Origin of the sequence: Mesobacterium pallidum (assembly GCF_019966535.1) — a bacterium.
Classification (GTDB): Bacteria; Pseudomonadota; Alphaproteobacteria; order Rhodobacterales; family Rhodobacteraceae; genus Mesobacterium; species Mesobacterium pallidum.
This window is the reverse complement of record NZ_JAIMID010000003.1, coordinates 110730-165997: the sequence shown is the minus strand read 5'-3', so window position 1 is coordinate 165997 and position 55268 is coordinate 110730. Positions and strand designations below refer to the sequence as shown.

Genomic DNA, 55268 nt, shown 5'->3' with positions numbered 1-55268 from the left:
CCCGCCCGGAAGCAAGCGGAAGATCCCGCCCGAGCCCTTGAATCCCGAGGCCTGTGTCAGCGCCGCCCCGGTCAGGGCATTGCTGCGCCCGGCGCTGACCAGCGCGCCGATGGCGGCGATGCCGTCGAACCCGAGCCCGGCCAGCGGGTGGGGGCTTTCGCCGTAGGCCGACTGGTAGCGGGCGGCAAAGGCCTGGGATGCGCCGGGATCGGCCACGGTGAACCAAGCGCCTTCCGCGCCGGGCAGGCGGAAGATCTGCGGCTGCACCTCCCAGCTGGACAGGCCGATGTACTGGATCTGGCCCGGGCGCACGCCGTTCTCGGGCAGCAGTTGCAGCAGCAGCGGCAGCGCCTCGTGCGCGGCGGGGGTGGTGATGTAGATCGAATCGGCGGCCCCGGCGCGGGCGGCGGTGGCCTGGGCGGCGGCATAGACGCCCTCGCGCGAGAGGGTGTAGGATTCCGCGCCCGCCACGGTCACGCCGGCGCGGGCAGCAGCGGATTCGATGGCCTGGCGGCCCAGGCTGCCGGCCACGTCGTTGCTTTGCAGGATCAGCGCGTTGCGGCGGCCCTGGCGGGCCGAGAAGGTGACCAGCCGGTTGGCCGCGCTCTGGAACGTATCGCCGAGGATGAACAGGTTGCCCCCGGCGATGGTGGTGTTGTTCGAAAAGGCGAGCACGTTGACGCCCTCGTCCGAGACGGCCTTGCTGGCCTCGACCGCGGCCTCGGCGAAGAGCGGGCCAAGGATGATCTTGGCGCCGTTGTCGACGGCGGTCTGCGCCATGGCGGCGGCCTGCGCGGGGTCGCCTGCGGTGTCATAGACGCGCAGCTCGATCCGGGCGCCGTCAAGATTGGCCACGGCCAGGCGCGCGGCGTTCTCGAGCGCGCGGGCGACCGGCGCGGCGCCGGCGTCCGAGCGCGGGATCAGCAGGGCCACCGGCACCGCGGCCGTCGGGTCGATCTGCGGACCGCCGCCACCGCCGAGGCTCGGAACGGGCAGACCGTCGCAGGCGGCAAGGAATAGCGCGGAGGCGAGGGCAAGGCCCCGGGCGATCCGCTTGCGGCTGCGGGTCAAAACGGCAAACATGGTGGCACCTCTTTTCGGTCTGGACAGGCGCCCCAAAAAACGCCCGTTCGGTTAAGGGGATAATAGACACCAGACAGGACGGGTCCAGTGGGGATTGCAGAGGTTTCGGTTTTGGCCCCCGGGCTTTACTTCGTGGCGACGCCGATCGGGACGGCGCGGGACATCACGCTCAGGGCGCTCGACGTGCTGGCCTCGGCCGAGGTGATCGCGGCCGAGGATACGCGGTCGATGCGGCGGCTCATGGACATCCACGGGGTCAAGCTGGGGGACCGCCCGCTGCTGTCTTACCACGACCGCAACGGGCCGCAGGTGCGCCCCAGGCTCATGGCCGAGCTGGCCGCGGGACGTTCGGTCGCCTATGCGTCGGAGGCCGGCATGCCGCTGATCGCGGACCCCGGCTACGCCCTGTCGCGCGACGCGGCCGAGGCCGGTCACATGGTCACCTGCGCCCCCGGAGCCTCGGCCGTGACGACGGCGCTGACGCTGGGCGGATTGCCCACCGACCGGTTCCTGTTCGCGGGCTTCCTGCCCAATGCCTCGGGCCAGCGAAAATCCGCCCTGTCCGAGCTGGGGACCGTGCCGGCGACCCTGGTTCTCTACGAATCGCCCAAGCGGGTGGGCGCCCTGCTGGCCGATGCGTCCGGGGTGCTGGGCGCGGCCCGCCCGGCCGCGGTCTGCCGCGAGCTGACCAAGCGGTTCGAGGAAGTGCGGCGCGGGACGCTGGGCGACCTGGCCGCGCAGTACGACGGCGAGACCGTGAAAGGCGAGGTCGTCGTGCTGATCGACCGGGCCGCCTCGGACGAGGCGGATGAATCTGCGGTGAAAGAGGCGCTTGTTAAGGCTTTGGAAAACATGCGCGTGAAAGATGCGAGTGAATCGGTGGCCACGGCGACCGGATGGCCCAGGCGCAAGGTCTACCAGATGGCGCTTGAACTCGCGGGGAAACGATGACGGCACATGATCCGAACCTGTTGGCAGAGGCGCGCGAACATCGTGGCCGCATGAACTACCTTGCCGGTCACGCGGCCGAGGCGCAGGTCGCAGCCGATTACGCGCGGCGCGGCTATCCCATGGCCGCGCAGTGCTGGCGCGGCGCCGGCGGAGAGGTCGACCTGGTGCTGCACGACGGGGACGGGCTGGTCTTTGTCGAGGTCAAGAAGGCCCGCGATTTCGCCCGGGCGCTCGAACGGATCACCATGCGGCAGATGCGCCGTGTGGCGGCCGCGGCGCAGGATTTCATGGCGCGCCAGGGCTATTCCATGCTGACGCCGATGCGCTTCGACGTGGCGGCCGTGAACGGGCATGGCGAAATCAGCCTGATCGAGAACGTGATGTTCGACTAGGCTTTGGCCAGGGTCCGCAGCAGGCCGGCAACCAGTCCGGCATCGGCGGGACTGGCCATGGAGGGCGCATGTCCGCAGGCCGGGAACTCGGTCAGGGCAGGCTTGGGGCCGGAGCGCACCATCCTGGCCGCGATCTCGGCCGTCAGCAGGTCACTTTGTGCGCCGCGCAGCAGGGCGGTCGGGGTGGTGATCGTCTCATAAAGGTCCCAGGCGGTTTGCTCCTCGGCATTGGCCTCGAGCATCTCGACCATCACCGGGTCGTAATGCAGGGTCAGCCGGCCATCGCCGCGCCGGCGCAGGGAGGTTTCCGCCATGCGCGTCCAGAAGCTGTCGGGCGCCGGGCCGAAGGGTTGGTAGACTTGGCGGAACCAGGTCTCGGCCTTGGCGAAGCTGTCGAAGTCGGGCAGGGCGGAGGCATAGGTCACGATGCGTTCGATCGCCGCGCGGGGCACCTCGGGGCCGATGTCGTTGATGACCAGCGCGGTGAGGCGATCCCCCGCCGGCCCGGCGGCCACGCGCATGCCGATCTGCCCGCCCATCGAGGTGCCGAGCCAGGCCGCCCGGTCGATCCCGTAATGGTCGAGCAGCGCCACCGCCAGCCGCGCGTAGTAGCTGGGGCGGTAGTGCGCCGCCGGGTCGGTGGCCCAGCTTGACAGGCCGCGCCCCAGCGTGTCGGGGCAGAGCACGAAGTGATCCGTCGCCAGCTCCCGCGCCAGTTCGTCGAAGTCGCGCCCGGTGCGTGCCAGCCCGTGCCAAAGCACGACGGCCGGGGCCGACGCGTCGCCCCAGCAGGTCACGTGGATCTCGTGCCCCATCACGGGGACGAAGTCGGAGCGGGGCGCGCCATTCATGCCTTGTCCCCCTTCTGGATGATCGTGCCCGCGATGCCCGAGGGGAAGAAGTAGACCAGCAGGATGAAGATCACGCCCAGCCAGAGCAGCCAGCGCTCGGGGTTCAGCAGTTCGGGCAGCAGCGGGATGTTGGCGGTTGCGCCGGCCGCGACCTCCATCAGGTCGCGCAGGTAGTATTGCGCCAGCACCATCAGCGTGGCCCCGATCACCGCGCCCCACATCGTGCCCATGCCGCCGATCACCACCATCAGCAGGATGTCGATCATGATCGAAAAGCTCAGCGCCGTCTGCGGCCCGGTGTATTTCAGCCAGACCGCGTAGGTTGCGCCCGCCAGCGCCGCGGTCCCGGCCGCGATGCAGAACACCGCCGTTCGGTAGGCGACGACGCGGTAGCCGATCCCTTCGGCCCGCGCCTCGTTCTCGCGGATCGCCTTGAGAACCGTCCCGAGAGGGGAGCCGGTGATCCGCAGCATGGCCCAGAACAGCACGGCGGAGATGACGAAGACGAAGTAATAGGCGGCGATCTTGCCGTTCATCTTGACGCCTGCGATCGACAGCACCTTGCCCTCCGCATCGACCAGAAGCTTGGTCGCGGGTTTGAAGAGGTCGGGCGTGCGGTAGGTCATCCCATCGTCGCCCCCGGTGAACTGCGAGAATTGCGTCGCCAGCACCAGCACGACCGAGGCCGCGGCGAGGGTGATCATGGCAAAGAAGATCGCCTTGACCCGCAGCGACAGCAGGCCGATCCCGACGGCCAGGACCAGTGCCACCGCCACCCCGGCGGCGGAGCCCAGCAGCACCGGCGTCCAGCCTGGCCCCATCTGTTTCAGCGCGATGGCGACGCCGTAAGCGCCCATGCCGAAGAACATCGTATGGGCGAAACTCACGATCCCGGTGTAGCCGATCAGCAGATCGTAGCTGGCCACCAGCACGATGAAGATGGCGATCCGCGCGGCCACCTCGATCTGGCGCACGTCCTGGAACAGGAACGGCGCAAAGAGCAGCAGCGCCCAGATCAGCAGGGCCGCGCCCTTGACGGTCAAAGTGCCCCGCATCTCAGTGCCCTTTCGCGGCCGGGGCCAGCCCGTTCGGGCGCCACAGCAGGATGATCATCATCAGGATCATGTTGGAGGCCAGTGCCAGTTTCGGCGCGAGGAACCCCACGTAATTGGCCGAAAGCCCCACGATCAGCGCCCCAAGCAGCGTGCCCTGGATCGAGCCGAGCCCGCCGATGATGACGACGATGAAGACGATCACCAGCATCTCGGCCCCGAGCGCGGGGGTGATCAGCGTCACGTAACCGGCCCACATGGCACCGCCCAGGGCGGCAAGGCCGGAGCCCAGCATGAAGACGCCGATGAAGAGCCGGTCGATCTTGAAGCCGAGGCTTTCGACCATCTCGCGGTTCTCGACGCCCGCCCGGATCAGCAGGCCGATCCGGGTGCGGTTCAGCAAGAGGTAGAGGCCCAGGTAGACCACGGCGCCAAGGACCAGGGCGAAGAGCCGGTAGATCTCGACCGCCGCGTCGCCGATGATGATCGAGCCTTCGAGGAAGGCGGGGCGCGGCACATTGGTCGGCGTGCCGCCCCAGGTGGCGAGGATCAGCTGCTCGGCCACGATCAGCGCGCCCATGGTGATTAGGATCTGGCGCAAATGGTCGTGGTAGACCGGCTTGATGATGATGCGCTCGAACAGCCATCCGGCAAGGAGGCCGGCGGCGATGGCGGCGGCAAGCGCCAGCACCAGCGCGGCGATGTTCAGCAGGATCGACGGCGCGCCGAGCCAGCCCGAGAGGGCGGCAAGGGTCGAGGCCGCGACGAAGGCGCCGAAGCTGACGAAAGCCGAATGGCCGAAGTTCAGCACGTCCATCAGGCCGAACACGAGGCTGAGCCCCGAGGCCATGAGAAAGATCAGCATCCCCATCGCCAGCCCCGCCACGGTCAGCGTCAGCCAGGACGAGGGCGCGCCGATCAGCACGAAGGCGATCAGCGCCAGCGCCACGGGCAGCAGGTAAATGCCGCCGAGTTTGCCGAAGAGATCGCTCATGCCGCGCCCTCCGCCGACAGGCTCAGCAGCCGGTCTTGCAGGGCCGCGTCGGCGGCGAAGGCCTCCATCGTTCCGGTGTGCACGATCTGTCCGTCCTCGATCACGCCCATGTCCCGGCCCAGCGACCGGGCAAAGGCAAAGTTCTGTTCGACCAGGAGAATGGTCGTCTCGGCGCTGATCTCGCGGAAGCCCTCGGCCATGGCGTCGATGATCGACGGGGCGAGGCCCTTGGTCGGCTCGTCGACAAGGATCAGCTTGCGCGGTTCGATTATGGCGCGGGCGACGCTCAGCATCTGTTTCTGCCCGCCCGAGAGCGCGCCGGCGGGCTTGTCCCAGAAGGTCTTGAGCGCCGGTAAAAGCCCGTAGACCCAGTCGAGCCGCTGGGGGTCGTAGGTCCCGTTCGCCGTGGCCAGGACCATGTTCTCGGCCACGGTGAGCCCGCCGAAGATGCCCATGTTCTCGGGCACGTAGGCGATGCCGCGCTTGGCGATGTCCGAGGTGTGGAGGCTTGTGATGTCCTCTCCGTCAAAGCGGATGGAGCCGGGGGAGGGCTGCCAGAGCCCCATGATCGCGCGCAGCGTCGTGGTCTTGCCGGCGCCGTTGCGGCCCAGCAGGACAAAGACGCCGCCCTGCGGGACTTTGAGGCTGACATCATGCAGAACGGCGTATTGGCCGATGCTGACACTAAGGTTCTGGATCGACAAAAGGCTCATGCGGCGGTCCCCAGGTAGACGTCGCGGACCAGTTGGCTCGACATGACCTCGTCCGGGTCGCCATCGGCCAAGAGCTCTCCGTTATGGAGGACGATGATCCGATCGGCGAGCTTGCGGACCACGTCCATCTTGTGCTCGACCAGCAGGATGGTCTTGGACGGGTCGTGTTTCAGCTCGGCAATCAGGTCCAGCACGTCGGGCGCGTGGTCAAGGCTCATGCCGGCGGTGGGCTCGTCGAACATGTAGATATCGGGCTCCATCGCCATCAAGAGCGCGACCTCTAGCTTGCGCTGGTCTCCGTGGGGCAGGGTGGCCGCGGGCAGATGCGCGACTTTTTCGAGGCGCGTGGCCTCGAGATAGCGCTCGGCCCGGGCGGTGAGGTCTGTGAAGCGCGCCGCGGGGCGGAAGAAGCGGCGCCCGTCGCCGGTCTGCGCCTGCACGGCGAGGCGGATGTTCTCGAGCACCGAAAGGCGCGGGAAAAGGTTGGTCAGCTGGAAGGCCCGCCCGACGCCGTGCCGCGCGCGGGTCGAGGGGGAGAGGCGCGTGAGGTCCACGCCGTCCTTGGTCACGGTGCCTTCGGAGGGCAAGAGCTGGCCGGAGATCATGTTGAAGAAGGTCGTCTTGCCCGCGCCGTTCGGGCCGACGATCACCGTCAGCTCACCGGGGCGGAAATCGCAGGTGACCTTGTTGACGGCGACATGGCCGCCGAACCGGATCGTGAGATCGCGGGTGGAGAGCGAAGGGTGTGTCATGGGGATGTGTTCTGTGGCCGGGGTCGGATTGGGGGCCAGCCCCCAAACCCCCGGAGTTTATCGGCAAGATGAAGGGGGATCGGCGCCTGTTGAGGCGGGGTGCCCCGGCCCGGGGACAGGATGGGCCGGGGCGGTCGAGATCAGTTCTTGCGGCCGAGGGGGATGTCCATTTCGTCCGCTTCGATGATCCGCACCTTTTCCGGGATCGCCCAGTCCACGTCCTCGTCGACGCGGATCTTGAAGTGCAGCATGGACTGCAGCGCCTGGTGATCCTCGGGGCGGAAGGTCATCGGGCCCTTGGGCGTGTCGAAGGACATGCCCTCCATCGCGGCGATCAGCGCTTCGGTCTCGAATTCCTCGGTGGTTTCCAGCGCCTTGACGATGGCCATGGCCGCGCTCATCCCGCCGGCGGTGAAGAAATCGGGCGGGGTGCCGAAACGCTTCTGGTGTTCTTCGACGAGCCATTTGTTCACGTCGTTGTCGAAGGCCTCGTAGTAGTAGTAAACCGCGCCTTCCATGCCGGGCACGCGCTTGTAGGTCGGCAGGACGGGCAGGATATGGCCGCCGGTCGAGATCTCGATGCCGAAGCGTTCGGGCTCCATCGCCTTGATCTTGCCCATGGGATCGCCGCCGCCGGCGACGTAGATCATGATGACCTTGCGGCCGTCGAGGTCCTTGAGCGCGTTGAACATGCGCTCGGCCGCGGCGGTGAAGTCGGTGGTGCCCTGGGGGACGTATTCCTCGGTCACGACCTCGGCGCCGGACCCGTCCAGCGCGGCCTTGAAGGCGGTGATGCCGTCGCGGCCAAAGGCGTAATCCTCGGCCAGGGTGGCGACATGCAGATCGGCGTCCGGCTTCAGCGCCAGGGCCTGCGCCTGCATGTCCATCGACGAGTTGCGCGAGGTCTTGAAGACGTAGCGATTGCTGTCCGGCCCGGTCAGGCTGTCGGCCACGGCGGGTTCGACGATCAGCAGGCGTTCGTATTCCTCGGCGATGGGCAGCATGCCCAGCGTCACGCCGGACGAGGTCCCGCCGACCGCGATCAGCACGTCATCGTCGCCGTAGGCCTCGGCCAGGGCGGCGCGGGCCACGTCGGGCTTGAACTGGGTGTCCTTGTAGATCAGCTCGATCGGGTGGCCCTTGACGGCCATGGTCCCGCCGGTGGCGTATTCGAGCCCCATTTCGAAGCCGGTATGCGACTGCTTGGAAAAAACCTCGAAGCTCGAGCCGGACATGCCATGGATCAGGGCGATCTTGATCGGGTCTTCCTGGGCCAGGGCGGCGCCGGCCAGCCCGGCGCTCAGGCCGAGGGCCAGCGAGGCACGCAAGAGCGCCCGCTTGGTGATTGTCATCGTGAATTCCTCCCGTACCGCCGCACGCGCGGGCAAGCTTTTGCCCCGGGCGGCTTCGTTGTATCGTGGGCCTACGCTGGCGCATCGGAAGGGGCCTGACAACTTGGGGAAAACACGTATCGACCTGGCGTTCGACGGCGGTGACCTGTCCGGGCTGGCCTTCGAGCATGCGCCGGTCGGCCTTGTGGTGACGGCGACTCGGGTGATCAGGGACTGCAATCCCGAGTTCGCGCGCATGTTCGGCTATACCCGCGCCGAACTTGCGGATCGCCTGTTCGAGGTCCTCTACCCCAGCTCGGACGAGTTCACCAAGATCCGCGATCGTGGCGTCGACGACCTGCGCCGCACCAACACCTACTGGGACGAGCGGGTCATGGCCCGCAAGGACGGATCGCTGTTCTGGTGCCGGGTGCGCGGCCATTCGCTGACCCCAGATGACCCATTGCGCCGCGCGGTCTGGAGCTTTGCCGACCTCTCGGGCCACCGCCCCTACCAGCCGCTCACCCCGCGCGAACGCGAGGTCGTGAACCTGCTGGCCGAGGGGCGCACCTCGAAGGAGATCGCGCGGATCCTGTCGATCTCGCCCCGCACGGTCGAGGTACACCGCGCCAACCTGCAAAAGAAGTTCGGCGTCACCAACACCAACGCCCTGCTCAACGCCATGTCCGGCGTTCCGCCTGAGCGCATCGTCAGCCTCTAGGGGTCCGATCCCCCTTCATCTTGCCAGTAAACTCCGGGGTGCGTGAGGGGCTGGCCCCTCACTCCCGCGCTAACCACCAAAGCCTCCGGCGGGAGTATTTCTGGAAAAGTGAAAGCAGGACCGCTTCCATCCCATTTCACCTTTCCAGAAATATCCCGGGGGGAGTCCGCCTTGGCGGACGGGGGGCAGCGCCCCCATCCACGGCCTGCCTATTCGCGCAGCTCGTCCGGGGCCACGCCCCAAAGCGCCGTCTTGCGCGTCCAGCCGCGATAGCCGCCTGAACTCAGCCGGCACCAGTCGCGGTCGCATTCGCCGAGCTTGGCGATCACGCCATGTTCCAGCCGGGCCTCGACCGGGGCCTTTTCGTCGGGCCGCACATGCAGGTCGATCACCTGGTCCTCGATCAGCACCGTCCGCACGCCCGAGAGCAGCGAGTAGTGAATCCAGCCGCCCGCCCCGTCGCGGTCGCGCACCCGGCGCCAGTGGCCATATTCCGCCGTGATCTCGAGCGGCATGTCGCGGCGGACGAAGACCCAGTCGATCCGGTGGCTCAGCGACGGGCCGCGGCGCACGTTGCCCTCGGCGGCCTTCATCGACACGAAGCGCGGCAGCGGCAGGTTGGTCACCGGGCCCTTGCCCTCGGATGCCGCCAGCGGCGCCCCTGCGACGCATAGCCCCAACAGCGCGGCGAAGACCGCGACTCCCCAATTCCGCATGGTTGAAACCCTGCCTGTGCCCATTCTGCCCGATGCTCTTCCCGTGGCGGTTCTTGAAGCCCGCCCGCTTTTTGGTAACTCTAGCCCCCACGGCCCCATCAAGGGAAGACAGGGAGGTCCCCGCATGCCATCTGAGCGCCTGAGTGTTGTTGTTACGCGACGCTTGCCCGACGCGGTGGAAACCCGCCTGTCCGAGCTTTTCGACGTGCGGCTGCGCGACGAGGACACCCCCATGAGCCGGGCCGAGCTGGTCGCCGCCGTGGCAGACTGCGACGTGCTGGTGCCGACCGTGTCCGACACGATCGACGCCGGCCTGATCGGCGCCGCCGGGCCGCGGCTCAAGCTGATCGCGAATTACGGTGCGGGGGTCGACAATGTCGACGTGGAAACCGCCCGGCAGCGCGGCATCCTGGTGTCGAACACGCCCGGCGCGGCCACCGACGACACGGCCGATGTGACCTTGGCGCTGATGCTGGCCGTGACGCGGCGCCTGCCCGAAGGTTTCCAGGAGATGCAGAACGGCAGCTGGGCCGGCTGGGCGCCCACCGCCAACCTTGGCGGGCGGCTGGGCGGGCGCCGGCTGGGCATCCTCGGCATGGGTCGGATCGGCACGGCCGTGGCGCGGCGCGCCCGCGCCTTCGGCATGCAGATCCATTACCACAACCGCCGCCGGCTGCGTCCCGAGCTCGAGGAGCCGCTCGAGGCGACCTATTGGGAAAGCCTCGACCAGATGGTGGCGCGGATGGACATCGTCTCGGTCAACTGCCCCTACACGCCCTCGACTTTCCACCTGCTGAACGCGCGGCGGCTGCGGCTGATGAAACCCTCGGCCGTGCTGGTGAACACCTCGCGCGGCGAGGTGGTCGACGAATCGGCGCTGGCCCGGATGCTGCGGGCGGGGGAGTTGGCGGGCGCCGGCCTCGACGTTTACGAAAAGCATGCCGAGCCGAATTCCCAGCTGCGCCAGCTGCCGAACGTGGTGCTGCTGCCACAGATGGGTTCGGCCACGGTCGAGGGGCGGCTCGAGATGGGCGAAAAGGTCATCATCAACATCAAGACCCATGCCGATGGCCACCGGCCGCCGGACCTGGTCGTGCCCGCGATGCTGTAATCTTGGGTGGCCGATGGCCAACAGGCGTGGCCGCGTCGGCGGTTGTATGATCACAGGTGGCCGATGGCGCGCAGGAATTCTGTCAGCGCCTCGGCCCAGTCGGTCGCTGCCTCGACCGGCGCCATGTGGCCCGCGCGCGGGATCAGCGTCAGCGTGGCGCCGGGGATCAGCGTGGCAAGCTCTCCGGACAGGTCGGGCGGGATCGCCCGGTCGTCACGGCCCGAGATCACCAGCGTCGACAGCCGCAGCCCCGAGGCGGGGGTGTAAAGATCCGTTCCCGAGATGGCTGAAACGCCACCGAGGTAGCCGTCGGGCGACATGGCCTTGAGGCGCGCCGACCAGAGCTGCGCCAGCGGACCGGGGCGGTTGAACCACGCGGTGACGGTTTCTGCGGCGATGGCCCCGATGCCGCCTTGCGCGACCGTTTCGGCATGGCGCGCCCAGCGGGCGGGGGTCGAGAGCTTCGGCGCGGTCGCCGACAGCACCAGCCCGCGCACCAGGTCCAGCCGCTTGACCGCCAGCGCCATGGCGACCATGCCGCCAAGCCCGTGGCCGACCACGACCGCATCTTTCAGCCCCAGCGTATCCAGCAGCGATTCCGCGTCGCGCACCAGCGCGCCCATGGCATAGGGCGGGGCAGGGGCGTCGGTCGCCCCGTGCCCGCGCAGGTCGGGGGCGAGGCAGCGCAGGCCCTCGGGCAGGGCGCCCGTGACCCCGTCCCAAAGCCCCCGATCCTGCCCGAGCCCGTGCAGGAACAGCACCGGCGCGCCGGCGCCCGTGTCGGACAGGCCCACCGAAAGGCCGTTCAGATCAAGTCGCGTATCCATCCGGCGCAGATGCCCTTTGAGGCGCCGCGCCGCAAGGGCTCAGCCGAAGGTCGGCGCGCGATTTTGCATGTTGGCCATGACCGATTCCACCTGGTCGGGTTTGCCGATCAGCGCCGCCTGTTCGCGGCTTTCGGCCAGCAGCACGGCCTCGGGCGCTTCGGTCTCGGCCACTTCAAAGAGGCGCTTGGCCGCGCGCACGGCCGAGGGGCTGCGCGACGCGATCACTGCCGCCAGTTCCTGGGCGCGGGCCAGCGGGTCGTCGGCCAGTTCCGTCACCAACTCCCACTCCAGCGCGGCTTCGGCCGAGAACACCTCGGCCGTGTAGGTCAGCCGCCGCAGAATGTCCGAGGGCGCGAGGCGGGGCAGTAGGACCATGCCGCCCATGTCGGGCACGAGGCCCCATTTCATCTCCATGATCGACAGTTGGGTACCGGGTGCCGCGATGCGGATGTCGGCGCCAAGCGCCAGCTGGAAGCCACCGCCAAAGCACGTCCCCTGCACGGCGGCGATCACCGGCATCGGCAGCTCGTGCCAGACCATCGCGACACGCTGGAACCGGTTCGACTGGCCGTGGGTGCGGGGCATCAGCACATCGGCCGGATCGCCTTGGGTGAGCGCGCCGAAGCTGGCCACGTCCAGCCCCGCGCAAAACGCCCGCCCTTCGCCCGACAGCACCACGCAGCGCACGTCGGTGCGGTCCATCAGCGCCTCGCCCGCCGCGATGATCGCGTCGATCATCGCGGGGTCCAGCGCGTTCATCTTGTCGCCCCGGGTCAGGCGGACATGGGCGACGTGGTTCTCTACCGTGGTGCTGACGCGGGACATCGGGCGCTCCTCCTCTTTCCGGGCCATGGTGCCGGGCCGCCCGCGCCAATGCCAGCGGAACGTGGGGGCAGATATCGGGGGGGATTGCACGGCGCGGGGCGGCACGGCATTTAGGGGCCAAGGAGGACCGCCATGACCCATCCCCGTTATACTCGCACCGTCGCCGCCCTGCCCGAGACGGTGCCCTTCGTCGGCCCCGAGACGCTTGAGCGCGGGCGCGGCGCGCCCTTCGACGCGCGGATCGGCGCGAATGAAAGCGTCTTCGGGCCCTCCCCGAAAGCGATGGCGGCGATGCGCGACGCGGTGGCGGAATGCTGGAAATACGGCGATGCACCCAGCCATGACCTGCGCCAGGCGCTGGCCGCGCATCACGGGATCGCGCCCGAGAACATCGTGGTGGGCGAAGGGATCGACGGACTGCTGGGCGACCTGGTGCGCCTGCTGATCGAGCCGGGCGATGCGGTGGTGACCTCGGACGGGGCCTACCCGACCTTCAACTACCATGTCGCGGGCTATGGTGGGGTGCTGCACAAGGTGCCGTTCCGGGATGACCGCGAGGACCTGCCCGCGCTGCTGGCCAAGGCGGGTGAGACGGGCGCCAAGCTGGTCTATTTCGTCAATCCCGACAACCCGATGGGCACCTGGAGCACGGCCGAAGAGATCACGGCCGCGCTGGCGGATCTGCCCGAAGGCTGCCTGCTGATCCTCGACGAGGCCTATGCCGAGTTCGCGCCCGAGGGCGTGGTGCCGCAGATCGCCATCGACCATCCGGGCGTGGTGCGGATGCGCACGTTTTCCAAGGCGCATGGCATGGCGGGTGCCCGCATCGGCTATGCCATGGGCGCGCCGGGGCTGATCCGGGCCTATGACAAGGTGCGCAACCATTTCGGCGTGAACCGCACCGCGCAGATCGGCGCGCTGGCCGCGCTGGAAGACACCGCCTGGCTGGGCCATGTGCGGGCCGAGGTGACGGCCGCCTGCGACCGGATCGCCGATATCGCCCGCGCGCATGGCCTCAGCCCCTTGCCCACGGCCACCAATTTCGTCGCCATGGACCTGGGCGGCAACGGAGACCTCACCCGTGCGCTGGTCGCGGCGCTGGGCAAGCGGGGCATCTTCGTGCGGATGGGCTTCGTGCCGCCGCTCGACCGTTGCCTGCGGGTCTCGGCCGGGACCAAGGCCGACCTCGACGCCTTCGAGGCGGCACTGCCCGCGGCTCTCGAAGAGGCGCGGGCGGCCGTCAGCGCCACCGCCTGATCAGACGTCGATCACCAGGCAGGAGGTCGTGCCATGCGCGACCAGCTTGCCGTCGGGCCCCCACATCCGCGCCTCGGACGTGCCGACGCGGCGGCCGACCGACAGGGCCTTGCCCTCGCAGCGGTAGGTGACGCCCGGGCGCGGTGCACGGGTGATGTTGATCTTGACCTCGATGGTGGTGCAGGCCTTGCCCGCCGGCATCATGGAATGCACCGCGCAGGCCAGCGCGCTGTCCATCACCGTCATCACCCAGCCGCCATGCACGCCCCCCATCGGGTTGATGAAGTTCGCGGGCGGGATCGCCTCCCAGGTGATGTGGCCTTCCTCGGCCTCGATGATACGCTGGTTGCTGATCGCCGAGACCGGCGGCGCGGGCAAGTCGCCCGCCATCATGGCGCGAAAGATGTCGATCCCGGCCATGTGGCGGATGTCTTCGGGCGGGATCGCGCGCAAATCGGCGGGGTCGTGAAAGTTCATGGGCTCTCCTCCGGGTCGCGGCCATCGAACCTTGCCGCGCCGCGGCGCGCAAGCGGAACACCGCGTCACGGGCAGGCCACGCGGCCAAGTGAATGGATCGGTGACGAAATCGCGCTAACCTCGGGGGCAGGAGGAAGATTCGAAGGTCTGACATGAGCGACGAGCGTCGGCGCAAGGTGGGGCGCGCCCCCAATTACACGATCCCGGCCCTGGTCATGGGCGGGGTGAACCTGTTCTGGATCTTCCTGGTGATCTGGGCGGTCTTCGGCTTCTGGGCCGTGGCGCTGCTGTCCTGGGGGCTGGAACGCGCGATACACGCGCTGGGCCGCCGCCGGATGCGCGGCTTTGACCCCGGCGCGGCCGGTCCCGGCTGACCCCCGTTTGGCCTGTGGCCGGGAAGACGCGCTGCCCGTCCCTTGTATTTTTGCAGGTTGCCGGATTGTTCCGGTCGGCTAATCTCGTCCGAAGCTGCTACATTTTGATTGAGATCGGTTCATGCGCCTCCGGGGGGTCAGACGCAGTCGGAACATCGAGGATCGCCGCCGGACGGGCGGAGGAGGGCGTGCCATCGGCGGGATCGGCGGCGTGGGCCTTCTTGTGGTCCTGGCGATCGCATATTTCACCGGTGTCGACGTGACCCCGCTGCTGGAAGAGGTGGCGCAGCCCCAGCAGACGGCCCCGCGCGAGCTGAGCGCCGAGGAAGTCGCGGCCGGGGATTTCTCGGCCCAGGTCCTCGCCACGACCGAGGAGGTCTGGTCCGACATCTTCCCGGCCCAGGTGGGCGAGGCCTACGTGCCCCCGGTGCTGGTGCTGTATTCCGGCGTCACGCAAAGCCCCTGCGGCGGGGCCTCGGGCGCGACCGGGCCGTTCTACTGCCCGGCGGACAACAAGGCCTATCTCGACACGGAATTCTTCGCCACGCTGGAACGGAAACTGGGCGCCCGCGGCGATTTCGCCGCCGCCTACGTGATCGCCCACGAGGTCGCGCACCACGTGCAGGACCAGCTGGGCATCCTGGGCCAGGTTAACGCCTATCGCCAGTCGGCCAGCCAAACGGACGCCAACGCGATCACCGTGCGGCTCGAGCTGCAGGCCGATTGCCTGGCCGGGGTCTGGGCCAGTTCGGTCGACGGGCTGCTGGAACCCGGCGACATCGAGGAAGCGCTGAACGCCGCCCGCCAGATCGGTGACGACACCTTGCAGCGCAACGCGGGCCGGGTGCCGCAGCCGCATACCTTCACCCATGGCACCAGCGCGCAGCGGTCGCGCTGGTTCGCTGCGGGCTACCAAGGCGGCGACATGGCTGCCTGCGACACCTTCGCGGCGGAGCGGCTCTGATGTCCGGGTTCACGTTGCATGCGCTGACGGCCGGGCAGGGGATCCTTGCCATCTCGCAGATGCCGGGGCGCAGCGGCGATTACGCCGCCGACCTCGCCACTGTGCGGGAATGGAAACCGTCCTACGTGCTGACCATGACGCCCGAGGCCGAGATGATCCCGCACGGGGCGATGAACTTCGGCGCCCACATGCAGGACAGCGGCACCCGCTGGGCCTACCTGCCGACCGACGATTACGGCGTGCTGCCCGAAGATCTCGCCGCCGAATGGGCGCGGGCCAGCGCGCAATGCCGCGCGGCGCTGCGCGGCGGCGGGCGTGTGCTGATCCATTGCATGGGCGGTTGCGGGCGGTCCGGTATGGCCGCCCTGCGCCTGCTGATCGAAATGGGCGAAGACCCCGAGGCCGCGCTGGATCGCCTGCGCGCCAAGCGGCCCTGCGCGGTCGAGACCGCCCGCCAGCTGCAATGGGCCATGGCGGGCGAAAAGCAGCCCGACCCGGTGCCCCGATCGCTCAGCGACATCCCGCAGGATTAACGCTTGTAGGGGTCCTTGGGGCCGCGGTCGTCCGACAGGGTCTGCTGGCGCCGACGCACGAGATCCTCGATGGCATCGGCCAGGTGGACCTCCTGGATATTGTAATCCCCGGCCGCGACGCGCTTGCGATGCGCCTCGATCATCACGTCCGCATGGGTGCAGCCCATGGGCGGTTCGAACCGGTAGCAGGCCAGTTCGATCAGCAGGCCCATCGGGTCCTTGAAGTAGATCGAATCCATGAAGCCGCGGTCCTTGACGCCCGAATGGCCGATCCCCCGCTCGGTCAGCCGTTCGACCGCCTGGCTGAAGGTCGCCTTGCTGACGTTGAAGGCGATGTGGTGCACGCAGCCCGGTTCCGTCGGGGTGCGGCGCGGGTCGGGTGTGCGGTTTTCGTTGGTGAAGATCGTGATCAGCCGCCCGTCGCCCGGGTCGAAATACAGGTGCCCCTCGTCCTTGTTGTCGAGGTTCGGCTGGTCGAAGATGAAGGGCATGCCCAGCACGCCTTCCCAGAAATCGATGGACGTCTGCCGGTCGGCGCCCGTCAGCGTGATGTGATGAACGCCCTGAGTCTGAAGTTTCCGCATGGTATCCTCCTCTGTGCTGACACACAGATAGCATCTCTGCCTCGATTGACACGTCTGAGTTATTGCGCTGGTTTCGTGCATTGGCGCACGTTTCCGCCGCGTGGTAACCATGTTGTGCGAGGACCGGCCGATTTTCCGATAATTCGTGGTACATTCAAGACGTGGGGGCCCCGTGTATTCTTGGGAGACACCATGCCCTATAATTCCTGCGCGACCATCCGCGACGGCCAGCCGCTTTACACCGTCCATCCCGATGCCCCGTTGGACGAAGCGTGCCGGCTGCTGCGCGACCACGATATCGGCGCGCTGCCGGTGGTGCGGCGCGGCACCTGCGTCGGCCTGCTGACCGAACGGGACCTGATCCGCGAGGTGCTGGCCGAACGGCTGTTCAATCCGTCGATCCGGGTGCGGGACGTGATGCGCCCGGACCCGGTGGTGATCGAGCCCGAGGCGCATCTGACGGACGCGCTTTGCACCATGCTTGCGGGCAATTTTCGACACCTGCCGGTGGTCGCCGGGGGCGGTCTGCTGATCGACATGATCTCGATCCGCGACATCCCGCCGGCCGCCCGGCTCGAGGCATTGCGCGACATCGAGGATATCGAGGCGCTGGCCCGCCGCGCCCGCCTGGACACGCGCCTGAGCGGGATGGAGCGCCCCGACCCGCAAGAGCACGGCGTTGTCGCCGAGTTCTGACCGACGCGCCTAGCGCGGCAGGTCAGCATAGGGGCAGACGTCGTCCTCGAACCGGACGCGGCGCCGGCGGAAGGTCGGGCCGTCCGTCACCTCGGGCGCGCTGATGCGGTCCATGCGGAAGTGGCGGAAATCGCCCCGCGCCGGGTCCCAGGACACGAGGTACCACAGCGGCGGCAGGATCAGCATCGCCTGCGGTTCCACCTCGCGCAGCGTCTCGTTGCCCTTGGCGTCGCGGTAGCGGAACCGCAGCGGGCGACATTCGAGGAAGGCCGGCTCGAACGCCGGCAGAAGCGCGGGGTCCATCGCCCCGAGGTCCGACAGGTCCTGCAGCGGCGACAGCGTGCCGACGTAGAGACAGTCGAGCATCCGGCGCAGGTCGCGCAGCTTGTCGCCGGGCAGGGAGCGTTCGATCTTGGCCAGCCCCGCATCGGCGAGGCCCGAAAACGGCAGCCCCCCGGCCGCGCGCATGGCGGCGACGCTGATCAGCAGGGCAAAGACCTCGGCCACCGACAGCCGCGCCGCGCGCTGTACCGACTGCGGATCCAGCTGCAGCCCGCCGCCGCGCCCGGTCTCGGAATGGATCACGAAGCCCTCGTCGCGCAGCGCGCAGATGTCGCGCAGCACGGTGCGGCGCGAGGCGCCGACCTCGGCGGCCAGCGCATCGACGGTCGAGGTGCCGGTTCGGCGAAGGGTGCGGACGATGGCGTCCTGGCGCAGGCGTGGGGTCATGGTTGCACCCTGGCGATTTTTGGTGACAAATTTTGGCACCAATAGCGTCTAGTCAGGGATCAGGCAACACCCAGAAAGGACCTGACCGATGACCACCCTGACCCGCACCCGCCCCGAGATCGTCAACCCCGCCCACCTGCCCGACACCCGCCAGAACGGTTACAGCACCGCCGCAATCACCTCGGGCCGGGTGGCGCATCTCTCGGGCCAAGTCGGGTTCGACCGCACCGGCGGCCTCTCGCCCGACTTCGCCACGCAGGTCGCGCAGGCCTACGAGAACCTTCTCGCGGTGATCGACGCGCTGGGCGCGCGGCCCGAACAGGTGGCCAAGCTGACCCTTTTCGTGGTCGATCACGACATGGCCAAGCTGGGCGTGCTGAGCGAGGTGACCGCCCGCCACTTCGGCGCCGAGCCGCCCGCGCAGACCCTGGTCGGCGTCGCTGCGCTGGCGCTTGAGCCGATCCTGTTCGAGGTCGAGGCGGTGGTGCAGCTGGACTGAGCTTCTGCGTCTTGCCCCGGTCCATGGCCGGGGTGCGGCGTCTCAGTTGCAGCCCATCTGCGCCTCGCGCGCGCGTATACGGTCGAGCGCGGCGCGCTCGGCCGTGCTGAGCGGTACGTCGGCCGCGGCCAGCGCCGGGTTGCAGCCGGCATTGGGAAATGCCGCCTTTCCCCGGGCGCTGGTGAAACAATAGCCGTGCCGGGCGAAGTAGGCGTTGCGCTCGTACCAGAGTGCGTCGCAGCTGGTGCCCTGTACCGGCCGAACGGGCTGCGGCGGCGCGGCCTGGGGCAGGGCGCGGATCCAGTTGGAATGCGCCCAGCCCATCAGCCCGGTTTCGGTCCGGACATACAGCCACGGGCCGCGCTGGTCGTAGGTGGTCAATCGCGTGCCCTCGACCATCTTGGCCAGCCGCCGCGCGCCCGAGGTGGTGCCGTCGCGCAACGCGAGAAAGCCGTCGCCATGGGGGTCGAGGCCCGACACGACATGGGTGAAGCCCGGCGTCGTCACCTGCGGAACCGGTTGCGGCGCGACGGCGGCGACGGTCGCCTGTCCGCCGCCGGTCGCGGCCGGGCGCCGCCCGCCGGGTGCGCCCAGGTAGATCTGGTCGATGAGCGATGAATTTTCCCAGTGGATCTGCGCGCCGTCGGTCTCACGCACCACGTCCGCCCGCACGGCACGCATCAGCCCGTGTAGGTCCGCGCCGGCGTCGGGCAGGTGCCGAAGCAAGGCCGCCGTGAACGGGCTGTTGGCCCCCTCGCCATCCAGCGCGACATTGCCGGGCTGGGTGGAAAAGGCGATGTAGCTATCGACGCCCGCATCCAGCCGCGCCAGCCCGCGCGACACGCTACCCAGCGACCGGCCGGTCATCCGCGCCTCGAACGGGTTGTTGCGGCAGGCATCGAGGATGATGATGTTGCGGTCGGCCCGCAGCTCCATTTCCCGCAGCAGCGATTGCAGGTTGACCGAGGCGGTCTTGAGCTCGGCCGCCTCCTCGCCTCTGGCATCGACCGGGATGACGAAGTTCTCGCCGCCGATCTGGATACCGTGGCCCGAGAAATAGAACAGCGCGACCTGGTCCGACCGCAGCCCGCGCGTCACCTCGTCGATCAGTCGCAGCGTGTCGGTCCGGGTCAGGTCGTAGCCGTCATGTACCGCGAACCCGATGCTGCGCAGGGCGCGGGCGACGTCGCGGGCATCGCGGACAGCATTGGGCAGGTAGGGCGCATGGGTATAGTCGGAATTGCCGATCACCAGCGCGACCCGGTCCTGCGCGCGTATCGGTGAGGCCAGCGACAGGCCGACCAGCAAGCCCAGGAGGGCAAACCGTAATAGGGTCCGGAAATGGCGCATGTTCAAACGGGCCCGGGCTGAGGCAATGCTCAAGGGTTGCACAGGTTGCAGAGTCGATCAATCCGGCTGGATCGCCCTCCCGTGCGACCGGCCTCACGACCCCGGCGCGCGGGGCAGGGTCCAGCCATAGCGGACCGAGGCGATGCGCAGCACGACGGCCAGCGCAACCGCCCCGGCGGCCGCTGCGCCTTCGGGCAGGCCCAGCGACAGGGCGCCCACGTAGACGATGGCCCCGGCGAGGGCGGCGAGGGCGTAGATGTCCTCGCGCAGCACGCGGGGCACCTCGGCCGACATCATGTCGCGCAAGACGCCACCGCCGACGGCCGAGATCATGCCCAGCAGCACCGCGCCCGGGGCGTGCAGCCCGGCGTCAAGCGCGGTCTGCGTGCCCGCCACGGCAAAGGTGCCCAACCCCAGCGCATCCAGCAGCATGACCGGGCGCGAGACCCGCTCCAGCTGCGCCCAGGTGAAGACCGCCACCAGCCCTGACCCGGCGGCCAGCGCCAGCGGCCAGAGGTCGCGCAGCGCGGCGGGGGGCGTGGCGCCGATCAGCAGGTCGCGGGTGATGCCACCCGCCACGCCCGTTGCGGCGGCCAGCACGAGGATGCCGAAGAGGTCGAGCTGCCGCCGGATCGCCACCAGCGCCCCCGACAGCCCGAAGGCGAAGGTGCCGAGGATGTCGAACACTAGCAGGATCGTCTCGGATGTCATGCGGGTCCCCCTGCGCCAAGGGGATAGCACCCGGCGCAAGACCCGCAAACGAAAAAGCCCCGGCCGCGCGGGCCGGGGCTTTTCCAACGGTTGCGAAAGGGATCAGGACGGGATGTCGCCCGACACGCCCTCGATGTAGAAGTTCATGCCGGCCAGCGTGCCGTCGTCGGCCACTTCGCCTTCGGCCAGCCAGGGCGTGCCGTCCTGCTTGTTGATCGGGCCGGTGAAGGGGTGATACTCGCCCGCCGCGATCGCGTCGCGCAGGGCCTCGGCCTCGGCCTTAACCTCGGCCGGGACCACGTCCGAGATCTCGCCGATGCCGACCATGCCGGCGCCGATCCCGTCCCAGGTGTTGGTCGTCGTCCAGGTGCCATCCATGACGGCCTGCACGCGGTCGATGTAATAGGGCGCCCATTCGTCGATGATCGACGAGATGCGCGGCATCGGCGCATATTCCGCCATGTCGGCGGCCTGGCCGAAGGTGTAGACGTTGCCCGCCTCTTTCGCGGCCGCATGGGGCGCGGTCGAATCGGTGTGCTGCAGGATCACGTCGCAGCCCTGTTCGATCAGCGCCTTGGCGGCGTCGGCCTCTTTCGCCGGGTTCAGCCATTCAAAGATCCAGATGATCTTGAACTCGACATCCGGGTTGACCTTCTTGGCGTGCAGGTAGGCCGAGTTGATGCCGCGCACGACTTCCGGAATCGGCACCGAGGCGATGTAGCCGATGGTGTTGGTCTTGGTCATGTGGCCGGCCAGGGTGCCCTGCACCGCGCGGCCTTCGTAGAAGCGGGCCGAGTAGACGCTGACGTTGTCGGCGGTCTTGTAGCCGGTGGCATGTTCGAACTTCACGTTCGGGAACTTGGAGGCGACGTTGATCGTCGGGTCCATGTAGCCGAAGGACGTGGTGAAGATGATGTCGGCGCCGCCCAGGGCCATCTGGGTGATGGCACGCTCGGCATCCGGGCCCTCGGGGACCGATTCCTGGTAGACGAACTCGACCGCGTCACCGAAATGCTCGACCATCTCCATGGCCGAATGGTGGTGGTGCTGGGTCCAGCCGCCGTCGTTGATCGGACCGACGTAGATGAAGCCGACCTTGGTCTTGTCCTGTGCCCGGGCCGGCAGGCCGAAGGCGGCAGCGGCCGCGGCGGCAGCGCCGGTGGCCAGGAGGGTTCTGCGTTTCATGGATCTCTCCCTGATTGATCCCGGAGTGGATCTCCGGTGCGGTTGACGCCTCTCAACTCGAGGCGTGGAACGGTTTGCCAAGCGACCCGGGTGCGCGTCCCGCCGACAAGGCGACCAGCACGATGATCGTGGCAATATACGGAGACATGGACAGGTATTCGACCGGGATGGCAAGCCCCGTCGCCTGAATGTTAAGCTGAAGCGCCGTGACTCCGCCGAAAAGATAGGCGCCGATGATCAGCCGCCCGGGCCGCCACGAGGCGAAGACGACGATGGCCAGCGCGATCCAGCCGGCGCCCGCGGTGATGTTGTCGATCCATTGCGGCACGCGGACAAGGCTGACGTAGGCGCCGCCAAGACCCGCGCAGGCGCCGCCGAACATGACGGCCAGAAAGCGCACCAGCCGCACCGGATGGCCCAGGGCATGGGCGGCCTCGGCATTCTCTCCGATGGCGCGCAGGATCAGCCCGGCGCGGCTGCGGGTCAGGAACAGCCAGACCAGCACGACGAGCGCGACGCTCAGGTAGACCACGAGGTCGTGGCGGAACAGGATCGGCCCCAGCACCGGGATCTCGCTGAGGCCGGGAATGGGCGCCTTGGGCACGATGATCTGCCCTTCGGCGACATAGGATTGCCCCATGAGGGCCGCGAGGCCCACGCCGAACAGCGTCAGCGCCAGCCCCGTCGCCACCTGGTTGGTCATGAGGAAGATCACCATGACCGCGAACAGCGTCGACACCAGCGCCCCGCCCACGGCCGCGCCGATGAACCCCACGGTGGCCGAGCCGGTGGAATGCGCGACGATGAAGCCGCAGACGGCGCCGGTGATCATCATCCCCTCGACGCCGAGGTTCAGCACGCCGGCGCGCTCGACCACCAGCTCTCCGATGGCGGCCAGCAGGATCGGGGTCGAGGCGACCATGATCGCGGCCAGCAGGAGGATCGGGTTGATATCCATGTCAGGCCACCTGCGCTTTCTTCAGCCGGATGCGGTAATTGGTCAGCACGTCAAGCGAGAGCAGCGAGAACAGCAGCATCCCCTGGAACACCTGGATCGCCGCGGCCGGCAGGTTCATCGAGGACGACGCCGCATCGCCGCCGATGTACGTGAGCGCCAGCAGCAGCCCGGCCAGCAGGATGCCGATCGGGTTCAGCCGGCCCAGGAAGGCGACGATGATCGCGGTAAAGCCATAGTAGGCGGGAAATGAGCCCAGGATCTGCCCCGACGGCCCCGCCACCTCGTAAAGGCCGGCAAGCCCCGCCAGCCCGCCCGAGATGCACATGCAGATGATGACCAGCCGGCTCGGATCGACCCCGGCAAAGGTCGCGGCCCGCGGGCTTTGCCCGGCCAGCCGCACGTTGAACCCGAACTGGTGCCGCGCAAAGAACACCTGCGCGACGATCACGGCAAAGACGGCGGTGATGACGCCCCAGTGGATGCCGGTATTGGCGATCAGCTCGAGGTTCGCCGCCGCCGGATATTGCCGCAGGTTGCGGCTGCCCGGAAAGCCCATGCCCTCGGGGTTGCGCATCAAACCGACCGAGAAGGCCTTGATCAGCACCTCGGCCACGTAGACCAGCATGAGCGAGACAAGGATCTCGTTGGTCCTGAAATAGACCTTCAGCAGCGCCGGGATCAGCGCCCAGATGAGGCCGCCCAGGATGCCCGCGACGATCATCAGCGGAAAGATCAGCCAGCGCGCCTCGGTCGGGTAGAACGCCAGCGCGACCCCCGCCCCGCAGATCGCGCCGATGATGTACTGCCCCTCGGCCCCGATGTTCCAGATCCCCGCCCGGAACCCGAAACTGAGCCCGATGGCGATCAGGATCAGCGGCGCCGCCTTCTTGAGCAGCTCGGGCCGGTAGTAGAAGGCGAACTCGCCAAAGATCGGATCCCAGAAGATCGTGCGGATTGCCTCGAGCGGCGCCTTGCCCATGAAGGCAAAGAGCACCCCGCCCAGCACCATGGTCACGACCACCGCCAGCACCGGCGTCAGGTAGGTCCACAACTGCGACGGCTGCGGCCGCTTCTCAAGCCGGATCATGCCTGATCCCCTTCATCTTTCCAGAAATATGCCGGGGTGAGCGAGGAGCTGGCCCCTCGCCCCGACCCCAAACTCGGACGCCTCCGGCGGGAGTACTTGGGGAATAATGAAAGCAGGGGCGCCCATTCCCCTTTCATTATTCCGAAAATACTCCGGGGGAGTCCGCCTTGGCGGACGGGGGCAGCGCCCCCCAGCTCAGCCATCGACATGCGCCACCTCCATGTCATGGGCGCCGCCCATCATCAGGCCGATCTGCTCGACCGTCAGGCCATCCACGGGCCGGATCTCGCTCAGCCGGCCCTCGTTCAGCGCGCCGAAGCGGTCCGAGACCTCCATCAGCTCGTCCAGGTCCTGGCTGATCACCACGATGGCCGCGCCGCCGGCGGCAAGGTCCAGCAGCGCCTGCCGGATCGCGGCGGCGGCGGCGGCATCGACGCCCCAGGTCGGCTGGTTGACCACCAGCACCTCGGGGCCTTGCAGCACCTCGCGGCCGATGACGAATTTCTGCAGGTTGCCGCCCGACAGCGAGCGTGCCGCGTTCTCCGTGCCCGGCGTGCGCACGTCGAAGGCCTTGATGACCTCCTCGGCAAAGCCCCGCGCCTTGCCCCAGTCGAGAAAGCCGTTTTTCACCATCCCCTTACGGGTCTTGGCGGTCAGAAAGGCGTTTTCCGTCAGGCTCATGTCGGGCGCGGCGGCATGGCCCAGCCGCTCTTCGGGCGCGGTCAGCAGCCCGGCCGCGCGGCGCGCCACCGGGCCTTCCTGGCCGAGGTCGCGGCCCTTGAGCATAACCTTTCCGGTCCCGCCCGTGCGCTCGCCCGAAAGCGCCAGGATCAACTCGTCCTGGCCGTTGCCGGCGACACCGCCCAGGCCCAGCACCTCGCCCGCCTTCACCTGGAAGGAGACATTCTTCAGCGAGGTCCCGAATTCCGTCGGCGCCTTCATCGACAGGTCCGCGACCTCCAGCACCACCGGCCCCAGCTCGCGCGCGGCCTTGGCGGGGGTCTCGAAGCTCGCGCCCACCATCATCGTTGCCAGCTCGCGCGCGGTCTTCTCGGCCGGCGTGCAGGTGTCGACCTTCTTGCCCAGCCGCAGGATCGTCGCGGTGTCGCAGAGCGCGCGGATCTCTTCGAGCTTGTGCGAGATGTAGAGGATCGAGGTCCCCTCGGCCTTCAGTTTGCGCAGGGTCTGGAACAGGATCTCGACCTCCTGCGGGGTCAGCACGCTGGTCGGCTCGTCCATGATCAGGAGCTTGGGGTCCTGCAAGAGGCAGCGGATGATCTCGACCCGTTGCCGCTCCCCGGCCGACAGATCGCCCACGATCTTCATCGGGTCGAGCGGCAGGCCGTAGGTCTCGCTCACTTCGCGGATGCGGGCGGCGAGGTCGCGCTGCTTGGGCGGGTTCTCCATCCCCAGCGCGATGTTCTCGGCCACGTTCAGCGCATCGAAGAGCGAGAAGTGCTGGAACACCATCGCCACGCCGGCGGCCCGCGCGGCGCGCGGCTCGGGCGGAGTGAAGGGGGCCCCGCGCAGCGTCATCCCGCCCTTGTCGGGCTTCACCAGGCCGTAGATCATCTTGACCAGCGTCGACTTGCCGGCGCCGTTCTCGCCCAGAAGCGCATGCACCTCGGCCTCGCCGATGTCGAAGGACACGTCGTCATTGGCGACAACGCCCGGATAGGCCTTGGTCAGGCCCGAGATGCGAAGCAATGGATCGCCCACGTGATCCCCCTGTCATTCGCCCGGGGCGTTCCGGGTCTGCTGCCCGGATGCCGCCTCGGGCCGTCCGAGGACCATGAAAGCGGCAAAGAACCGCCCATTGCAAGCAAAGCCCGCGCGACTCTGCCCGTTTCCGCAGCGGTGCCGCCCGGAAAATGTGCGCCGGGGCCCGGCGATTTGATCCGGATCAGGGACGCCAGGGCGCGGCGGGCTAGAGACGGGCCATGAAACTCATCGGTCTCGTCTTGCTCGCGCTCATCGCGCTGTCCGTTCTGATCTGGGGCTTCGGCGCCTGGCGGCTCTCGCGCCTCGCCTCGGGCCTGCGGGCCGAGATCCTGTCGACCCCGCCCGGCGAGGTCCCGGACCTGCCGGCGCCCGTTCGCGACTGGGCGCGTCGCATGGGGGCGATGCCCGGTGCCGCCCGCGTGGAATTCGACCAGCGGGCCGAGATGGAGCTGAAACCCGGCGGCGGCTGGCAGGCGATCACCGCCCGGCAGGTCATCGGCCTGGGCGCGCCGGATTTCCTGTGGCAGGCCGAGATGCGCCTTGGCCCCGTCCCGCTGGTCCGCGTCATCGACGCCCATGTCGGCGGCCGGGGTCTGCTGACCGTGCGCGCGCTGGGCGCCTTGCCCATCGGCACGGTGCAGGGGCCGGATGCGGACCTGGGCGAGGCGATGCGCTACCTCGCCGAACTGCCCTGGGCCCCCGATGCCGCCCTGTCGAACCCCGCGCTGCGGTGGCAGGTTCTGGCCCCGGACCACTGGCGCGTCGGCCTCGATGGTGGCGCGGCGGTCGATCTGTTCCTCGATGCCGCCGGCGACGTGGTCAGGATCTCGGCCAAGGCCCGCCCCGCCACCGACCCGCAGGGCCAGCCGACCACCTACGACTGGGAGGGGCATTTTACCGACCACGCCCAGATCGGGGGCCGCCGGATCCCGCGTCGCGGTGAGGTCGGCTATATCCGCGACGGCACCTACGCCCCGTACTTCCGCGGCGAGATCACGGAGTATCGCGTCCTTCGGTGACCGCTTGGCCTTTCGCCCGCCGCGCCCCGGCGGTAGCGTGGCGGCATGAGCGATCCCCGATTCATCCACCTCCGCATCCACACCGAATATTCCCTGCTCGAAGGGGCGCTGCGGCTCAAGAAGCTGCCCGCACTCTGCGAGAAGATGGATATGCCGGCGCTTGCGCTGACCGACACGAACAACATGTTCGCGGCGCTGGAATATTCCGTGACGCTGTCGGGCGCGGGGGTGCAGCCGATCATCGGCTGCCAGGTGGACCTTTCGTACCTTGCCATCGACCCGGCGCGGCCGCAGCCGATCCGGCCCGCGCCCATCGTGCTGCTGGCGCAGAACGAGACGGGCTATGAGCATTTGATGAAGCTCAACTCGGCGCTTTACCTGCGCGGCGACGGCGAGCTGCCGCATGTGACGCTGGACGACCTGCGCGCCCATAACGACGGGATCATCTGCCTGTCCGGCGGGCCGGATGGCCCGGTGGGGCGGCTCTTGCGCGCCGGCCAGCGGCCGGCGGCCGAGGCGCTGATGGGCGATCTCAAGACGATCTTCGGCGACCGGCTTTATGTCGAGCTGCAACGCCACCCCGGCGAGGACGGCCTGCCCGAGGCCGAGCGCCTTTCGGAACGCGGCCATGTCGAGATGGCCTATGCCATGGACCTGCCGCTGGTCGCGACCAACGACGTATACTTCCCCGATTCCGGGATGTACGAAGCGCATGACGCGCTGATCTGCATCGCCGAGGGCGCCTATGTCGACCAGCAGACCGGGCGCCGCAAGCTGACGCCGCAGCACTACTTCAAGTCGCCGCAAGAGATGGCGACGCTGTTCGCCGACCTGCCCGAGGCCATCGAGAACACGGTCGAGATCGCGCGCCGCTGCGCCTTCCAGGCCTACAAGCGCGCGCCGATCCTGCCGAAATTCGCCGATGACGAGGTGGCCGAGCTGCGCCGCATGGCGAACGAGGGCCTGCAGGCGCGCCTGGCCGTAATCCCCCATGCGGTGACGGTCGAGGAATACCAGGAACGGCTCGATTTCGAGCTGGGGATCATCGAAGGCATGGGATTTCCCGGCTATTTCCTGATCGTGGCCGATTTCATCCAGTGGTCCAAGGACAACAACATCCCCGTCGGGCCGGGGCGGGGGTCGGGCGCGGGGTCTCTGGTGGCTTACGCGCTGACCATCACCGACCTCGACCCGCTGCGCTATTCGCTGCTGTTCGAACGGTTCCTGAACCCCGAACGTGTGTCGATGCCCGACTTCGACATCGACTTCTGCATGGACCGGCGCGAGGAAACGATCCGCTACGTGCAGGAGAAATACGGCCGCGACCGGGTGGGCCAGATCATCACCTTCGGGGGCCTGCTGTCAAAGGCCGCCGTGCGCGACGTGGGCCGCGTGCTGCAGATGCCCTATGGCCAGGTGGATCGCCTGTCCAAGCTGATCCCGGTCGAGGGGGTCAAGCCGGTCAGCATCACCCAGGCCCTCAAGGACGAACCGCGCCTGCGCGAAGAGGCGCGCAACGAAGAGGTTGTTGACCGCCTGCTGACCTATGGCCAGCAGGTCGAGGGGCTCTTGCGCAACGCCTCGACCCACGCGGCGGGCGTGGTGATCGGCGACCGGCCGCTGGATGAGCTGGTGCCGCTGTTCCAGGACCCGCGGTCCGACATGCCGGCGACGCAGTTCAACATGAAATGGGTCGAACAGGCCGGGCTGGTGAAGTTCGACTTTCTCGGCCTGAAGACCCTGACCGTGATCCAGAACGCGATGGATCTGATCTTCAAGTCCGGCCGCCCGCTGCATATCGCGGCTGACGGCACCGAACTCTATGAGCCGGCCGAGGGCGCCGAGAACCAGATCAACGCCATCCCGCTGGACGACGCGAAGACCTACCGGCTGTATTCCGCCGCCAAGACCGTGGCCGTGTTCCAGGTGGAAAGTTCGGGCATGATGTCGGCGCTGACGCAGATGAAACCCACCTGCATCGAGGACATCGTGGCGCTTGTCGCGCTTTACCGGCCGGGCCCGATGGAGAACATCCCGACCTATTGCGACGTGAAGCACGGACGCAAGAAGCTGGAAAGCATCCACCCCTCCATCGACCATATCCTGGCCGAGACGCAGGGCATCATCGTCTACCAGGAACAGGTGATGCAGATCGCGCAGGAGATGGCGGGCTACACCCTTGGCGGCGCCGACCTGCTGCGCCGCGCCATGGGCAAGAAGATCAAGGAGGCGATGGACGCCGAGCGCCCGAAATTCGAGGCCGGCGCGGCCGAGAACGGGGTCGATGCCAAGAAGGCGTCGGAGGTCTTCGACCTGCTCGAAAAGTTCGCCAACTACGGCTTCAACAAGTCCCACGCGGCGGCCTATGCGGTGGTCAGCTACCAGACCGGCTGGCTCAAGGCGAACCACCCGGTCGAGTTCATGGCCGGCGTGATGAATTGCGATATCCACCTGACCGACAAGCTGTCGGTCTATGCCGAAGAGGTGCGGCGCGGGCTGAAGATCGAGATCGTACCGCCCTGCGTGAACCGGTCCTTGGCGACGTTCGACGTGGTGGACCAGAAGCTGGTCTATGGCCTTGGCGCACTGAAGAACGTCGGCTCGGACGCGATGCAGATGATCGTGGATGCCCGCAAGGACGGGGGCGACTTTGTCACCCTCTTCGATTTCGCCCGCCGGGTGGATCTGAAGCGGGTCGGCAAGCGGCCGCTGGAGATGCTGGCGCGGGCCGGGGCGTTTGACCTTCTGGACCGCAACCGGCGGAAAGTCTTCGACAATCTCGACGCGCTGGTGGCCTATTCGGCGGCGGTGCAGGAGCAGAAGAACTCGAACCAGGTGTCGCTGTTCGGCGATGCCGGCGACGACCTGCCCGAGCCGCGCCTGTCGCCCGTCAACGACTGGATCGCCTCGGAACGGCTGATGGAGGAGCAGAAGGCCATCGGTTTCTTCCTCTCGGGTCATCCGCTGGACGAATATGCCCATGCGCTCAAGCGCAAGAAGATGTCGACCCTGGCCGAGGCGCAGGACAAGGCCGAACAGAACGGCGCCTGCGTGGTCAAGGTGGGCGTCATGGTCTCGGGCTTCCGCGAGATGAAATCGTCGCGTGGGTCGCGCTATTTCCGCATGAACATCTCGGACCCCACCGGGCAGCTGTCGGGCATCGCCATGTTCGCCCGCGAGGAAAAGGACCTGATCGCCGCGCGCGAGGTGTTCGAGACGACGGACAAGGTGGTGGTGACGCTCGAGGGTCGGTTCAACGACGGCCAGTTCGACCCGACCATCCGTTCGGCCGCGCCGATCGACGTGGCGGTGGCCGATATCGGCGGCATGGGGATGCGGATCCTGCTGGAGGAAGCGGCGGCTGTCGATTCTGTCGCCTCGGTCCTGTCGCGGGCCAAGGCCGAGGTCAGGAAAAGCGGCCGCGGCCCGGTGCAGCTGTGCCTGATGGACCCCGGCCTGCCCGGCGAGGTCGAAATCGACCTGCCCGAGGACTTCCCGGTCACACCGCAGATCAAGGGCGCGCTGAAAAGCCTGCCGGGGGTGATGGCGGTCGAGGATCTCTGACCGCCATCCGCGCTCAGGTCAGCCGGTCGCGGCTTTCGATGTCCGCGCCTTCACGCCCTCGAGGAACGACAGAACTTCGGCCATCATCAGCTGGCCGTAATCGTCGTTGGCGTGATGGCCGTCGCGCCGCCCGTTGGATTTGTCCGGGGCGAAGTACTCGGGTTTCAGGAAGCCCGCATCGTCGATCACCTCGGCAGGCGGGGCAATGAAGGGGATGTCGAGCTTGGCCAGCGCGTCCGTGAACGTCTTCCGCGCCAGGCGGTCGATGAACAGGACGGTCTCGGGCCGGGCACCGTCCTCGATCACGACGTGGTCGCTGCGCGGGGGCGGGCAGGCCACGACGAACATGGGCACGCCCGCCGCTTTGCAGTCAGCAAGAAAAGTCAGCACCCATTTCTGGTCCGCCGCGATGATGCCGGCCAGCATGTCCGAGGGGACAGGGCGGCGTCCGGGCTGGCAGATCTCTACCGGGTCCGCCGTGCGCCACATCGGGTCGCGGAACAGGCGCGAGGTCTGGGTCCCGAGCACAAAGCCCCAGCGGTCCTCTGGATTGACCAGGGTCTGGCCGGTCTCTTTTTCGGTGTGCTCCGCGAACTTGGAGGCCGTGAACACGACCTGGCCATCGCGCATCTCGTGAAACTGCGCCAGCTCGTAGGCACCCGATCCCAGCGGATAGACCGACACGTCATCGGGCTGGGGGCTCATCTGCGCCAGTCCGCGATACAGCGCCGCGGTGTGGGAATTTCCGGTCAGCCAGGTCTTCATTTGCCGAAGGTCTCCAGGATTGCTTCTTCGCAGACCAGGTCTTCCGGGTCCGCCTCCTTGGTCTTGCCCTTGCGGCCCTTGCGTGGCTGGGGATGGGCGGAAAAGAAGGTGTTCATCACGTGGCCCACGCCCACCGGCGACACGGTGCGCAGGTTGGGGTCAAAGAACATCGCCCGCATCGGGTGCGACGCGACCAGCTCGTAGGACGGAAAGTAATCCACGCCGGCGAATTCGTCGGCCAGCATGCCGACGGCCGCGCGCAGCACGGATTTCGAGTAGCTCGAGGCGACCAGCACGTGCTTGCCGCTGGCCGTGGCGGTCAGCGGCACCGGCGAGATGGTAAAGAGGAACCGCATCCTGGGGTTCACCGCCCGCGCCATCTGGATGAACGTCCGCGTGTCGTTGACGATGTCCCGATGGGTGAAATTGACGAATTCGTACTTGTCGGGGTCGAAGGTGCCGGCCACGGTGCCGGGGCAGGTGGGCAGGACCGTGCCGTCCTCCTTGAAGGCCCAGCCCTCGGTCAGGCCGAAGGTAAAGACGAAGAGGTCCGCCTTTTCCAGCAGCGTCAGCACCTGCGACAGGTGCCAGGCGACGTCCTGGTCCAGCTCTTCGCGGCTGGCAAAGCCATTGGGCTGGATCGCGGGGCGGAACGGGTCGTAGAACCGGCCGTCCTGTTCCCAGCAGGTCTCGGGCGGCTTGCGCGTGCCCTGCGCCCGCTCGAACATCTGCACCAGTTGCCGGACCGAGTAGATGTTGCCGAACCGCCCCGAATAAAGCCCGAGGCCGAAGGCGGCGCGCTGCTCGGCCGGCATGATGGCCGGCGCGGGCTCGACATCGAGAAAGCGGAAGCCGCGCTGCTTGAACTCGCGCGAGATATGCTGGGCAAAGCAGCTGCCCGCGGCCGCGATCTGCATCCTGGGACCGATGCGGAACTTGGGCTGGTAGATATCCGCAAGCTCCAGCGGCGACACGTTCGACACGGCCGAGCGCCAGTAGGCCGACGCGGGGAGGTCCTGGTAGGGATGTGACATGGTCTTGGCCTTACGTGAGTAAAATCAACGCTTAGTGGTAGCACGCGCGGTTGGCCGGGAACAACCTCCCGGCGCTGAAAACGCAGGCCAGTCGCCTGTAAGGTGCCTAGAACATGATCACGTTGCGCTTGGCCGCCCCGGTCTTGGTGTCGGCGATCGCCTCGTTGATCTGCTCGAACGTCCAGTGACGCGACACCAGCTCGTCCAGCTTCAGGCGGCCTTGTTCGTAAAGGTCGACCATCCAGGGGATGTCGCGCGCGATCACCACGTCGCCCATCTTGGAGCCCTTGATGCCCTGGCCGACATAGCTGAACACGTCCGGCGCGTAGCTGGCGGTGGTGCCGGTCGGCGGCATGCCGACCGCGATCAGCTTGCCGCCCCAGCCAAGGTAGCGCGTGGCCTGGTCGTAGACCGCCGCGACGCCCACGGTGACAAAGACCGCGTCGGCGCCCTTGCCCATGATCTTCATCGCCTCTTTCCAGGGCTTGCCCTCGGCCAGGATCGCGTCGGTGGCGCCGAATTCGCGCGCCATGTCCAGCTTTTCCGGCACCATGTCCACGGCAATGATCTTGCGCGCCCCGGCGATCCGTGCGCCCTGGATCGCGTTGAGCCCGACGCCCCCCGCGCCGATGATCACGGCGTCCTGCCCGGCGCGCAGCTGGGCCGCGTTGACCACCGCGCCGATGCCGGTGATCACGCCGCAGGCCAGCAGCGCCGCGCTGTCGCGGGGCATCTCGGGCGAGACCTTGACCACCTGCTGCTGGCCCACCACGACCTTTTCGGCAAAGGCGCCGCAGGCCATGGCTTGGAACAGCGGCCCGCCGTCCGGCATGGTCAGGGTGCCATGTTCGCCGTCGTATGGCGTGGTGCAGATCGTCGGCTGGCCCTGGCCGCAGTTCACGCAATGCCCGCAGGATCGGATCAGGGTGACGACGACCACGTCGCCGATCCCCAGCCCCTGCACGCCGTCGCCCAGCGCCGTGATCCGCCCCGAGGCCTCGTGGCCGTAGACCGCCGGCAGCACGCCGCCCCAGGCGCCCTCGGCATAGGAGATGTCGGAATGGCAGATTGCCACGGCGTCAAGGCTCACCTCGACCTCGCCGGGCTGCGGGGCGCGCAGCTGGACCTCTTCGATCGACAGGGGCTGGCCGAATTCGTGGCAGACGGCGGCGCGGATGGTTTGCATGGGGCTCCTCCTCGGGTCGTTCGTGCCCAGTTGGGGCGGGGCCGGGCAGGGGCGCAAGGGGAAATGCGAGGGACGCGGCGTTCAGATGGCTCTTGGTCCGCGTTGCAGAAAAAGGCCGATGGCACCCAGCGCCAGGACGGCCGCCAGCAGGTAGGGCGCGCCCGGCAGGTAGAGCGCGGCGGTGTCGTGCGAGAAGGCCGCGAAGACCCCGGTCATCAGGATTGGTGACAGCGCCATCGCCATGGCGTTGACCGAGGCCTGCACCCCGGCCAGCATCCCCTGGCGGTCGTCGCTGACCGACCGGCTCATGATGCCCTGCAACGCCGGCCCGGCGAGGTTGCCAAGCGCCGTGATCGGGATCAGCGCCATCAGCACCCAGCCGCTGCTGACAAAGGCGACCAGCACCATGGCGAGGATCTCGATGGTGAGGCCGACCATGACCGTCCCGCGCTCTCCGATCCGGGCGATGACCGGGCCGACCAGCAGCGCCTGCACCACCGCCATCGAGATGCCGTAGACCGCGAGCGAGGCGCCGATCATCCCGGGCGACCAGTCAAAGCGCAGCGTGGTGAAATAGGCCCAGGTCGCCGGGTAGACCGTGCCCGCAAGCGCATAGAGGAAGAGCACCAGCAGAAGCGGATGCAGCCCGGGAAACAGCCCGATGTCGCGGAAGGCCCGCAGCGGGTTCGACGCGGGCAGCGAGAAGGGGCGGCGTTTCTCTTGGCCAAGGCTCTCGCGCAGGACGAAGTAACCGAAACAGGCGTTCAGCGCGGCCAGCCCGGCGGCGGCAACAAAGGGTGCGCGCGTCCCCATCTCGGCCAGCAGCCCGCCGATCACCGGGCCCAGGACGAACCCCAGCCCGAAGCCCGCGCCGATCAGGCCGAAATTCACCGACTTCTCCTCGGGCTTCGAGATGTCGGCCATGTAGGCCATGGCCGTGGAATGGGTCGCCGCCGTGATTCCACCGACCACGCGGCCGATCAGCAGCAGCCAGACCGACCCCGCGACGGCCATCACGAGGTAATCGAGGCTCATGACGACAAGCGAGACCAGCAGCACCGGCTTGCGCCCGACCTTGTCCGACAGGTTCCCGAGCAGCGGGCCGAAGAGGAACTGCATGGCGGCAAAGACCGTCGACAGGATGCCGCCCCAGATCGCCGCGCGGCTGATGTCCGAGCCGGGCAGCACCTCGACGATCAGGCCGGGCATTACGGGCAGGATCAGCCCGATCCCCATGGCGTCGATCACCACGGTGAGCAGGATGAAGAGAACGGGCAGGCGAAGACGCATGGCGCACCGGGCAAACTGAACTGTCCGGTTCAGGTATACGGGCGCGATGCGCCGTGGCAAGCCGCCGGGCCGGGGAAAAGCGCGGCCCCGGCGTCAGGCGGGTTTTGTCCCCTCGGCCAGCATGGTCATCTCGGGGATCATCGTGCGGATCGTGACGTTTTCGAACCCGGCGCCGGTCAGCGCCCCTGTCAGCCATCCGGTGTCGAGAGAGCGCGCCTCGGGCGTGAAGGCGGTGTGCTGCAACTGCCAAAGCGCGGCCAGCTTGGGGCCGCTGCGATCCGCGTCCACCACGAAGTCATGCAGCAGGAAGCGCCCGCCGGGCCGCAAGTGTCGGAACGCGCCGGCGATCAGGCCTTCATGCGCCTCGCCCGGCACGCCGGAAAAGAGGTAGGACATCAGCACCACGTCCTGATCCTCGGGCCAGGCCGTGTCGCGCCCGTCACCCTCGAGATAGGTGATCCGGTCGGTGAGCCCGGCCTTCTCCACGTACTCACGTCCCAGCGCGGCGACGTTCGGGAATTCCACGATGGTGGCGTGCAGGTCCGGGTTCGCCTTGCACAGCGTGATGGCAAAGGCGCCGGTGCCGCCGCCCACGTCCAGCATGTGCCTTGCCCCGGACAGGTCGAGCGCACGCGCCAGTTGCCGCGCCGGCCCGAGGCTGCCGGCATGCTGGCTTTGCGAGTAAAGCCGCGCCTGCTCGGCGTCGGAAAACCACTTGGCATAGGAATCCGTCGCGTCCTCGTCCAGCGTGTCGGCAAGCGCGCCGCCGATCTGGTCCATCAGCGGATACATCTGTTGGCCGACCTGCAGCTTGAGGTAATCGCCGAAATCGTACTTGGCCCCCTTGACCAGGAAGGACTCGGCGCCCGGAGAATTGGCATAGCGCCCGTCCCGGACCGAGACCAGCCCCATGCCGGCGAGGGCGGTCAGCAAGGTCTCGACCCGGTCTTCGTGCAGTCCGGTCGCTGCCCCCAGCGCAGCGGCAGTCTGCGGCCCATCGGCCATCAGGCTGAACAGGTTCAGCTCGAGCGCGGTGAACAGGGCCTTGGATCCCATGAAGGCAAAGGCGATGTCCGAGATCTCGTCGGCTTCGGTGACCAGGGACATGGGCTCTCCTTCGCGGTTGCTGCGCGCCAAGGATGGCCCGGCGCGCCCCGAAACGAAACCCGCAAAGCCGGAAAACGACGTGTCAATGTCGCGAACCGCCTATCAAGGCGGCACGGATCCCTCTTCATTGTGCCAATAAACTCCGGGGAGCGCGAGGGGCAGAGCCCCTCGTCTTCCTTTGTGGCACGCCTCTGGCGCGAGGGGTAGAACCCCTCGCCTTCTTGTGTGCCGCGCCTCTGGCGCGAGGGGCTGGCCCCTCGCATCCGGACCTTGGACCTGGGCAAGACCCAAGAGAAAAGGGGCCGCGGTCTCCCGCAGCCCCTCTTGGAATTCGGAGTCAGGAAAGGCTCAGCCGACGTCCTTGTAGCTGATCTCTTTCGCGTCCTGCCCGACCTTGCCGCGGCGGGTCAGCAACCGGTTCAGCGCGTTCACATAGGCGCGGGCCGAGGCGACGACCGTGTCGGTGTCGGCCGATTGCCCCGTGGCGATGTTGCCCGCTTCCTCGAGCCGAACAGAAACCGTGGCCTGGGCATCCGTGCCCTCGGTCACCGCATGCACCTGGTAAAGTTGCAGAGTGGCGTCGTTCGGATGCAGCGCGCGCACCGCGCGGAAGGTCGCGTCGACAGGGCCGTCGCCGGTTTCCGTCGCCGTCGATTCCGCGCCGTCGATGGCCATGACCAACGTCGCCTCGGCCGGGCCGCCGGTGCCGCAGGTCACCTTGAGCGATCGGATCACCAGCCGGTCGGTCGCCGCATCCTCGCCCGCGCGCATGAGGGCGACGAGGTCTTCGTCATAGACCTCCTTCTTGCGGTCGGCGAGGTCCTTGAACCGCACGAACACGTCCTTGAGCTGGTTGTCGCCCAACTGGTAGCCGAGATCCTCGAGCTTTTTCCGCAGCGCGGCGCGGCCCGAGTGCTTGCCCATCACGAGGTTGGTATCGGCAAGTCCCACGTCCGAGGGGCGCATGATCTCGAAGGTATCGGCGCTTTTGAGCATGCCGTCCTGGTGGATGCCGCTTTCATGCGCAAAGGCGTTCTTGCCGACGATGGCCTTGTTGTACTGTACCGGGAAGCCCGACACGGAAGAGACGCGGCGCGAGATGTTCATCAGCCGGGTGCTGTCCACGCCGGTCGTCCAGGGCATGATGTCATGGCGCACGCGCAGGGCCATCACGACCTCTTCCAGCGCGGTGTTGCCGGCCCGTTCCCCCAGCCCGTTGATCGTGCATTCGATCTGCCGCGCGCCGCCCGCCACGGCGGCAAGGCTGTTGGCCGTCGCCATGCCGAGGTCGTTGTGGCAATGGGTCGAAAAGATCACCTCGTCCGCGCCGGGCACTTTCGCGATCAGCATGCGGATCAGGTCGGCGCTTTCCACCGGGGCGGTGTAGCCCACGGTGTCGGGGATGTTGATCGTCGTGGCGCCGGCCTTGATCGCGATCTCGACCACCCGGCAGAGGTAGTCATGTTCCGTCCGCGTCGCGTCCATCGGCGACCATTGCACGTTGTCGCAAAGGTTGCGGGCGTGGGTCACGGTGTCGTGGATTCGCTCGGCCATCTGGTCCATGTCGAGGTTCGGGATGGCGCGGTGCTGCGGCGAGGTGCCGATGAAGGTGTGGATACGGGGGCGGGCGGCATGCTTCACCGCCTCCCAGCAGCGGTCGATATCGGCATATTGCGCGCGCGACAGCCCGCAGATCACCGCGTCCTTCGACCGCTTCGCGATCTCGGAAACGGCGCGGAAATCGCCTTCGGAGGCGATGGGAAAGCCGGCCTCGATGATGTCGACGCCCATGTCGTCCAGCAGCTCGGCGATCTCGAGCTTTTCCTCGTGGGTCATGGTGGCGCCGGGCGATTGTTCGCCGTCGCGGAGCGTCGTGTCGAAAATGAGCACGCGGTTCGTCGTGTCGGTCATGGTCTTGTCTCTTGTATCTGGTGTCCTAAGCGTTCGGCGCGGATACTCCTCCTCTGAGCGGTCGCGCCGGTGCAGGGCACGCTCAGAGGCGGCTTAGGATGAGCAGCAGACCGGCACGCGTCGACGGGCCGCCAAGGGGGCAGCCTGCGTCGAGGATATGAAGCCGGTTCGTCATGCGGCCGGATAATACGCGAATCGCAGTTAAGAAAAAGCCCAAAAGCACGGGGCTTGACCGCGAATTTTGCCCGACTAAGTGGCATTTTCATGGAAAATGCACTCGTTATCGGCGCCTCGGGCGGAATCGGTCGCGCGGTTTGCGCGGCGCTTGACGCGCGGGGCGTGGCTGTGACCGGGCTGTCGCGTCGAGCGGACGGGCTGGACCTGACCGACGAGTCCAGCATCGAACGGGTGCTGGGCGCGCTGGAGGGTCCGTTCGATCTGATCTTCGTGACCACTGGCGCGCTGGTCATCGACGGGGCCGCGCCGGAGAAATCGCTGTCGGCGCTCGACCCCGCCGCGCTCTCTGCGCAATTCGCGCTGAATGCCACCGGCCCGGCGCTGGTGCTGAAACATGCGGTGCGGCTGATGCCCCGGGACCGGCGGGCGGTCTTTGCCGCGCTTTCCGCGCGGGTCGGGTCCATCGGCGACAATCGGCTGGGCGGCTGGTATTCCTACCGCGCCGCCAAGGCCGCGCTGAACCAACTGATCCATGGCGCCGCGATCGAGGTCGGGCGCACGCACCGGCAGGCGATCTGCGTGACGCTGCACCCGGGCACCGTGCAGACCGATCTCACCGCCAAATACGCCAGCCGCCACAAGACGGTGACCCCGGACGAGGCCGCCCAGAACCTCTTGCGCGTCATCGACGGGCTGGCAACCGCTGACACCGGGGGCTTTTTCGACTGGGCGGGCAAGGAGATCCCCTGGTGAGCGTCCCGCGCCTCGTGCTAGTGCTTGGCGACCAGCTGACGCCCGACATCGCCGCGCTCAGGGCCGCCGACAAGTCCCGCGACGTGGTCGTCATGGCCGAAGTGAAGGCCGAGGCGACATACGTCCGGCATCACCCCAAGAAGATCGCCTTCCTCTTCGCCGCCATGCGCAAGTTCGCCGCCCGCCTGCGGGAAGACGGCTGGGACGTGCGGTATACGGAATACGACGATACGAACAACGCCGGCTCGATCCCCGGAGAGCTCTTGCGCCGGGCCGAGGAGGTCGGCGCCGAGGAGGTCATGGCCACCGAGCCCGGCGAATGGCGGCTGATCGCAGCGCTGGAGGAGTGCCCGCTCACGGTCCGACAGATGGAAGACGACCGCTTCTTCGCCTCGCACAAGCGGTTCGACGACTGGGCCGAGGGGCGCAAGGCGCTGCGGATGGAGTATTTCTACCGCGAGATGCGGCGCGAGACCGGCATCCTGATGGAGGGCGACAAGCCCGCCGGCGGCGCGTGGAACTACGACAAGGAGAACCGCAAGCCGCCGCCCGGGCAGATCGACACCTCGCCCATGTCCTTCACCCCAGACGACACGGTGAAAGACGTGCTGGCCTTGGTCGAACGCGAATTCGGCGACAATTTCGGATCGCTCGACGGCTTTGCCTTTGCCACCGAGCCGGGGCAGGCCCGGCGGGCGCTAAGCCATTTCATCACGCACGCCCTTCCGCGGTTCGGCGATTTCCAGGACGCGATGATGCGGGACGAAAAGTGGCTCTACCACTCGCTGCTCTCGGCCTACATGAACGCAGGGCTCTTGTCCCCGCAAGAGGTCTGCGCGGCCGCCGAAGAGGCGTGGAAAGCCGGCGATGTGCCGATCAACGCGGCCGAAGGGTTCATCCGCCAGATCCTCGGCTGGCGCGAATTCGTGCGTGGGGTCTATTTCCGCGAAGGGCCGGATTATCCCCGACGAAACCAGTTGAACCACCAGCGCGCCCTGCCGCCGCTCTACTGGGGCGCCAAGACACACATGTCTTGCCTTGCCCACGCCGTCGCCCAGACGCGGGACGAGGCCTATGCCCACCACATCCAGCGCCTTATGGTGACCGGCAACTTTGCCCTGCTGGCCGGGATCAACCCGACCGAGCTGCATGAATGGTACCTCGAGGTCTATATCGACGCCTATGAATGGGTCGAAAGCCCCAACACCGTGGGGATGAGCCAGTTCGCCGATGGCGGCGTGGTCGGTTCGAAACCCTACGTGTCCTCGGGCAACTACATCGACCGGATGTCGGATTACTGCAAAGGCTGCGATTACGACGTCAAGCAGAAGACGGGGGAGGGGGCCTGCCCGTTCAACCTGCTCTACTGGCACTTCCTCGACCGTCACCGCGACCGGTTCGAAGGCAATGCCCGCATGGGCAACATGTACCGGACCTGGGACCGGATGGATGCGGACAAGCGCGAGACGATCCTGGGCGAGGCGGATGCCTTCCTTGACAGGCTCTCGGCCGGGAAGACGGTGTAGCGCGGCACGCCATCAGGCGTGACTAGCGGCGCGTCAGGCCGGGTCGCAGGCGATGGCCGTGCTCATGCGCCACGCCGCGTCCTGCTTGACGCAGAGATAGACCGCGTCGATCACCTCGATCACGCTGCCGTCGCCGCGCAGGCGGCGCACGTCCTTGAGTTCCGCCAGCACGGTGGTCGCGTTGCACAAGCGCACCGACAGCGGCCCGGCCTCGGAATGGTCGAACCCCTGCGCGTCCAGCCCGGCAAAGACGGTCTTGAGCGCTGCGACAATGGCCGCGTGGTCGGCCATCAACAGGTCGGCGCCCGGCAGGACATAGCGCGCGGGCTCGGTGAAGCAGGCGGCGACAGCGGGCAGGTCGCGGGCGTTCCAGGCCGCGAGGTAGCGCTCCAGCAGGGCCTTGATCTCTGTCTCCGTGCTCATGCCGCCGCCTCGCCCCGGATCAGTTGCCGGTGCCGGTGCCGGTCTCGGCCTCTGGCGCGACCTCGGCCGGGGTGTCGACGCTGCCCTCGGTCATGACGCCGCTTTCCCAGGTGCCGCGCGCCTCTTCGCCGGTGGCATAGCGCATCGTGCCGTCGCCCTGGCGCTTGCCGGCCACGAACTGACCCACGTAGATGTCGCCATTGGCATAGGTGGCCATGCCCTCGCCCGAGATCTCGCCGTTCTGCCACTGGCCCTCGTAGGTGAAGCTCTCGTTCTCCTCGGGGGTCTCGGGATCGTCGGGGATGACGATCTTGCCGGTGCCGTGGCGCTGGCCGGCGCGGAATTCGCCCTCATAGATTGTGCCATCGGGATAGGTCGCGATGCCTTGGCCCTCGCGCTCGCCTTCGACCCACTCGCCCTCGTAGCGGTAGCCGTCGGGGTAGGTCATGACGCCCGTGCCATGGTTGCGCGCGTTGCGGAAGCCGCCCTCGTAGACGAGGCCGTTGGGATAGGTCGCCCGCCCCTCGCCGTCGATCACGCCGTCGGACCAGCTGCCTTCGTAGGTGGATCCGTCCGGGTAGGTGATCTTGCCCTGGCCGTCCGGCAGGTCGCCCTGGAAATTGCCCTCGTAGACCGACCCGTCGGGATAGGTCACGCGGCCCTCGCCCTCGATCTGGCCGTCGACCCAATTGCCTTCGTAGACATAGCCGTCCTGGCCGCGGAAGGTGCCGAAACCGTTGCGCTGGTCGCCTGCAAAGCCGCCCTCGTAGACGTCGCCGCTGGCATAGGTCACCTTGCCGGTCCCCTCGCGGCGGCCGTCGACCAGCTGGCCTTCGTAGACATCGCCGTTGGGCTGGGTCAGTTGGCCCGCGCCGCTGATCTGGCCGTCCTTCCAGAGCCCTTCGTAGACCAGCCCGTCGGGCATGGTCAGCCGCCCCTGGCCGTCGCGCAGCCCGTTGGTGATGCGCCCCTCGTAGACCGCGCCATCGGCATAGGTCACGGTGGCGTTGCCGTCCTTGACCCCGTTCACCCAGTCGCCGTCATAGGCGTAACCGGACGGAGAGGTCAGCACCCCCTTGCCGTGATGCATCGCGTTGCGGAAGGCGCCCTCGTAGCGCAGCCCGTTGGCATAGACCGCAACCCCCTGGCCGGTGATCTTGCCGTCCAGCCAGGTGCCCTCGTAGGTGCCGCCGTCGGAAAAGGTGATCTTGCCCACGCCCTCGGGCTTGCCCTTGGCGAAGGAGCCTTCGTAGACCGATCCGTTCGGGAAGCGCGCGATGCCCTGGCCGCGGATCTCGCCCTCGACCCAGTCGCCGGAATATTCATAGCCGTTGGGCAGGCGGTAGCTGCCGGTGCCGTGCTGAAGGCCGTCGCGGAAGGTGCCCTCGTAGACACCGCCGTCGTCATATTGCTTGGTCAGGACCTCGGCGTCCTGCGCCATGGCCGGCATCGCCGCGATGAGGCCCGCCAGGACCAGTCCGATTGCACCCGTACTGCGCATCTGTCGTCGCGACCCCTCTGTCCTGCCATGGCCCCGGTTCGCCCCGGGGCGCGGTCCTGCACCCGGTCGCACAGTAATTGAGGCCCCGCCTCCTGACAACTCCTTGGCCGGCTTGCCGAATGCGCAAAGCCGTCAGGGCGCGGTCAAAGCGCGTCCGTGTCCATCCAGATCGTGACCGGCCCGTCGTTGACCAGTGCCACGGCCATGTCGGCGCCGAACCGTCCCGTGGCCACGGGCACGCCCTGGGCCTGCAAGGCAGCGGCGAAATGCTCATACAGCCGCTCGCCCTCTGCCGGCGGGGCGGCGGTGGAAAAGCCGGGGCGGTTCCCGCGCGAGGTATCGGCCGAGAGCGTGAACTGGCTCACGACAAGCGCAGATCCGCCGATGTCGCGGACCGACAGGTTCATCTTGTCCGCGTCGTCCTTGAAGATCCGCATCTTGGCGATCTTGGCCGCAAGCTTGTCGGCCTGCGCCTCGCTGTCGCCCTGCATGGCGCAGACGAGGATCAGAAGGCCCGGCCCGATCTCGCCGATCACCGCGCCGCCGACACTGACGCGCCCCTCGGTGACGCGCTGGATCAGTGCCCTCACGCCAGTTCCTCCGCCCAGGGCGGGTTGGCGCCGGCGCGGCTGACGGTGATGGCGGCGGCGGCCGCGCCCAGTTCGACCGCGGGGATAATGGCGGACATCTCGGCACTCTCGATCGCGGTGCGCGACAGCAGCCCGTCGCGGTGCAGGCCCGCCAGGAGGCCGGCGTTGAACGTATCGCCCGCGCCCACGGTATCGACCACCGTGGCCTTTTGCGCGGGCACGTCCACGCGGTCGCTGCCACGGATCGCGGTCACGCCCTCGGCCCCGCGCGTGAGCAGCACCAGCGCCGCGCCGGTCATCTCGAGGAAGGCCGCCTCGCCCCCGTCGCCGGTGATCCAGGCCATGTCCTCGTCCGAGATCTTCACGATGTCGGCCGCGCGCAGCATCCCGCCGATCCGCGCGCGATAGCGGTCTGCATCGGTGATAAAGCTGGGCCGGATGTTCGGGTCGATCATGGTCAGTCGCGTGCCCGCCTCGCGCGTCATCAGCGCGGCATAGGTGTCGGCGGCGGGTTCCGAGACCAGGCTGATCCCGCCGAAGAACAGCGCGCCGACGCTTTCGGGCAGGTCGGGCAGGTCCGCCTCGGTCAGCATCCGCCCGGCGGTGTTCTCGTCGTAGAAGGAATAGGTGGCGTGCCCGTCGGTCAGCTTGACCAGCGCCAGCGTGGTTGGCCGCCCCGAGCGCGGGCAGTACGAGATGTCGACCTTCGAGTCGGTCAGCACCCGTTCGAGGATCTCGCCGAAAAGGTCGGTCGAGATCCCGCCAAGGAACCCCGCCGGCGCGCCCAGTCGCCCAAGCGCGATGGCCGTGTTGAAGACCGCGCCGCCCGCGACGGGGGCAAAGGCCGCCTCTCCGGTCGTCGCGGTCCGGGGCAGCATGTCGATCAGCGATTCGCCGCAGCAGAGAATCATGGCCAGGCTCCTTTGTCCGGCGGGCGGGGTTGGGTCATGTTAGCGCAAACATCCGCTTTGGCCAAGCCGAACCACACCCTGCTGGTAGCCCGTACGGGCCGGTCCGATCAAGGCTCGCGCTACTGGTTCTGAGCGATCACGTAGCCGAGGCCGGCGGCGACGACCAGGCCCAGCACCACGGCGATGGCGATCTTGACGGCCGACCAGGGGCGTTCGCCCCGCACCTGGCCCGATTGGCCATTGACCACGAACCGGTAGGACTTGCCGCGATACTTGTAGGCCGCCGACCAGACCGGCAGAAGGACGTGTTTGAAGGTCACGTCGCGGACGTCCGTCTCCATGGCGAGGATGCGTTGGCGGTCACCGCCGATGTCGAACTTCACGTCCCGCTCGATGATCCGGTCCATCTTGACGCGGGCCTCGTCGAAACCCTCGGGCAGCGCGACCGTGTAGCCTTCAGCAAGGAAACCGGCGAGGTATTCGGGCGTGTAGGGCTCCAAACGGCCCAGGTCCCAGGGCTCGAGCGCGTCGGTGTAGCTTTTCGGCAGCGCCCGCGAGGCCAGCACCAGCACGTCGTCGAAGAACCGCGCGACCCGGCCCGCGCGCGGGGTCCAGCGGATCTTTTGCACTTGCTGCGTCTCGGGCTTGCCGTCGCGCATCACGGTGCGCGTCTCGTAATAGACCGTGCCCCGTTCGCCCCGGTACTGGGTCTTGGTGTCGGCGTCGAAGGTCCAGTAGGGCACGTAGATGCCCTGCATCCGGCGGCCCTTGCGGGCGTAATCCTGAAGGCCATTGGGCGCGAACCACAGCTTGCCCAGCCACTCGGTCATCGCCGCCCTGGCGGCCGGTTCGTCCAGCACGAAGGGCGCGACGCCCTTGGGCTTGATCCTGCGCTGGGTGCCGGTGTCGGTGACCACGGGGGTGGCGCAGAAGGGGCATTCGGTGGCGTGCACGTCCGGGCCGAATTCCACCTGCGCGGCGCAATTGGGGCAGGAGGAGACGCGGGTGTCTTCCATCTCGGCCGCGCTGAGGGTTTCGGCCACGGCGGCTTCGAAGTCGAGCTCGGCGATGGCGCCGCCCCAGGGGCCCGGTTCGGTCATCTTTTCCGTATGGCCGCAATGGTCGCAGACCATCTGCGCCGCCGCGGGGTCAAAACGCATGTCGGCGCCGCATTGGTCGCAGGGGAAATGGTGCTCGGTCATCCGTCTCTCTTTCGGGCTGTCGCGGCCAGAATGTCGGGCGGGGGCGAGGGGTTCAACCGGGAAAACGCGGGCCTCTTAACCCCTTTGTAGGGTTTTCAAGCGCAGGATTCCGGCGAAAGGAGTGGCCCATGGACCAGCCCTATGTTGCCGGTGAACTCGACGATGCGATCACCAGCCATGACAATTGGCGCATGCGCCTGCATTCCGCAGCCGTGGCGCGCGAACGCAGCCTGCCCGTGGCGACGATCGCCCGCGCGGATCAATGTCGGCTTGGCCGATGGCTGTGCGGTTGCCCGGCGCCCGAAGGTGGCGACGATCCCCTGGCGCAGGTGCGACGACGGCACAACGCCTTTCACCAGGAGGCCGGACGCATTGCCGCGATGATCGAGGCGGGGCAGTTCGAGGCCGCGCTGCGGGCGCTGTCGGGGTCGGAATTCTCGACGCACACCCGCGCCCTGCGCGACGCCATCGAAGGGGCCCGGGCAGAGGTGAAGGCCAGCCACGGGCCTGCGCCCGTGATCGCCGCCGACCGGGCGATGTAGACCGTCGCGCCGCCGTTCTGGCCACGCCCTCGGTCCTGGCCCCGGGAGGGACCCTTCGGCGCCGATCAGACGCCCGGAGGGGGTGGCGGCGGCAGGATCGTGAACAGCTGCGCCAGCTCGGTCACGTCACCGGCCTTTTTCCAGCCGTCCTGACCCGGGGTCCAGACCAGCGTCTCGCGCATAAGATCGCCATCCGTCGCCATGCGCCCCATCCGCGCCTTGGAGAACGGCCCCTCGGTCGCGCCGTTGCGGGCAATGTGCCAGACATGTTCGACCGGCGGCGGGGGCGGCGGGGGCGCCGCTGCGGCGGGTTGCTGGGCGGGCTGTTGCGCCTGGCCCCAGGGGCCCTGCTGGCCGGCCATGGTACTGGCCATGTGCTGCGCCAGCCCCATGCCCATGCCCATCCCCATGCCGGCGCCCATGGAGCTGCCGGGGGTGGAGGCCGCTGCGCTCATCGCTTCGGCCGCCTGGAACTGGGTGTACTTGCCCAGATCCCCGACGATCCCCATCGAGGTACGCTTGTCCATCACCTCTTCGACCGCGGGCGGCAGGGAGATGTTCTCGATATACATCTCGGGCATCGAGAGCCCGTATTCGGCCAGGGTCTTGCTGACCTCGGTCGCGACCAGCTTGCCCAGATCCGCCGTGTTCGCCGCCATGTCGAGCACCGGGATGCCCGAGCCGGCCAGCACGCGGCTGGTTTCCTGCACGATGATGTTGCGGATCTGGAAGCTGATCTCGTCCATCGTGAATTCGCCGTCGGTGCCGACGATCTCGGTCAGGAACTTCGCCGCATCGGTCACGCGGATCGTGTAGGTGCCGAAGGCGCGCAGCCGCACCATCCCGAATTCAGGGTCGCGGCAGATGATCGGGTTCTTGGTCCCCCACTTGAGGTCGCTGAACCGGGTGGTGTCGACAAAGTAGATCTCGGACTTGAACGGCGACTGGAAGCCATGGTCCCAGTGTTGCAGCGTCGTCATGATCGGCATGTTGTTGGTCTCGAGCATGTAGAGACCGGGGGTGAAGACATCGGCCAGCTGCCCTTCATGCACGAAGACGGCGACCTGCCCTTCGCGCACGGTCAGCTTGGCGCCGTACTTGATCGCGTGGCCCTCGCGCTCGAACCGCCAGACCAGCGTGTCATGGGTGTCGTCGACCCAGTGGATGACATCGATGAACTCGCCCTTGAGGAAATCGAAAATGCCCATCGGCTCTCTCCTTGTCAGCTTTCTCCGCCCAGCAGGCGGTTTGCCTCGGCCTCGACGACGGGGCGGGCCTCGTCCAGCGTCATGCCGGGGGAAAGGCGCGGGTCGTAGAGGATCTTCAGCAGCATTTCGTCATGGGTGGTCAGCAGCGCGAACTCGTCGTCGTCGTTGAAGATCGACGGCCGCGCGCGGGGGGAATCGTTGGCGAGGCCCAGGCCCTGCGCCAGCTCTTCGTGGATGCAGGACAGGCGCATGAGGTCCGGATGCTCGGCCCGGATCAGCGCGATGGCGCGGGCGTAGTCGTAGCCACCGTCCGAGCCCGAGAAGGCGATCACCAGGCAATGGATCGACCGGGGCAGGTCGGCGAAGATGTTCAGCGCGGCCGGGTTGATGTTCGGCACGATCTTCTGGACCTCGCGCAAGAGCTGCGGCCGGTCGTCCTCTCCCATGAAGAAGACGTGGAAGTTGGGGCTCGCCTCGCTCATCCCGATGGGATGGCCGGTGATGCGCCGCAGGCGGGCGGCGTAGTTCGAGACGGCCGCGCGGTCCTTGGCCTGCTGTTCGGGACTGACGAACTGGCCAAAGCTCAGGGCCATGCGCACCGGGCCGGGCCAGCGCTTCAGCCGGCCGGCCGTCCCGCCCGAGCGGCGAAAGCCCTGTCCGCGGGCATATTCGTCATAAAAGGCGATGGTCTCGAAATTCTCGACCAGCTGGCGGGCGGAAAAGGGCGTGTCGGGTCCGCCCCCGTCCGAACGCAAGAGACCCTGCACCAGCAGGTCATTCTGCACGCGGCGATAATAGGTCGCCAGCTCGGTGCTGGCGGCCGAGGGTTGCGGTTCGGGCTTTGGCGCCGCCACGGGTGCGGGCGGCCGTGCCTGCGGCGTGGGCGAGCTGGTCAGCGGCGCCGTTGCCTCGCAGGCGGCCATCGCCAGCAGGGCCAGCGCCGCAAATCCGTGCCGGAGCCTGTCGCCCATTCCCGTTTTCCTCAGGAGGCCGCGCCCGAGGGCACGGCCGTGTTGACGGTGTCGCCCAGCCCGGTCTGCTTGGCCTTGGCGGCGGCGAGCGTGTCGCGCAGCTCGGCCTCCATCTTCTTCAGGTCGGCCTCGGCGGCGGCGCGGCGCGCCTTGCCCTCGTCGGCGATCTGCAGCGATTCCTGGATCGTGCCGATCAGGTCGGCATTGGCCTGCTTGACCGCCTCGATGTCGAAGACGCCGCGCTCCATTTCCTCGCGGATCACCTTGTTGCTCTCGCGCAGGTTCTTCGCGTTGGCGGTCAGCAGCTCGTTGGTCAGGTCGTTCGCCTCGCGCACGGCGGCGGCGGCCTCGGCGCTGCGCTGGATCGTGACCGCCTGCGCCAGCTGGGTTTCCCACAGCGGCACGGTGTTGACGAGGGTCGAGTTGATCTTGGTCACCAGCGACTTGTCGTTCTCCTGCACCAGCCGGATCGAGGGCAGCGACTGCATCGTCACCTGCCGCGTGAGCTTGAGGTCATGCACCCGGCGTTCGAGGTCGTCGCGGGCGGCACGCAGATCGCGCAGCTCCTGCGCCTTCATGACCTGCTGCTCTTCGGCAGCGGCCTGCACCTCGGCCTCCTTGGCGGGGATGTCGGTGCTGTCGAGCTCTTTCAGCTTTTCCTCGCCCGCCGCGATGTAAAGTGCCAGCTCGTCGTAGAAATTCAGCGTCTTTTCATAGAGAAGGTCGAGCGATTTGATGTCCTTCAGCAGCTTGTGCTCATGCCCAAGCAGGTCGTCGGTCACCTTGTCGATCTGCGCCTGCACGCTTTCGAACTGGGCGGTGAACTTGGCAAAGGGCGCCACCTTGCCGGTCAGTTTTTCCCAGAAGGTCCGCTCGCGGCGCACGTCCAGCTCGCTGACCGAAAAGCCGCGGATCGTGGTGACGATGGCGCGCAGGCTGTCGCCCGCGGGGCCCACGTCCTTGTTGCGCACATCGGCCAGCATGGCCTGGCTGATCTGCTGCAACTCGGCCTGCGCGGCCGAGCCGAAATGCACGATCGAGCCGGTGTCGGACATGTCGAGCTCGTTCATGCGCCGGCGGATCGCGTCGCTGGTCGGCGCATCGGCCTGGTCCAGCGGGACCACGGCGCCGGCATCGGCCGGTTCTGGCAGGATCACGGCGCTGACCTGTTCAACCTCGGCCAGGGTCGCTTGCGCCTTTTGGCGGATCGTGTCGGACATGGGGATCTCCTGTCAAATGTCCCGGGCGAGGTGAACGCCCTCGCGGTCGAGCCGTTCCCGCAGCACCTCGATCTCGACCGTAAGGTCGCTGCGGTCGTCGTCGAGCATCTTTTGCGTGCGGTCGGCGAAATTGCGCTCCAGGTCGTCCAGCAGCGTCTCGTAATCGGCGCGGGCCTGCGGGTCGCGGTCCCGGGCGTAGATGTCCGCGAACTTGATCGTCGCGTCGCGGGCGCCCATCAGGTAGACTGTCAGGTAGCGGCGCGCGGCGGAAAGATCGCGTGGGTCGTTCTCGACCGTGCGGAACATGTCGCGGGCGGTCTGCTGGAAGGTGGCGACGCGGGATTCAAGCTGCCTGTCGCGGGCGCGCAGGATGGCGTCGGACATGGCCGACAGGTACTTTTCAGCCTCGTCCACCGCGCGGGCGACGCGGTCTTGCTGGAACGTGTCGATGCCCTCGACGCCCTTGCCCCTGAGCGGGTCGATGCCGAAGGCTGCCACGTGCAGCCCGGTCGCCGCGATGCCGTAAAGCCCGGCCGCGATGATCGACGGATCGCCCGAGAGCGCGGCAATGGCCGTGCCGATGCCGGTGAGGGCCGAGGCGGCCATTTTGCGCGGAAAGCCCGGCGGGCGGGCGACCTTGCGGGCGTGGAACGCCGCCTCGGCCCTGAGCCCGTCGCGCAAGAGCCAGGCGGCCAGCGCCAGCACGGCGCCGCCGACGAGGCCAAGTGCCAGCTGCACGGCGCCGCCGAAGACCGAGGTCAGGACAAGGATCGCGGGAGGGACGAACAGCAGGTTCGCCCGCGCACCCGCCGGATCGACCGAGGCGCCCCGGTAGGCGCCGCGCTTGGGCGCCGGGGTGCCTTGCTTGCCGTCCGGGCTGAATTGGCCGCCGTAGCGTTGTGCCATGGCCCTAGAGCCCCCCGAGCAGGCCCGAGGTCACGCCGATCAGCAGGATCAGCAAGGCCACGTAGGCGATTTTCTGTAGTCCGCTTCCCGACATGGGACCCCCGGGAAAATTCCTTAACGTCCCAAACGTAGGGTATGGGGGGCGGTTTCGCTAGGGGGAATGCCGCGGGTGCAGTGTCCGTGTCACGATTGCCGGCGGGCGCAATGCTCTGCGCGGCCGCATGCCGCGTGACGGCACGTCATTGCCCGAGGGGGCCTGGGGCGTGCCTCGGGGCCGCGCCCCGTTACCGCGTCCGCCGTGGCCCGCGCGCGCCATCGCTGGGCCCCGGTTTGCCGCCCGGCTTGTCCGGACGTCCGCCACCCGGCTTGCCCGGGCGTCCCTCGGGCTTGCCCGAGAAACCGGCGGCCTTGCCCGAGCGGTCATCGGCCTTTCCGAACCGCCCGGCGGGTTTGCCCGGCCGCGCATCGGATTTTCCACCGCGTCCGTCCGATTTGCCGAACTTGCCTTCGGCCTTCCCGGGACGTCCGTCGGGTTTGCCGGGACGTCCGTCAGCCTTTCCGGAACGTCCGTCCGGCTTGCCCGGCCCGCCGGGCCGCCCCGGTTTGCCCGTGGGCTTCCCTCCCGGCTTGCCGGCCTTGGCCCGCCCGGTCGTATCGGCGCCCGGATCTTCCAGCCCCAGTTGGTCGCGCAGGATCTTGCGGCGCACCTCTTCGACCGCACCGGGCGCCAGCGTGCCCAGCTGGAACGGCCCGTAGGACACCCGGATCAGCCGGTTCACCACCAGCCCGACATGCGCCATGGCGCGGCGGATCTCGCGGTTGCGGCCCTCGCGGATGCCCACGGTCAGCCAGGCATTCGCCCCCTGCTGCCGGTCCAGCGACACGTTCATCGGCTGGAACGCCTCGCCCTCGATGGTCACGCCTCGGCGCAGCGGCTCGAGCGCGCTGTCCTCGGGCCGGCCGTTCACCCGCACGCGGTACTTGCGCAGCCAACCGGTCGAGGGCAGTTCCAACTTGCGCTTGATCCCGCCGTCGTTGGTCAGCAGCAAGAGCCCTTCGGAGCTCATGTCGAGCCGCCCGACCGGCATCACGCGGGGCAGGTCCTCGGGCAGGCTGTCGTAGATCGTGGGCCGGCCCTCTTCGTCCTTCGCGGTGGTCACCTGGCCGCGCGGCTTGTGGAACAGCCACAGGCGCGGCTCCTCGGCCTCGGCCAGTGGCTTGCCGTTGACGGTGATCTTGTCGGCGACGGTCACGTTCAGCGCGGGGCTGTCGATGATCTTGCCGTTGACGGTGACGCGGCCGGTCTCGATCAGCCGCTCGGCCTCGCGGCGCGAGGCGTGGCCGGCGCGGGCAATGACCTTGGCGATCCGGTCGCCGGGGGGAGGAGTGTCGCTCATGCGGTCCGGCTTAGGCCAAAGCGCCCCGTTGCGGAAGGGGGAGATTTGCGGCACTCCGGGGCCATGAGCTTTCGCACCTACATGCCCGAGGCGCTGGACGAGGCGCGCGCCGCCGCCGCCCGCGGCGAGGTGCCGGTGGGGGCCGTGGTGGTCGCGCCGGATGGCCGGATCGTGGCGCGCGCGGGGAACCGGACGCGCGAGCTGAGCGACCCCTCGGCCCATGCCGAGATGCTGGCGATCCGACAAGCCTGCGCCGCCTTGGGGCAGGAGCGGCTGGCGGGGCATGACTTGTACGTGACGCTCGAACCCTGCGCCATGTGCGCCGGGGTCATCGCCGCCGCCCGCATCGCGCGGGTCTATTTCGGCGCGAGCGATCCCAAGTCGGGCGGGGTGAGCCACGGGGCACGGGTGTTTGACCACCCACAGGCCCATCACGCCCCCGAGGTTTACGAGGGGCTGGCGGAAGCCGAATGCGCCGCCCTGCTGCGCGACTTCTTTCGCGAGAAGCGCTAGGCCGTTCTGCCTCCGGGCCTGTCACGCCGGCGGGCCGGGGCACCGTCGGCAGGCGTACCTGCCCGTGGTTTGGTCCGCCAAGGCGCATGGCGCGACGCCGAAGGGCCTAGATCAGCAGCCCGCCCGCGCGTTCATGGCGCAGCAGCCAGACCTTGGTCTCGACGCCCGAGCCGCCGGAAAAGCCGCCCAGGTTGCCGGTGCCCAGCACCCGGTGGCAGGGGATGATCAGCGCGATGGGATTGGCGCCGCAGGCTTGGCCGACCGCCTGGGCGGGGGCCTTGAGGCGCTTCGCGATCTGGCCGTAGGTGCTGGTCTCGCCCAGCGGAATCGCGGCCATCTCGGCGCAGACGGCCTGCTGGAACGCCGACCCGGCCACCCGCAGCGGCAGGTCGAAGGACAGGGGGCCGTCCTCGAAATACGCCCGGATCTGCTCGGCGGCGCGGGTCAGCAGGGGTGTGTCGTCCCGCGCGCCGTCGTCCACGGGGGCCCAAGTGGCGCGGGTGATCGCGCCATCCTCTTCGGTCAGGGAGAAGGTCCCAGTAGGTGTATCAAGCGTCATGCGCGGCATCTTTGGGCTCGGGCGCAGGTGGGGTGAAACCGCACCCTACGGCCCTTGGTGCGCGTTGGGCAACACATTGGCGGCAGAGATGCGGGGCGGGGTTTCGCCCCACCGCACGTCCCCGCCTCACGCCCGGTGCAAAGATGTAGGGTGGGGGTCCACCCCACCGCTCGGCCCCGCCACGCGCCCGGTGCAAGGATGTAGGGTGGGGGTCCACCCCACCGCACGTCCCCGCCTCACGCCCGGTGCAAAGATGTAGGGTGGGGTTCCACCCCACCCATCGCCTTACCCCAGCGCCTCGTTGCAGCGCGAACACGTTGCGGGATGCGCGTGGTTGCCGACGTCCGGCAGGATCTTCCAGCAGCGCTGGCACTTCTCGCCATCGGCCCGTTCGAAGACAACGGCGATGCCGGGGACCTCGGGCAGGCGGAAGGCCTCGGCCGGGGCCGGGTCGGCCGTGAGGAACACCGCCGAGGTGATGCAGATGTCGTCGAAATGCACCGATTTCAGCGCCTCTAGCACCTCTGCCTCTTCCAGGTGCACCACCGGCGCCGCCTCGAGCGAGGCGCCGATCACCTTGTCGGTCCGCTGGATTTCCAGCGCCGCCGTCACCACACGGCGGGCGGCGCGGATGCGGGCCCACTTGGCGGCCAGCGCCGGGTCGCGCCAGTCGGCGGGCGTCTCGGGCATGTCCTGCAGGTGGACCGAGCCGTCCTCGCCCGGGAAGCGGTCGAGCCAGACGTCTTCGGTCGTGAAGGGCAGGATCGGCGCCAGCCAGGTGGTCAGACGCTCGAACAGCAGCTCCATCACCGTCCGTGCTGCGCGGCGGCGCGCGGTGTCGCCGTCGCAGTACAGCGCGTCCTTGCGAATGTCGAAGTAGAAGGCGCTGAGGTCCAGCGTGCAGAAGTTGAACACCTGGCTGAAGACGTGCTGGAAGTCGAACCGGCGGTAGCCGTCGCGCACGGTGGCGTCGAGCTCGGCCAGGCGGTGAAGCACCCAGCGTTCCAGCTCGGGCATGTCGGCGGGCGACACGCGGTCGGCCTCGGTCACATGCCCCAGCGCGCCCAGCATGAAGCGCATGGTGTTGCGCAGCCGGCGGTAGCTGTCGGCCACGCCCTTGAGGATCTCCGGCCCGATCCGCTGGTCGGCGGTGTAATCGGTCTGCGCCACCCAAAGCCGCAGGATGTCGGCGCCGTATTGCTTGATGACTTCTTCGGGCACGATGGTGTTGCCGAGCGACTTGGACATCTTGTTGCCCTTCTCGTCCAGCGTGAAGCCATGCGTCACCACGTTGCGATAGGGCGCGCGGCCCTTGGTGCCGCAGGCCTGCAGCATCGACGAATGGAACCAGCCGCGGTGCTGGTCGGTGCCTTCCATGTAGACATCCGCGATGCCGTCGGGCGTGCCGTCGGCGCGGTCGCGCAGCACGAAGGCATGGGTCGAGCCGGAATCAAACCACACGTCGAGGATGTCGAAGACCTGGTCCCACTCCTCGGGGTCGTAGTCGTTGCCGAGGAACCGCGCCTTGGCGCCGTCCTTGTACCAGGCATCCGCGCCCTCGGTCTCGAAGGCCGCGCCGATGCGGGCATTGACGGCCGGGTCGCGCAGCAGGAAGTCGGGATCGGACGGCAGCGCGCCCTTTTTCGTGAAGCAGGTCAGCGGCACGCCCCAGGCCCGTTGACGCGACAGCACCCAGTCGGGCCGCGCCTCGATCATGGAATACAGCCGGTTGCGGCCGGTCTGCGGCGTCCACTTGACCAGCTGGTCGATGGAGGTCAGCGCCCGCTCGCGGATCGTGTCGCCATAGGTGCCCTGGCCGTCGTCGATCTTGCGGTCGATTGCGGCGAACCATTGCGGCGTGTTGCGAAAGATCACCGGCGCCTTGGAGCGCCAGGAATGCGGGTAGCTGTGCGTGACACGGCCACGGGCCAGCAGCCCGCCTGCCTCGACCAGCTTGTCGATAACGGCGGCGTTGGCCTTGCCTTCCTTGCCCTTGCGGTCGAACACCTGAAGCCCGGCAAAGAACGGGACATGCGGCAGGAATTCGCTTTCCTCACCGACATTGTGGGTCATCCGGTCCAGCCAGTTGCGCTTGAGGAAGACCTCGTAGTCATCGGCGCCGTGGCTGGGCGCGGTGTGCACGAACCCGGTGCCGGCGTCGTCGGTCACATGCTCGCCGTCTACCATGGGGACGCCGTAGTCCCAGAAGCCATCGGCACCGTCGATGCCGCGCAGCGGGTGGGCGAGGGTGAGCGTCGATAGCTCCTCGCCCGTCACGTCGCGCAGCCGGCGGTACATGGACGGCTCGAGCCGCGCCTTGCCCAGCACCTCTTCGGCCAGCGCGTCGGCCAGCAGGTAGCGGTCGCCGATGCGGGCCCAGCATTCCTCGGGGCGGCCGGTGACCTCGTAAAGGCCATAGGCGATCTTGGGGTTGTAGGCGACGGCCTTGTTGGACGGGATCGTCCAGGGGGTCGTTGTCCAGATCACCACCTTGGCGCCCTGCAGATCGGCCGCCAGCAGCGCCGCATCGGCGCCGGCGTAATCGTCATCCTCGCCCTCGGCCATCACCACGTCGCCACCGCCGACAATGCGGAACGGCACCCAGATCGTGTGGGACTTGTGGTCGTGGTACTCGATCTCGGCCTCGGCCAGCGCGGTCTTTTCGACCGGCGACCACATCACGGGCTTGGAGCCCTGGTAGAGCGTGCCGTTCATCAGGAATTTCATGAATTCCTCGGCGATCACCCGCTCGGCGTGGAAATCCATCGTCAGGTACGGATCGGCCCAGTTGCCGGTGATGCCCAGGCGCTTGAACTCGTCGCGCTGGATGTCCACCCAGCCCTCGGCGAACTTGCGGCATTCCTGGCGGAAGTCGATCACGTCCACCGCGTCCTTGTTCTTGCCCTGGGCTCGGTACTGCTCCTCGATCTTCCATTCGATCGGCAGACCGTGGCAATCCCAGCCCGGCACGTAGCGCGCATCATGGCCCATCATCTGGTGGCTGCGCACGATCATGTCCTTGATCGTCTTGTTCAGCGCGTGACCGATGTGCAGGTGGCCGTTGGCGTAGGGCGGTCCGTCGTGCAGGATGAAGGGCGTGCGGTCGCCGGCCGTTTCGCGCAGGCGGTCGTAGACCCCGATGCGGGCCCAGCGGTCCAGCCACTCCGGCTCGCGCTTGGGCAGGCCCGCGCGCATCGGGAAATCGGTTTTCGGCAGGTTCAGCGTGTCTTTGTAGTCAGGCGTCTCGGCGCACATGTCGGGCGTCCTTGGATGGGTCTTCGACTGTCAGGGGATGAGAGCGGCGCGGTGTCCCATACGCCTTGTCCCGGCGGCTCGTCTGGTCAGAGCGCCGGGCATGTAATTCGAAGGATGATCGCTTTGTCACACATCGCGACAGACCTATAATCCTGCCGCGCACGGGCGTAAAGGCCCGCGAAACGCTGTCAGCCGATGGCCTGCGGGCGCTTTCGGTCCTGCGTGCGGCGCCTGACCCGGACGCCGATGGCGCAGACCCCGATCGAGATCCAGAACACCTGGATCAGCAGCGA

At 67.9% G+C, this 55268-nt stretch carries 54 protein-coding genes (2 of these 54 cut by a window edge); 16 read left to right on the top strand and 38 right to left on the bottom strand.

Annotation, left to right across the window (positions count from 1 at the left end; genetic code table 11):
- Nucleotides 1–1083, bottom strand: partial view of a penicillin-binding protein activator gene (locus MF270_RS06150; protein WP_238364993.1) — the 5' portion only. Its footprint begins 96 nt before the window's first position; the window shows 1083 of its 1179 coding nt (coding positions 1–1083); it begins with the start codon at nucleotides 1081–1083; its stop codon lies off the left edge, out of view.
- Between the two features lie 132 nt (nucleotides 1084–1215).
- On the opposite strand from MF270_RS06150, the gene rsmI reads away from it, so the two are divergent.
- Nucleotides 1216–2034 (top strand): 16S rRNA (cytidine(1402)-2'-O)-methyltransferase, encoded by an 819-nt coding sequence (gene rsmI, locus MF270_RS06145; RefSeq protein WP_238364992.1) that lies wholly within the window; start codon nucleotides 1216–1218, stop codon nucleotides 2032–2034.
- The gene (locus MF270_RS06140) at nucleotides 2031–2426 is read left to right on the top strand and encodes a YraN family protein (RefSeq protein ID WP_238364991.1); all 396 of its coding nucleotides are present in this window, start codon (nucleotides 2031–2033) and stop codon (nucleotides 2424–2426) included. Before rsmI ends, MF270_RS06140 begins: the two co-directional genes overlap by 4 nt.
- Here the strand turns inward: MF270_RS06140 and MF270_RS06135 are convergent.
- The 6 genes from MF270_RS06135 to MF270_RS06110 all read right to left on the bottom strand — a co-directional run bounded on the left by MF270_RS06135 (nucleotide 2423) and on the right by MF270_RS06110 (nucleotide 8140).
- Nucleotides 2423–3277: an alpha/beta fold hydrolase gene (locus MF270_RS06135; RefSeq protein WP_238364990.1), complete on the bottom strand. Its 855-nt coding sequence runs from the start codon at nucleotides 3275–3277 to the stop codon at nucleotides 2423–2425. The genes MF270_RS06140 and MF270_RS06135 overlap by 4 nt on opposite strands.
- Nucleotides 3274–4332 carry a branched-chain amino acid ABC transporter permease gene (locus MF270_RS06130; RefSeq protein WP_238364989.1) on the bottom strand — a complete coding sequence of 353 codons (1059 nt, stop codon included), beginning with the start codon at nucleotides 4330–4332 and terminating at the stop codon, nucleotides 3274–3276. Before MF270_RS06130 ends, MF270_RS06135 begins: the two co-directional genes overlap by 4 nt.
- Nucleotide 4333: 1 nt before the next feature.
- Nucleotides 4334–5323, bottom strand: coding sequence for a branched-chain amino acid ABC transporter permease (locus MF270_RS06125; RefSeq protein ID WP_238364988.1), 990 nt, complete (start codon nucleotides 5321–5323; stop codon nucleotides 4334–4336).
- Nucleotides 5320–6036 carry an ABC transporter ATP-binding protein gene (locus MF270_RS06120; protein ID WP_238364987.1) on the bottom strand — a complete coding sequence of 239 codons (717 nt, stop codon included), beginning with the start codon at nucleotides 6034–6036 and terminating at the stop codon, nucleotides 5320–5322. The genes MF270_RS06125 and MF270_RS06120 overlap by 4 nt, the downstream gene beginning before the upstream one ends.
- Complete coding sequence (locus MF270_RS06115) at nucleotides 6033–6788, bottom strand: ABC transporter ATP-binding protein (RefSeq protein ID WP_238364986.1); 756 nt, start codon at nucleotides 6786–6788, stop codon at nucleotides 6033–6035. The genes MF270_RS06120 and MF270_RS06115 overlap by 4 nt, the downstream gene beginning before the upstream one ends.
- A gap of 140 nt (nucleotides 6789–6928) precedes the next feature.
- The gene (locus MF270_RS06110; RefSeq protein ID WP_238364985.1) at nucleotides 6929–8140 is read right to left on the bottom strand and encodes a substrate-binding domain-containing protein; all 1212 of its coding nucleotides are present in this window, start codon (nucleotides 8138–8140) and stop codon (nucleotides 6929–6931) included.
- A 103-nt stretch (nucleotides 8141–8243) separates the two neighbouring features.
- Between MF270_RS06110 and MF270_RS06105 the strand changes: the two genes are divergently transcribed.
- On the top strand, nucleotides 8244–8840 hold the full coding sequence (locus tag MF270_RS06105; protein ID WP_238364984.1) for a LuxR C-terminal-related transcriptional regulator: 597 nt from the start codon (nucleotides 8244–8246) through the stop codon (nucleotides 8838–8840).
- Between the two features lie 209 nt (nucleotides 8841–9049).
- Here the strand turns inward: MF270_RS06105 and MF270_RS06100 are convergent, their stop codons facing one another.
- Nucleotides 9050–9556, bottom strand: coding sequence for an SH3 domain-containing protein (locus MF270_RS06100; RefSeq protein ID WP_238364983.1), 507 nt, complete (start codon nucleotides 9554–9556; stop codon nucleotides 9050–9052).
- Between the two features lie 124 nt (nucleotides 9557–9680).
- Here MF270_RS06100 and MF270_RS06095 point away from each other — a divergent pair, with 124 nt between their 5' ends.
- Nucleotides 9681–10667 (top strand): 2-hydroxyacid dehydrogenase, encoded by a 987-nt coding sequence (locus tag MF270_RS06095; RefSeq protein ID WP_238364982.1) that lies wholly within the window; start codon nucleotides 9681–9683, stop codon nucleotides 10665–10667.
- 50 nt (nucleotides 10668–10717) lie between these two features.
- Here the strand turns inward: MF270_RS06095 and MF270_RS06090 are convergent, their stop codons facing one another.
- Together MF270_RS06090 and MF270_RS06085 are read right to left on the bottom strand one after the other, a co-directional pair.
- On the bottom strand, nucleotides 10718–11494 hold the full coding sequence (locus MF270_RS06090; protein WP_238364981.1) for an alpha/beta fold hydrolase: 777 nt from the start codon (nucleotides 11492–11494) through the stop codon (nucleotides 10718–10720).
- Between the two features lie 39 nt (nucleotides 11495–11533).
- Nucleotides 11534–12319, bottom strand: coding sequence for a crotonase/enoyl-CoA hydratase family protein (locus MF270_RS06085; RefSeq protein WP_238364980.1), 786 nt, complete (start codon nucleotides 12317–12319; stop codon nucleotides 11534–11536).
- Between the two features lie 132 nt (nucleotides 12320–12451).
- Between MF270_RS06085 and MF270_RS06080 the strand changes: the two genes are divergently transcribed.
- The gene (locus MF270_RS06080) at nucleotides 12452–13576 is read left to right on the top strand and encodes a pyridoxal phosphate-dependent aminotransferase (RefSeq protein WP_238364979.1); all 1125 of its coding nucleotides are present in this window, start codon (nucleotides 12452–12454) and stop codon (nucleotides 13574–13576) included.
- Here the strand turns inward: MF270_RS06080 and MF270_RS06075 are convergent, their stop codons facing one another.
- Nucleotides 13577–14053, bottom strand: coding sequence for a PaaI family thioesterase (locus MF270_RS06075; RefSeq protein ID WP_238364978.1), 477 nt, complete (start codon nucleotides 14051–14053; stop codon nucleotides 13577–13579). It abuts the gene before it with no gap.
- A 152-nt stretch (nucleotides 14054–14205) separates the two neighbouring features.
- Here MF270_RS06075 and MF270_RS06070 point away from each other — a divergent pair, with 152 nt between their 5' ends.
- The 3 genes from MF270_RS06070 (at nucleotide 14206) to MF270_RS06060 (ending at nucleotide 15924) form a co-directional block, all read left to right on the top strand.
- Entirely contained in the window at nucleotides 14206–14427 is a 222-nt protein-coding gene (locus tag MF270_RS06070; protein WP_238364977.1) for a hypothetical protein, read from the top strand.
- Nucleotides 14428–14548: 121 nt separating this feature from the next.
- Nucleotides 14549–15391, top strand: coding sequence for a KPN_02809 family neutral zinc metallopeptidase (gene ypfJ / locus MF270_RS06065; RefSeq protein ID WP_238364976.1), 843 nt, complete (start codon nucleotides 14549–14551; stop codon nucleotides 15389–15391).
- A complete protein-coding gene (locus MF270_RS06060) occupies nucleotides 15391–15924 on the top strand; it encodes a protein-tyrosine phosphatase family protein (RefSeq protein ID WP_238364975.1) in 534 nt (177 codons plus the stop codon). Before ypfJ ends, MF270_RS06060 begins: the two co-directional genes overlap by 1 nt.
- Here the strand turns inward: MF270_RS06060 and MF270_RS06055 are convergent.
- A complete protein-coding gene (locus tag MF270_RS06055; RefSeq protein ID WP_238364974.1) occupies nucleotides 15921–16508 on the bottom strand; it encodes a VOC family protein in 588 nt (195 codons plus the stop codon). The genes MF270_RS06060 and MF270_RS06055 overlap by 4 nt on opposite strands.
- A gap of 192 nt (nucleotides 16509–16700) precedes the next feature.
- Here MF270_RS06055 and MF270_RS06050 point away from each other — a divergent pair, with 192 nt between their 5' ends.
- On the top strand, nucleotides 16701–17204 hold the full coding sequence (locus MF270_RS06050) for a CBS domain-containing protein (protein ID WP_238364973.1): 504 nt from the start codon (nucleotides 16701–16703) through the stop codon (nucleotides 17202–17204).
- Between the two features lie 9 nt (nucleotides 17205–17213).
- On the opposite strand, the gene MF270_RS06045 is transcribed toward MF270_RS06050, so the two are convergent.
- Nucleotides 17214–17933, bottom strand: a complete 720-nt coding sequence (locus MF270_RS06045; RefSeq protein WP_238364972.1) for a helix-turn-helix transcriptional regulator — start codon at nucleotides 17931–17933, stop codon at nucleotides 17214–17216.
- An 88-nt stretch (nucleotides 17934–18021) separates the two neighbouring features.
- Here MF270_RS06045 and MF270_RS06040 point away from each other — a divergent pair, with 88 nt between their 5' ends.
- Entirely contained in the window at nucleotides 18022–18432 is a 411-nt protein-coding gene (locus MF270_RS06040; RefSeq protein WP_238364971.1) for a RidA family protein, read from the top strand.
- 42 nt (nucleotides 18433–18474) lie between these two features.
- Here the strand turns inward: MF270_RS06040 and MF270_RS06035 are convergent, their stop codons facing one another.
- The 6 genes from MF270_RS06035 to MF270_RS06010 form a co-directional block, all read right to left on the bottom strand.
- Nucleotides 18475–19782 carry a caspase family protein gene (locus MF270_RS06035; RefSeq protein WP_238364970.1) on the bottom strand — a complete coding sequence of 436 codons (1308 nt, stop codon included), beginning with the start codon at nucleotides 19780–19782 and terminating at the stop codon, nucleotides 18475–18477.
- 93 nt (nucleotides 19783–19875) lie between these two features.
- Nucleotides 19876–20493 carry a trimeric intracellular cation channel family protein gene (locus MF270_RS06030; protein WP_238364969.1) on the bottom strand — a complete coding sequence of 206 codons (618 nt, stop codon included), beginning with the start codon at nucleotides 20491–20493 and terminating at the stop codon, nucleotides 19876–19878.
- Between the two features lie 102 nt (nucleotides 20494–20595).
- Nucleotides 20596–21678: a BMP family ABC transporter substrate-binding protein gene (locus MF270_RS06025; RefSeq protein ID WP_238364968.1), complete on the bottom strand. Its 1083-nt coding sequence runs from the start codon at nucleotides 21676–21678 to the stop codon at nucleotides 20596–20598.
- Between the two features lie 52 nt (nucleotides 21679–21730).
- The gene (locus MF270_RS06020; RefSeq protein ID WP_238364967.1) at nucleotides 21731–22636 is read right to left on the bottom strand and encodes an ABC transporter permease; all 906 of its coding nucleotides are present in this window, start codon (nucleotides 22634–22636) and stop codon (nucleotides 21731–21733) included.
- Between the two features lies 1 nt (nucleotide 22637).
- Entirely contained in the window at nucleotides 22638–23723 is a 1086-nt protein-coding gene (locus MF270_RS06015; RefSeq protein ID WP_238364966.1) for an ABC transporter permease, read from the bottom strand.
- Nucleotides 23724–23918: 195 nt separating this feature from the next.
- A complete protein-coding gene (locus MF270_RS06010; RefSeq protein WP_238364965.1) occupies nucleotides 23919–25442 on the bottom strand; it encodes an ABC transporter ATP-binding protein in 1524 nt (507 codons plus the stop codon).
- Nucleotides 25443–25663: 221 nt separating this feature from the next.
- Here MF270_RS06010 and MF270_RS06005 point away from each other — a divergent pair, with 221 nt between their 5' ends.
- Both MF270_RS06005 and dnaE read left to right on the top strand, forming a co-directional pair.
- Nucleotides 25664–26464, top strand: a complete 801-nt coding sequence (locus MF270_RS06005; RefSeq protein ID WP_238364964.1) for a DUF6544 family protein — start codon at nucleotides 25664–25666, stop codon at nucleotides 26462–26464.
- Between the two features lie 45 nt (nucleotides 26465–26509).
- The gene (gene dnaE / locus MF270_RS06000) at nucleotides 26510–30028 is read left to right on the top strand and encodes a DNA polymerase III subunit alpha (protein WP_238364963.1); all 3519 of its coding nucleotides are present in this window, start codon (nucleotides 26510–26512) and stop codon (nucleotides 30026–30028) included.
- Between the two features lie 18 nt (nucleotides 30029–30046).
- Here dnaE and MF270_RS05995 read toward each other — a convergent pair whose 3' ends face one another.
- The 6 genes from MF270_RS05995 to MF270_RS05970 form a co-directional block, all read right to left on the bottom strand.
- Nucleotides 30047–30793, bottom strand: a complete 747-nt coding sequence (locus MF270_RS05995) for a hypothetical protein (protein WP_238364962.1) — start codon at nucleotides 30791–30793, stop codon at nucleotides 30047–30049.
- A complete protein-coding gene (locus MF270_RS05990; protein WP_238364961.1) occupies nucleotides 30790–31827 on the bottom strand; it encodes a GSCFA domain-containing protein in 1038 nt (345 codons plus the stop codon). The genes MF270_RS05995 and MF270_RS05990 overlap by 4 nt, the downstream gene beginning before the upstream one ends.
- 106 nt (nucleotides 31828–31933) lie before the next feature.
- Nucleotides 31934–33013 carry a Zn-dependent alcohol dehydrogenase gene (locus tag MF270_RS05985; protein WP_238364960.1) on the bottom strand — a complete coding sequence of 360 codons (1080 nt, stop codon included), beginning with the start codon at nucleotides 33011–33013 and terminating at the stop codon, nucleotides 31934–31936.
- Nucleotides 33014–33094: 81 nt separating this feature from the next.
- Nucleotides 33095–34303 carry a TCR/Tet family MFS transporter gene (locus MF270_RS05980; protein WP_238364959.1) on the bottom strand — a complete coding sequence of 403 codons (1209 nt, stop codon included), beginning with the start codon at nucleotides 34301–34303 and terminating at the stop codon, nucleotides 33095–33097.
- A 93-nt stretch (nucleotides 34304–34396) separates the two neighbouring features.
- Complete coding sequence (locus tag MF270_RS05975) at nucleotides 34397–35410, bottom strand: class I SAM-dependent methyltransferase (RefSeq protein WP_238364958.1); 1014 nt, start codon at nucleotides 35408–35410, stop codon at nucleotides 34397–34399.
- A gap of 348 nt (nucleotides 35411–35758) precedes the next feature.
- A complete protein-coding gene (locus tag MF270_RS05970; protein WP_238364957.1) occupies nucleotides 35759–37321 on the bottom strand; it encodes a 2-isopropylmalate synthase in 1563 nt (520 codons plus the stop codon).
- A gap of 264 nt (nucleotides 37322–37585) precedes the next feature.
- On the opposite strand from MF270_RS05970, the gene MF270_RS05965 reads away from it, so the two are divergent.
- On the top strand, nucleotides 37586–38251 hold the full coding sequence (locus MF270_RS05965; protein WP_238364956.1) for an SDR family NAD(P)-dependent oxidoreductase: 666 nt from the start codon (nucleotides 37586–37588) through the stop codon (nucleotides 38249–38251).
- Nucleotides 38248–39777: a cryptochrome/photolyase family protein gene (locus MF270_RS05960; RefSeq protein ID WP_238364955.1), complete on the top strand. Its 1530-nt coding sequence runs from the start codon at nucleotides 38248–38250 to the stop codon at nucleotides 39775–39777. Before MF270_RS05965 ends, MF270_RS05960 begins: the two co-directional genes overlap by 4 nt.
- A gap of 33 nt (nucleotides 39778–39810) precedes the next feature.
- Here the strand turns inward: MF270_RS05960 and MF270_RS05955 are convergent, their stop codons facing one another.
- From MF270_RS05955 to MF270_RS05935, 5 genes are all read right to left on the bottom strand, one after another.
- Entirely contained in the window at nucleotides 39811–40200 is a 390-nt protein-coding gene (locus tag MF270_RS05955; protein ID WP_238364954.1) for a nuclear transport factor 2 family protein, read from the bottom strand.
- A gap of 19 nt (nucleotides 40201–40219) precedes the next feature.
- Nucleotides 40220–41701 (bottom strand): MORN repeat-containing protein, encoded by a 1482-nt coding sequence (locus MF270_RS05950; protein ID WP_238364953.1) that lies wholly within the window; start codon nucleotides 41699–41701, stop codon nucleotides 40220–40222.
- A gap of 143 nt (nucleotides 41702–41844) precedes the next feature.
- Entirely contained in the window at nucleotides 41845–42291 is a 447-nt protein-coding gene (gene dtd / locus MF270_RS05945; protein ID WP_238364952.1) for a D-aminoacyl-tRNA deacylase, read from the bottom strand.
- Nucleotides 42288–43202: a carbohydrate kinase family protein gene (locus MF270_RS05940; protein WP_238364951.1), complete on the bottom strand. Its 915-nt coding sequence runs from the start codon at nucleotides 43200–43202 to the stop codon at nucleotides 42288–42290. Before MF270_RS05940 ends, dtd begins: the two co-directional genes overlap by 4 nt.
- A gap of 119 nt (nucleotides 43203–43321) precedes the next feature.
- A complete protein-coding gene (locus MF270_RS05935) occupies nucleotides 43322–44404 on the bottom strand; it encodes a TFIIB-type zinc ribbon-containing protein (protein WP_238364950.1) in 1083 nt (360 codons plus the stop codon).
- Between the two features lie 128 nt (nucleotides 44405–44532).
- On the opposite strand from MF270_RS05935, the gene MF270_RS05930 reads away from it, so the two are divergent.
- Complete coding sequence (locus MF270_RS05930) at nucleotides 44533–44946, top strand: CZB domain-containing protein (RefSeq protein WP_238364949.1); 414 nt, start codon at nucleotides 44533–44535, stop codon at nucleotides 44944–44946.
- Between the two features lie 65 nt (nucleotides 44947–45011).
- Here MF270_RS05930 and MF270_RS05925 read toward each other — a convergent pair whose 3' ends face one another.
- The 5 genes from MF270_RS05925 to MF270_RS05905 all read right to left on the bottom strand — a co-directional run bounded on the left by MF270_RS05925 (nucleotide 45012) and on the right by MF270_RS05905 (nucleotide 50648).
- Nucleotides 45012–46154: an SPFH domain-containing protein gene (locus MF270_RS05925; protein WP_238364948.1), complete on the bottom strand. Its 1143-nt coding sequence runs from the start codon at nucleotides 46152–46154 to the stop codon at nucleotides 45012–45014.
- A gap of 14 nt (nucleotides 46155–46168) precedes the next feature.
- The gene (locus tag MF270_RS05920; protein WP_238364947.1) at nucleotides 46169–47125 is read right to left on the bottom strand and encodes a DUF2927 domain-containing protein; all 957 of its coding nucleotides are present in this window, start codon (nucleotides 47123–47125) and stop codon (nucleotides 46169–46171) included.
- 11 nt (nucleotides 47126–47136) lie between these two features.
- Entirely contained in the window at nucleotides 47137–48345 is a 1209-nt protein-coding gene (locus MF270_RS05915) for a toxic anion resistance protein (RefSeq protein ID WP_238364946.1), read from the bottom strand.
- A gap of 12 nt (nucleotides 48346–48357) precedes the next feature.
- A complete protein-coding gene (locus MF270_RS05910; RefSeq protein WP_238364945.1) occupies nucleotides 48358–49251 on the bottom strand; it encodes a 5-bromo-4-chloroindolyl phosphate hydrolysis family protein in 894 nt (297 codons plus the stop codon).
- A 284-nt stretch (nucleotides 49252–49535) separates the two neighbouring features.
- Nucleotides 49536–50648, bottom strand: coding sequence for a pseudouridine synthase (locus MF270_RS05905; RefSeq protein WP_238364944.1), 1113 nt, complete (start codon nucleotides 50646–50648; stop codon nucleotides 49536–49538).
- A 63-nt stretch (nucleotides 50649–50711) separates the two neighbouring features.
- Here MF270_RS05905 and MF270_RS05900 point away from each other — a divergent pair, with 63 nt between their 5' ends.
- Nucleotides 50712–51161 carry a nucleoside deaminase gene (locus MF270_RS05900; protein ID WP_238364943.1) on the top strand — a complete coding sequence of 150 codons (450 nt, stop codon included), beginning with the start codon at nucleotides 50712–50714 and terminating at the stop codon, nucleotides 51159–51161.
- 106 nt (nucleotides 51162–51267) lie between these two features.
- On the opposite strand, the gene MF270_RS05895 is transcribed toward MF270_RS05900, so the two are convergent.
- The 3 genes from MF270_RS05895 to MF270_RS05885 form a co-directional block, all read right to left on the bottom strand.
- Nucleotides 51268–51729, bottom strand: a complete 462-nt coding sequence (locus MF270_RS05895; RefSeq protein ID WP_238364942.1) for a methylated-DNA--[protein]-cysteine S-methyltransferase — start codon at nucleotides 51727–51729, stop codon at nucleotides 51268–51270.
- 276 nt (nucleotides 51730–52005) lie between these two features.
- Nucleotides 52006–54975, bottom strand: a complete 2970-nt coding sequence (gene ileS / locus MF270_RS05890) for an isoleucine--tRNA ligase (RefSeq protein ID WP_238364941.1) — start codon at nucleotides 54973–54975, stop codon at nucleotides 52006–52008.
- Nucleotides 54976–55163: 188 nt separating this feature from the next.
- Nucleotides 55164–55268, bottom strand: the 3' end of a protein-coding gene (locus MF270_RS05885; protein ID WP_238364940.1) for a CBU_0592 family membrane protein. It continues 198 nt past the right edge of the window; the window shows 105 of its 303 coding nt (coding positions 199–303); its start codon lies off the right edge, out of view; the stop codon is at nucleotides 55164–55166.

Bases quoted from the DNA above. Each gene is read 5' to 3' on its own strand.
- MF270_RS06140 (WP_238364991.1), top strand. From the start codon at position 2,031: ATGACGGCACATGATCCGAACCTGTTGGCAGAGGCGCGCGAACATCGT.
- MF270_RS06135 (WP_238364990.1), bottom strand. From the start codon at position 3,277: ATGAATGGCGCGCCCCGCTCCGACTTCGTCCCCGTGATGGGGCACGAG.
- MF270_RS06130 (WP_238364989.1), bottom strand. From the start codon at position 4,332: ATGCGGGGCACTTTGACCGTCAAGGGCGCGGCCCTGCTGATCTGGGCG.
- MF270_RS06125 (WP_238364988.1), bottom strand. From the start codon at position 5,323: ATGAGCGATCTCTTCGGCAAACTCGGCGGCATTTACCTGCTGCCCGTG.
- MF270_RS06120 (WP_238364987.1), bottom strand. From the start codon at position 6,036: ATGAGCCTTTTGTCGATCCAGAACCTTAGTGTCAGCATCGGCCAATAC.
- MF270_RS06115 (WP_238364986.1), bottom strand. From the start codon at position 6,788: ATGACACACCCTTCGCTCTCCACCCGCGATCTCACGATCCGGTTCGGC.
- MF270_RS06110 (WP_238364985.1), bottom strand. From the start codon at position 8,140: ATGACAATCACCAAGCGGGCGCTCTTGCGTGCCTCGCTGGCCCTCGGC.
- MF270_RS06100 (WP_238364983.1), bottom strand. From the start codon at position 9,556: ATGCGGAATTGGGGAGTCGCGGTCTTCGCCGCGCTGTTGGGGCTATGC.
- MF270_RS06095 (WP_238364982.1), top strand. From the start codon at position 9,681: ATGCCATCTGAGCGCCTGAGTGTTGTTGTTACGCGACGCTTGCCCGAC.
- MF270_RS06090 (WP_238364981.1), bottom strand. From the start codon at position 11,494: ATGGATACGCGACTTGATCTGAACGGCCTTTCGGTGGGCCTGTCCGAC.
- MF270_RS06085 (WP_238364980.1), bottom strand. From the start codon at position 12,319: ATGTCCCGCGTCAGCACCACGGTAGAGAACCACGTCGCCCATGTCCGC.
- MF270_RS06080 (WP_238364979.1), top strand. From the start codon at position 12,452: ATGACCCATCCCCGTTATACTCGCACCGTCGCCGCCCTGCCCGAGACG.
- MF270_RS06075 (WP_238364978.1), bottom strand. From the start codon at position 14,053: ATGAACTTTCACGACCCCGCCGATTTGCGCGCGATCCCGCCCGAAGAC.
- MF270_RS06070 (WP_238364977.1), top strand. From the start codon at position 14,206: ATGAGCGACGAGCGTCGGCGCAAGGTGGGGCGCGCCCCCAATTACACG.
- ypfJ (WP_238364976.1), top strand. From the start codon at position 14,549: ATGCGCCTCCGGGGGGTCAGACGCAGTCGGAACATCGAGGATCGCCGC.
- MF270_RS06060 (WP_238364975.1), top strand. From the start codon at position 15,391: ATGTCCGGGTTCACGTTGCATGCGCTGACGGCCGGGCAGGGGATCCTT.
- MF270_RS06055 (WP_238364974.1), bottom strand. From the start codon at position 16,508: ATGCGGAAACTTCAGACTCAGGGCGTTCATCACATCACGCTGACGGGC.
- MF270_RS06050 (WP_238364973.1), top strand. From the start codon at position 16,701: ATGCCCTATAATTCCTGCGCGACCATCCGCGACGGCCAGCCGCTTTAC.
- MF270_RS06045 (WP_238364972.1), bottom strand. From the start codon at position 17,933: ATGACCCCACGCCTGCGCCAGGACGCCATCGTCCGCACCCTTCGCCGA.
- MF270_RS06040 (WP_238364971.1), top strand. From the start codon at position 18,022: ATGACCACCCTGACCCGCACCCGCCCCGAGATCGTCAACCCCGCCCAC.
- MF270_RS06035 (WP_238364970.1), bottom strand. From the start codon at position 19,782: ATGCGCCATTTCCGGACCCTATTACGGTTTGCCCTCCTGGGCTTGCTG.
- MF270_RS06030 (WP_238364969.1), bottom strand. From the start codon at position 20,493: ATGACATCCGAGACGATCCTGCTAGTGTTCGACATCCTCGGCACCTTC.
- MF270_RS06025 (WP_238364968.1), bottom strand. From the start codon at position 21,678: ATGAAACGCAGAACCCTCCTGGCCACCGGCGCTGCCGCCGCGGCCGCT.
- MF270_RS06020 (WP_238364967.1), bottom strand. From the start codon at position 22,636: ATGGATATCAACCCGATCCTCCTGCTGGCCGCGATCATGGTCGCCTCG.
- MF270_RS06015 (WP_238364966.1), bottom strand. From the start codon at position 23,723: ATGATCCGGCTTGAGAAGCGGCCGCAGCCGTCGCAGTTGTGGACCTAC.
- MF270_RS06005 (WP_238364964.1), top strand. From the start codon at position 25,664: ATGAAACTCATCGGTCTCGTCTTGCTCGCGCTCATCGCGCTGTCCGTT.
- dnaE (WP_238364963.1), top strand. From the start codon at position 26,510: ATGAGCGATCCCCGATTCATCCACCTCCGCATCCACACCGAATATTCC.
- MF270_RS05995 (WP_238364962.1), bottom strand. From the start codon at position 30,793: ATGAAGACCTGGCTGACCGGAAATTCCCACACCGCGGCGCTGTATCGC.
- MF270_RS05990 (WP_238364961.1), bottom strand. From the start codon at position 31,827: ATGTCACATCCCTACCAGGACCTCCCCGCGTCGGCCTACTGGCGCTCG.
- MF270_RS05985 (WP_238364960.1), bottom strand. From the start codon at position 33,013: ATGCAAACCATCCGCGCCGCCGTCTGCCACGAATTCGGCCAGCCCCTG.
- MF270_RS05980 (WP_238364959.1), bottom strand. From the start codon at position 34,303: ATGCGTCTTCGCCTGCCCGTTCTCTTCATCCTGCTCACCGTGGTGATC.
- MF270_RS05975 (WP_238364958.1), bottom strand. From the start codon at position 35,410: ATGTCCCTGGTCACCGAAGCCGACGAGATCTCGGACATCGCCTTTGCC.
- MF270_RS05970 (WP_238364957.1), bottom strand. From the start codon at position 37,321: ATGACCGACACGACGAACCGCGTGCTCATTTTCGACACGACGCTCCGC.
- MF270_RS05965 (WP_238364956.1), top strand. From the start codon at position 37,586: ATGGAAAATGCACTCGTTATCGGCGCCTCGGGCGGAATCGGTCGCGCG.
- MF270_RS05955 (WP_238364954.1), bottom strand. From the start codon at position 40,200: ATGAGCACGGAGACAGAGATCAAGGCCCTGCTGGAGCGCTACCTCGCG.
- MF270_RS05950 (WP_238364953.1), bottom strand. From the start codon at position 41,701: ATGCGCAGTACGGGTGCAATCGGACTGGTCCTGGCGGGCCTCATCGCG.
- MF270_RS05940 (WP_238364951.1), bottom strand. From the start codon at position 43,202: ATGATTCTCTGCTGCGGCGAATCGCTGATCGACATGCTGCCCCGGACC.
- MF270_RS05935 (WP_238364950.1), bottom strand. From the start codon at position 44,404: ATGACCGAGCACCATTTCCCCTGCGACCAATGCGGCGCCGACATGCGT.
- MF270_RS05930 (WP_238364949.1), top strand. From the start codon at position 44,533: ATGGACCAGCCCTATGTTGCCGGTGAACTCGACGATGCGATCACCAGC.
- MF270_RS05925 (WP_238364948.1), bottom strand. From the start codon at position 46,154: ATGGGCATTTTCGATTTCCTCAAGGGCGAGTTCATCGATGTCATCCAC.
- MF270_RS05920 (WP_238364947.1), bottom strand. From the start codon at position 47,125: ATGGGCGACAGGCTCCGGCACGGATTTGCGGCGCTGGCCCTGCTGGCG.
- MF270_RS05915 (WP_238364946.1), bottom strand. From the start codon at position 48,345: ATGTCCGACACGATCCGCCAAAAGGCGCAAGCGACCCTGGCCGAGGTT.
- MF270_RS05910 (WP_238364945.1), bottom strand. From the start codon at position 49,251: ATGGCACAACGCTACGGCGGCCAATTCAGCCCGGACGGCAAGCAAGGC.
- MF270_RS05905 (WP_238364944.1), bottom strand. From the start codon at position 50,648: ATGAGCGACACTCCTCCCCCCGGCGACCGGATCGCCAAGGTCATTGCC.
- MF270_RS05900 (WP_238364943.1), top strand. From the start codon at position 50,712: ATGAGCTTTCGCACCTACATGCCCGAGGCGCTGGACGAGGCGCGCGCC.
- MF270_RS05895 (WP_238364942.1), bottom strand. From the start codon at position 51,729: ATGCCGCGCATGACGCTTGATACACCTACTGGGACCTTCTCCCTGACC.
- ileS (WP_238364941.1), bottom strand. From the start codon at position 54,975: ATGTGCGCCGAGACGCCTGACTACAAAGACACGCTGAACCTGCCGAAA.